Source organism: Rhodovulum sp. DZ06 (assembly GCF_050586345.1).
Taxonomy (GTDB): domain Bacteria; phylum Pseudomonadota; class Alphaproteobacteria; order Rhodobacterales; family Rhodobacteraceae; genus JBOCEF01.
Map to the genome: position 1 here is coordinate 57,672 of NZ_JBOCEF010000006.1, position 56,007 is coordinate 113,678.

Annotated in this window: 48 protein-coding genes and 2 tRNA genes (1 of these 50 cut by a window edge); 21 read left to right on the top strand and 29 right to left on the bottom strand. The window is 72.2% G+C overall.

From position 1 onward, the window contains the following. A protein-coding gene (locus tag ACQ5SO_RS04435; RefSeq protein WP_430940375.1) for a hypothetical protein crosses the window boundary here: on the bottom strand, positions 1-1,069 show its 5' portion. The gene continues 446 nt to the left of window position 1, outside the view; the window shows 1,069 of its 1,515 coding nt (coding positions 1-1,069); its start codon is at positions 1,067-1,069; its stop codon lies beyond the left edge, outside the window. A gap of 274 nt (positions 1,070-1,343) precedes the next feature. On the opposite strand from ACQ5SO_RS04435, the gene ACQ5SO_RS04440 reads away from it, so the two are divergent. The 5 genes from ACQ5SO_RS04440 (at position 1,344) to ACQ5SO_RS04460 (ending at position 6,093) form a co-directional block, all read left to right on the top strand. Continuing rightward, entirely contained in the window at positions 1,344-2,009 is a 666-nt protein-coding gene (locus tag ACQ5SO_RS04440) for a TetR/AcrR family transcriptional regulator (RefSeq protein WP_430940376.1), read from the top strand. A 175-nt stretch (positions 2,010-2,184) separates the two neighbouring features. Continuing rightward, a complete protein-coding gene (locus tag ACQ5SO_RS04445) occupies positions 2,185-3,252 on the top strand; it encodes a C4-dicarboxylate TRAP transporter substrate-binding protein (RefSeq protein ID WP_430940377.1) in 1,068 nt (355 codons plus the stop codon). Positions 3,253-3,388: 136 nt separating this feature from the next. After that, positions 3,389-4,000, top strand: a complete 612-nt coding sequence (locus ACQ5SO_RS04450; protein ID WP_430940378.1) for a TRAP transporter small permease subunit — start codon at positions 3,389-3,391, stop codon at positions 3,998-4,000. After that, positions 3,997-5,304: a TRAP transporter large permease gene (locus ACQ5SO_RS04455; protein ID WP_430940379.1), complete on the top strand. Its 1,308-nt coding sequence runs from the start codon at positions 3,997-3,999 to the stop codon at positions 5,302-5,304. Before ACQ5SO_RS04450 ends, ACQ5SO_RS04455 begins: the two co-directional genes overlap by 4 nt. 12 nt (positions 5,305-5,316) lie before the next feature. Then, positions 5,317-6,093 (top strand): cyclase family protein, encoded by a 777-nt coding sequence (locus tag ACQ5SO_RS04460; RefSeq protein WP_430940380.1) that lies wholly within the window; start codon positions 5,317-5,319, stop codon positions 6,091-6,093. A 26-nt stretch (positions 6,094-6,119) separates the two neighbouring features. Here ACQ5SO_RS04460 and ACQ5SO_RS04465 read toward each other — a convergent pair whose 3' ends face one another. After that, positions 6,120-6,962 (bottom strand): DeoR/GlpR family DNA-binding transcription regulator, encoded by an 843-nt coding sequence (locus tag ACQ5SO_RS04465; protein WP_430940381.1) that lies wholly within the window; start codon positions 6,960-6,962, stop codon positions 6,120-6,122. A 158-nt stretch (positions 6,963-7,120) separates the two neighbouring features. Then, positions 7,121-7,207 (bottom strand) — tRNA-Leu (locus tag ACQ5SO_RS04470). 192 nt (positions 7,208-7,399) lie between these two features. Between ACQ5SO_RS04470 and lipB the strand changes: the two genes are divergently transcribed. From lipB to ACQ5SO_RS04490, 4 genes are all read left to right on the top strand, one after another. Continuing rightward, positions 7,400-8,068, top strand: a complete 669-nt coding sequence (lipB, locus tag ACQ5SO_RS04475) for a lipoyl(octanoyl) transferase LipB (RefSeq protein WP_430940382.1) — start codon at positions 7,400-7,402, stop codon at positions 8,066-8,068. Positions 8,069-8,576: 508 nt separating this feature from the next. Continuing rightward, on the top strand, positions 8,577-10,220 hold the full coding sequence (gene ctaD / locus ACQ5SO_RS04480; protein ID WP_430940383.1) for a cytochrome c oxidase subunit I: 1,644 nt from the start codon (positions 8,577-8,579) through the stop codon (positions 10,218-10,220). A gap of 1 nt (position 10,221) precedes the next feature. Then, positions 10,222-10,779 carry a DUF2244 domain-containing protein gene (locus ACQ5SO_RS04485; RefSeq protein ID WP_430940384.1) on the top strand — a complete coding sequence of 186 codons (558 nt, stop codon included), beginning with the start codon at positions 10,222-10,224 and terminating at the stop codon, positions 10,777-10,779. A gap of 116 nt (positions 10,780-10,895) precedes the next feature. Then, entirely contained in the window at positions 10,896-12,212 is a 1,317-nt protein-coding gene (locus tag ACQ5SO_RS04490; RefSeq protein WP_430940385.1) for an NAD(P)/FAD-dependent oxidoreductase, read from the top strand. A gap of 20 nt (positions 12,213-12,232) precedes the next feature. Here the strand turns inward: ACQ5SO_RS04490 and cueR are convergent, their stop codons facing one another. The 12 genes from cueR to ACQ5SO_RS04550 all read right to left on the bottom strand — a co-directional run bounded on the left by cueR (position 12,233) and on the right by ACQ5SO_RS04550 (position 29,097). Further along, entirely contained in the window at positions 12,233-12,655 is a 423-nt protein-coding gene (gene cueR / locus ACQ5SO_RS04495) for a Cu(I)-responsive transcriptional regulator (RefSeq protein ID WP_430940386.1), read from the bottom strand. Beyond that, on the bottom strand, positions 12,652-15,033 hold the full coding sequence (locus tag ACQ5SO_RS04500; protein ID WP_430940387.1) for a heavy metal translocating P-type ATPase: 2,382 nt from the start codon (positions 15,031-15,033) through the stop codon (positions 12,652-12,654). The genes cueR and ACQ5SO_RS04500 overlap by 4 nt, the downstream gene beginning before the upstream one ends. Positions 15,034-15,130: 97 nt before the next feature. Next, positions 15,131-16,162, bottom strand: coding sequence for a glycosyl transferase family protein (locus ACQ5SO_RS04505; RefSeq protein ID WP_430940388.1), 1,032 nt, complete (start codon positions 16,160-16,162; stop codon positions 15,131-15,133). Then, complete coding sequence (locus ACQ5SO_RS04510) at positions 16,159-18,873, bottom strand: molybdopterin-dependent oxidoreductase (protein ID WP_430940389.1); 2,715 nt, start codon at positions 18,871-18,873, stop codon at positions 16,159-16,161. The genes ACQ5SO_RS04505 and ACQ5SO_RS04510 overlap by 4 nt, the downstream gene beginning before the upstream one ends. Then, complete coding sequence (nirD, locus tag ACQ5SO_RS04515) at positions 18,870-19,205, bottom strand: nitrite reductase small subunit NirD (protein ID WP_430940390.1); 336 nt, start codon at positions 19,203-19,205, stop codon at positions 18,870-18,872. The genes ACQ5SO_RS04510 and nirD overlap by 4 nt, the downstream gene beginning before the upstream one ends. Continuing rightward, entirely contained in the window at positions 19,202-21,640 is a 2,439-nt protein-coding gene (gene nirB / locus ACQ5SO_RS04520) for a nitrite reductase large subunit NirB (protein WP_430940391.1), read from the bottom strand. Before nirB ends, nirD begins: the two co-directional genes overlap by 4 nt. An 18-nt stretch (positions 21,641-21,658) precedes the next feature. Continuing rightward, entirely contained in the window at positions 21,659-22,615 is a 957-nt protein-coding gene (locus ACQ5SO_RS04525; protein WP_430940392.1) for a GAF domain-containing protein, read from the bottom strand. Further along, entirely contained in the window at positions 22,615-24,294 is a 1,680-nt protein-coding gene (locus ACQ5SO_RS04530; RefSeq protein ID WP_430940393.1) for an ABC transporter ATP-binding protein, read from the bottom strand. The genes ACQ5SO_RS04525 and ACQ5SO_RS04530 overlap by 1 nt, the downstream gene beginning before the upstream one ends. A gap of 14 nt (positions 24,295-24,308) precedes the next feature. After that, positions 24,309-25,400 (bottom strand): ABC transporter permease, encoded by a 1,092-nt coding sequence (locus ACQ5SO_RS04535; RefSeq protein ID WP_430940394.1) that lies wholly within the window; start codon positions 25,398-25,400, stop codon positions 24,309-24,311. Between the two features lie 155 nt (positions 25,401-25,555). Further along, positions 25,556-26,920 (bottom strand): CmpA/NrtA family ABC transporter substrate-binding protein, encoded by a 1,365-nt coding sequence (locus ACQ5SO_RS04540; protein WP_430940395.1) that lies wholly within the window; start codon positions 26,918-26,920, stop codon positions 25,556-25,558. 420 nt (positions 26,921-27,340) lie between these two features. Beyond that, the gene (locus tag ACQ5SO_RS04545; protein WP_430940396.1) at positions 27,341-28,516 is read right to left on the bottom strand and encodes an ABC transporter substrate-binding protein; all 1,176 of its coding nucleotides are present in this window, start codon (positions 28,514-28,516) and stop codon (positions 27,341-27,343) included. Then, entirely contained in the window at positions 28,513-29,097 is a 585-nt protein-coding gene (locus tag ACQ5SO_RS04550; RefSeq protein ID WP_430940397.1) for an ANTAR domain-containing response regulator, read from the bottom strand. Before ACQ5SO_RS04550 ends, ACQ5SO_RS04545 begins: the two co-directional genes overlap by 4 nt. Positions 29,098-29,358: 261 nt before the next feature. Between ACQ5SO_RS04550 and ACQ5SO_RS04555 the strand changes: the two genes are divergently transcribed. Next, positions 29,359-30,573 (top strand): CaiB/BaiF CoA transferase family protein, encoded by a 1,215-nt coding sequence (locus ACQ5SO_RS04555; RefSeq protein ID WP_430940398.1) that lies wholly within the window; start codon positions 29,359-29,361, stop codon positions 30,571-30,573. A gap of 53 nt (positions 30,574-30,626) precedes the next feature. Here ACQ5SO_RS04555 and ACQ5SO_RS04560 read toward each other — a convergent pair whose 3' ends face one another. Next, the gene (locus ACQ5SO_RS04560; protein WP_430940399.1) at positions 30,627-31,442 is read right to left on the bottom strand and encodes a formate/nitrite transporter family protein; all 816 of its coding nucleotides are present in this window, start codon (positions 31,440-31,442) and stop codon (positions 30,627-30,629) included. A 272-nt stretch (positions 31,443-31,714) separates the two neighbouring features. On the opposite strand from ACQ5SO_RS04560, the gene ACQ5SO_RS04565 reads away from it, so the two are divergent. Next, positions 31,715-33,316, top strand: a complete 1,602-nt coding sequence (locus ACQ5SO_RS04565) for a thiamine pyrophosphate-binding protein (RefSeq protein WP_430940400.1) — start codon at positions 31,715-31,717, stop codon at positions 33,314-33,316. Between the two features lie 11 nt (positions 33,317-33,327). Here the strand turns inward: ACQ5SO_RS04565 and ACQ5SO_RS04570 are convergent, their stop codons facing one another. Then, positions 33,328-33,804 carry an Rrf2 family transcriptional regulator gene (locus ACQ5SO_RS04570; RefSeq protein ID WP_430940401.1) on the bottom strand — a complete coding sequence of 159 codons (477 nt, stop codon included), beginning with the start codon at positions 33,802-33,804 and terminating at the stop codon, positions 33,328-33,330. A 192-nt stretch (positions 33,805-33,996) separates the two neighbouring features. Next, entirely contained in the window at positions 33,997-35,109 is a 1,113-nt protein-coding gene (locus tag ACQ5SO_RS04575; RefSeq protein ID WP_430940402.1) for an S-(hydroxymethyl)glutathione dehydrogenase/class III alcohol dehydrogenase, read from the bottom strand. 257 nt (positions 35,110-35,366) lie between these two features. Here ACQ5SO_RS04575 and ACQ5SO_RS04580 point away from each other — a divergent pair, with 257 nt between their 5' ends. Further along, the gene (locus tag ACQ5SO_RS04580) at positions 35,367-37,157 is read left to right on the top strand and encodes a hypothetical protein (RefSeq protein ID WP_430940403.1); all 1,791 of its coding nucleotides are present in this window, start codon (positions 35,367-35,369) and stop codon (positions 37,155-37,157) included. A 30-nt stretch (positions 37,158-37,187) separates the two neighbouring features. On the opposite strand, the gene ACQ5SO_RS04585 is transcribed toward ACQ5SO_RS04580, so the two are convergent. After that, complete coding sequence (locus ACQ5SO_RS04585; RefSeq protein ID WP_430940444.1) at positions 37,188-37,535, bottom strand: HesB/IscA family protein; 348 nt, start codon at positions 37,533-37,535, stop codon at positions 37,188-37,190. Between the two features lie 101 nt (positions 37,536-37,636). On the opposite strand from ACQ5SO_RS04585, the gene ACQ5SO_RS04590 reads away from it, so the two are divergent. Further along, entirely contained in the window at positions 37,637-38,821 is a 1,185-nt protein-coding gene (locus ACQ5SO_RS04590; RefSeq protein ID WP_430940404.1) for a deoxyguanosinetriphosphate triphosphohydrolase, read from the top strand. 565 nt (positions 38,822-39,386) lie between these two features. On the opposite strand, the gene ACQ5SO_RS04595 is transcribed toward ACQ5SO_RS04590, so the two are convergent. Beyond that, entirely contained in the window at positions 39,387-40,712 is a 1,326-nt protein-coding gene (locus ACQ5SO_RS04595) for a hypothetical protein (RefSeq protein WP_430940405.1), read from the bottom strand. A 254-nt stretch (positions 40,713-40,966) separates the two neighbouring features. Between ACQ5SO_RS04595 and argS the strand changes: the two genes are divergently transcribed. The 7 genes from argS (at position 40,967) to ACQ5SO_RS04630 (ending at position 48,174) form a co-directional block, all read left to right on the top strand. After that, on the top strand, positions 40,967-42,706 hold the full coding sequence (argS, locus tag ACQ5SO_RS04600) for an arginine--tRNA ligase (RefSeq protein ID WP_430940406.1): 1,740 nt from the start codon (positions 40,967-40,969) through the stop codon (positions 42,704-42,706). A gap of 137 nt (positions 42,707-42,843) precedes the next feature. Beyond that, the gene (locus ACQ5SO_RS04605) at positions 42,844-43,914 is read left to right on the top strand and encodes an SPOR domain-containing protein (protein WP_430940407.1); all 1,071 of its coding nucleotides are present in this window, start codon (positions 42,844-42,846) and stop codon (positions 43,912-43,914) included. Further along, positions 43,911-44,933: a glycoside hydrolase family 3 N-terminal domain-containing protein gene (locus ACQ5SO_RS04610; RefSeq protein ID WP_430940408.1), complete on the top strand. Its 1,023-nt coding sequence runs from the start codon at positions 43,911-43,913 to the stop codon at positions 44,931-44,933. Before ACQ5SO_RS04605 ends, ACQ5SO_RS04610 begins: the two co-directional genes overlap by 4 nt. Further along, positions 44,930-45,781, top strand: a complete 852-nt coding sequence (locus ACQ5SO_RS04615) for a segregation and condensation protein A (protein ID WP_430940409.1) — start codon at positions 44,930-44,932, stop codon at positions 45,779-45,781. Before ACQ5SO_RS04610 ends, ACQ5SO_RS04615 begins: the two co-directional genes overlap by 4 nt. Then, a complete protein-coding gene (scpB, locus tag ACQ5SO_RS04620) occupies positions 45,778-46,545 on the top strand; it encodes an SMC-Scp complex subunit ScpB (protein ID WP_430940410.1) in 768 nt (255 codons plus the stop codon). Before ACQ5SO_RS04615 ends, scpB begins: the two co-directional genes overlap by 4 nt. A gap of 673 nt (positions 46,546-47,218) precedes the next feature. After that, entirely contained in the window at positions 47,219-47,740 is a 522-nt protein-coding gene (locus ACQ5SO_RS04625) for a DUF4405 domain-containing protein (RefSeq protein ID WP_430940411.1), read from the top strand. Then, a complete protein-coding gene (locus ACQ5SO_RS04630; RefSeq protein WP_430940412.1) occupies positions 47,737-48,174 on the top strand; it encodes a hypothetical protein in 438 nt (145 codons plus the stop codon). The genes ACQ5SO_RS04625 and ACQ5SO_RS04630 overlap by 4 nt, the downstream gene beginning before the upstream one ends. A gap of 7 nt (positions 48,175-48,181) precedes the next feature. Here ACQ5SO_RS04630 and ACQ5SO_RS04635 read toward each other — a convergent pair whose 3' ends face one another. The 9 genes from ACQ5SO_RS04635 to ACQ5SO_RS04675 all read right to left on the bottom strand — a co-directional run bounded on the left by ACQ5SO_RS04635 (position 48,182) and on the right by ACQ5SO_RS04675 (position 55,049). Continuing rightward, positions 48,182-49,318, bottom strand: coding sequence for a 2'-deoxycytidine 5'-triphosphate deaminase (locus ACQ5SO_RS04635; protein ID WP_430940413.1), 1,137 nt, complete (start codon positions 49,316-49,318; stop codon positions 48,182-48,184). An 80-nt stretch (positions 49,319-49,398) separates the two neighbouring features. After that, a tRNA-Pro gene (locus tag ACQ5SO_RS04640) sits at positions 49,399-49,475 on the bottom strand. 341 nt (positions 49,476-49,816) lie between these two features. Beyond that, positions 49,817-50,518: a MerR family transcriptional regulator gene (locus ACQ5SO_RS04645; protein WP_430940414.1), complete on the bottom strand. Its 702-nt coding sequence runs from the start codon at positions 50,516-50,518 to the stop codon at positions 49,817-49,819. A 113-nt stretch (positions 50,519-50,631) separates the two neighbouring features. Then, a complete protein-coding gene (ihfA, locus tag ACQ5SO_RS04650; RefSeq protein WP_430940415.1) occupies positions 50,632-50,937 on the bottom strand; it encodes an integration host factor subunit alpha in 306 nt (101 codons plus the stop codon). Positions 50,938-51,139: 202 nt separating this feature from the next. Further along, positions 51,140-51,547, bottom strand: a complete 408-nt coding sequence (locus ACQ5SO_RS04655; protein WP_430940416.1) for a hypothetical protein — start codon at positions 51,545-51,547, stop codon at positions 51,140-51,142. A 26-nt stretch (positions 51,548-51,573) separates the two neighbouring features. Then, entirely contained in the window at positions 51,574-52,551 is a 978-nt protein-coding gene (locus tag ACQ5SO_RS04660) for a beta-ketoacyl-ACP synthase III (RefSeq protein ID WP_430940417.1), read from the bottom strand. Then, positions 52,551-53,693 carry a phosphate acyltransferase PlsX gene (gene plsX, locus ACQ5SO_RS04665; RefSeq protein ID WP_430940418.1) on the bottom strand — a complete coding sequence of 381 codons (1,143 nt, stop codon included), beginning with the start codon at positions 53,691-53,693 and terminating at the stop codon, positions 52,551-52,553. The genes ACQ5SO_RS04660 and plsX overlap by 1 nt, the downstream gene beginning before the upstream one ends. A gap of 152 nt (positions 53,694-53,845) precedes the next feature. Then, complete coding sequence (rpmF, locus tag ACQ5SO_RS04670) at positions 53,846-54,046, bottom strand: 50S ribosomal protein L32 (RefSeq protein ID WP_430940419.1); 201 nt, start codon at positions 54,044-54,046, stop codon at positions 53,846-53,848. Between the two features lie 433 nt (positions 54,047-54,479). After that, entirely contained in the window at positions 54,480-55,049 is a 570-nt protein-coding gene (locus tag ACQ5SO_RS04675) for a YceD family protein (protein WP_430940420.1), read from the bottom strand. 384 nt (positions 55,050-55,433) lie between these two features. Between ACQ5SO_RS04675 and ACQ5SO_RS04680 the strand changes: the two genes are divergently transcribed. Then, the gene (locus ACQ5SO_RS04680) at positions 55,434-55,913 is read left to right on the top strand and encodes an outer membrane protein assembly factor BamE (protein WP_430940421.1); all 480 of its coding nucleotides are present in this window, start codon (positions 55,434-55,436) and stop codon (positions 55,911-55,913) included. Positions 55,914-56,007 lie beyond the last annotated feature (94 nt).

Here is a 56,007-nt window from a genome sequence, read left to right on the forward strand (position 1 = left end):
CCGCCGCCGCCTTCGCCCGCACCCCCAGCGCGCGCACCGCGCCCGCGGGCCCGGCGGCGGCGTTCTGGATCAGCAGCCAGCCCGCCGTCACCGTCGGCGCGGCGAGCATCAGCGCCGGGACCATCGTCACCCCCGTCAGCCCCCGCACCGCCAGCGCGCTGCCGATCAGCGCGAAACATGCCAGGCCCAGCCCCGCGAAGGCCCGGCCCGGGCGCGGCCCCGGCTCGGCCCCCGCCGGCGCCGCGCGCAGCCCCGCCGCCCCCGCCACCAGGTCCGGCGGCAGGCGGCCCGGGCGGTGGCGGATCATGTCCTCGGCCAACCCCGCGAGGAAGGCGACGAGCGAAAAGCCCAGCCCCAGCGCGATGGCTTTCAGCGGCGAGACCCCGGGGAACATCGAGACCATCAGCGCCTGCGTCACCGTCGTCGGCGCCCAGGTGATCGCGGTGGCGAAGCCGCGCAGCACGGCCGAGTGCTGGCGGCGCGATTTCAGCGCCGCCACCGCCTCGGGGGCGCCGCGGGCGCGCTCGGCCTTCACCCCCGCCTCGATCAGCGGGGCGAGCAGGTTGATGGAGCCGAAATTGAGCAGCACCGTCATCGCGTGCGCGCCCCAGGACAGCGCCGCGTAGCGCCGCCGCGGCGGCTGGCGGGTCATGAAGCGCCCGGCCGCGGCGACGGAGGGGGAGGTGGACGCCGCGTCGCGCAGAAGCCCCAGCAGCAGCATGAAGGCGGCGAGGAACGCCGCGCGGTCGAGCGCGCCGGGCAGCGTGGTCCACGGGTCGTCCCCCAGCGCCGCCTCGCCCGCCGCCAGCAGCAGCGCGAGGCCGACGAGGTATTTCTCCCGCAGGCCCAGCCGTTTGCGCGCGGCGATGCAGAACCCCGCGAAGGCGGCCCCGGCCAGCAGGCCGAACCCCTCCCAGCCGCCATAGATCCGCAGCAGGGCCAGCACCGCGAGGGCGGCGAGCAGCAGCCCGGGCAGGGGCGCCGGGGCGGGGGCCGGGGCGGGAGGCTGCGCGGGCGCCGGGGCCGGGCGGGCGGCGCCGTCTTGCGGCGAGGAAGAGGGGGCGGACAAGGGGCGGCGGGCTCCGGTGGCGCGCGCGGGCGGCGCGTCTGGCGCGGGGGGATGTGCCCCGGCGCCGCGAATTTGATAAGGCGTCCTTCGTTTTTGCGCGCTGCCCGGCGGCAATGCAAGGCCGCGCCGCGCCGCCGGGGCGCGGCTTGCCCCGGCGCGGCCGCCCGCCCGCCGGGCGCCCCGCCTTTCGCTGCGCCGCGGCATGGACTTGCTGCGGCGCACGGTCGCAGATGCGGCTTGACGGGCGCGGCCCCCCCGGCTCAACCTGTCGGCGATGGATCAGAACGTCGTCACACCCCCCGATCCGGGGGACGCGCCCCGAAGCGCGCCGCATGCGGGCGTCGCCCGCCGCCGCATCCTCGACGCGGCCGAGCTGGAATTCGCGACCCACGCCTTCGCGGGCGCCAACATGCGCCGGATCGCCGACGCCGCCGGCGTCGCGCCGGGGCTGCTGCACTACCATTTCGGCTCCAAGGACGGGCTGTTCGACGCGGTGCTGTTGCGCCGGGCCGCGGCGATCAACGACCTGCGCGAACGCGCGCTGACCGCCCTGCCGGACCCGGATCTCGAGGAGATCCTCTACGCCTTCTTCCGTCCCGCGCTGGATCCCGCCGCGGGCGGCTCGCCCTATGCGCGCATCCTCGCGGGGATCGCCTACGGCTCCCAGGTCCACCAGCAGCGGGTCTCGGACCTCTACGATTCCATCGCGCACCTGTTCATCGAGGCGATCCGCTTCGCCGTGCCCGGCCTCGGGCGCAAGGAGGCGACGCGGGGCTACCTGCTCGCCGTCGGGGCGCTGATCTCGGTCATGGCCCGCGACGGGCGCAGCGAGCGGCTGTCCGGCGCGACCGAGCAGGACGACCTGGCCGAGGCGATCGGCAACGCGGTGCGGTTCTCGGCCGGGGGCATCCGCGCCCTCGCCGCCGGCCGCCGGGGCTGAGCGCCCCCAGGACGCGGCGCGCGCGTCCGGGACCCCGGGCCGGGAGGGGCCCGCGCCCCGGACGCGCGCGCCGCGGACATCCTGCGTTCGGGACGGCCGCCAGGGCCGCCCCGCGCGCCGCCGGACCGGGCCGCAAGCAGCCCGGCCGCGCATCCCGGGAGGAGAGAGAAGACCCATGTTCCGCACCACCGCAGCCGCCGCGGCGCTGGCCGCCGCCGCGCTGGCGGCCCCCGCCGCCCCCGCCTTCGCCGAAGACGTCTCGGCCTCCATCGTCGCCGGGCACCCGCCGGTGTTCCGCTGGGTGAAGATGTTCCCCCAGGCCTTCATCCCCGAGGTGGAGCGCAGGCTCGAGGGCACGGGCCATTCCATGCGCTTCGACGAGCAGTATGGCGGCGCCGTCGCCAAGGTGGGCGAGGAGCTGGAGGCGGTCGAGGAAGGCCTGGCCGAGATCGGCGCGGTGTCCTCGCTGTTCGACCCGGCCAAGCTGACGCTGCAGAACGTGACCTATTACACGCCCTTCGTGTCGGACGACGCCGACCTCGTCACGCAGGTGATGGATGCGCTCCAGCGCGAGGACGCGCGGATGCAGGCGATCTACGACCAGTTCGGGATCGTGCAGATCGGCGGGCCGATCGCCATCGACGACTACCTGCTGATGACCACCTTCCCGGTGACTTCGCTGGCGGATCTCGAGGGGCGCAAGATCGCGGCCCCGGGCGCGGCGATCAACTGGCTGTCGGGGACCGGGGCGGTGGGGGTCTCGGGCAACCTCACCCTCTATTACAACGACATCAAGACGGGGGTGTATGACGGGGTGCTGGTCTTCGCCTCGGCCGCTTTGCCCGGCAAGCTCTACGAGGTCGCCCCGCATATCACGAAGGTCGGCCTCGGGGCGCAGTACGCGGGCTCGATCGGCGTGAACAAGGACTGGTGGGAGGACCTGCCGCAGGAGGTCCGGGACGCGATGCTGGCGGGGGCCGAGGCGTACAAGGCGGCGTATCTCGCCGACCTGGACGCCACGGTGAAGAAGGCGTTCGAGGTGATGGCGGCGAACGGCGCCACGATCAAGGACGCCTCGCCCGAGATGCGCCGGGCCTGGGCCGCGGGGATGGACAACGTGGCGAAGGAATGGGCGGGGACGCTGGACGCGCGCGGCCAGCCGGGCAGCGCGATCCTGTCCACCTACATGGACGCGATGCGCGCCGCCGGGGCGACCCCGCTGCGCGACTGGGACAAGGAGTGAGGCTTGCGGGGCCGGGCGGGCGCGGGGGCGCGCGCCTCGCCCCCCGGCGCGCGCCGCGGTGCGCCGCGGCGGCGCCCGCCCGGCTACCCGCCTGACCGCCCGCCCTGCCGCCTGACCGCTTGATGACCGCAGCCGCATGACCGCACCCGATCCCAAGCCGGGCCGCGCGCCCGGACCCGTGGCCGCGCGGGTCGCCGCGCCCCCGCCCCTGCCCCCGCCCGGCCCCGTCCGGCGCGGGCTCGACGCGCTGACCGCGGGGCTGAACCTGCTGGGCGCGGGGCTGATCCTCGCCGTCATGGCGCTGGTCTGCGCCGACGTGGCGGGGCGAACCTTCTTCGCCGCGCCCATTTCGGGCGTGCCAGAGCTCGTCTCCCTCTCCATCGTCGCCATCGTGTTCCTGCAGGCCCCGCAGGCGGTGCGGCTGGGGCGGCTGACCCGCTCGGACGCCTTCCTCGACCGCCTCGCCGCCCGCAGCCCCCGGGCGAAGGCGGGGCTGGCGGCTTTCTATGACCTGGTCGGCGCCGCGGTCTTCGCCGCGATCCTGCAGGCCAGCTGGCCGCTGTTCTGGAAGGCGTGGGAGCGGGGGACCTTCGTCGGCGCGGTCGGCGACTTCATGGCCCCGGTCTGGCCGGTCAAGCTGGTGATCCTGGTGGGCTGCGCGATGCTGATCCTGCGCTTCGGTCTGCGCGTCCTCGACGCCGCGACGGGCCGGGCGGACGCCGCGCCGGAGCCGGAGGACGCGGCATGAGCGCCTTCGACATCGGCCTGCTGTCGCTCGGCGGGATCTTCGGCCTCGTGCTGCTGGGCCTTTACGTGCCCGTCGCGCTGATGGTCTGCAGCTTCATCGGCGTCTGGGCGATCAAGGGCAAGGCGGCGCTGGCCTCGAAGCTGCTGGCCCTCGCCGCCTCGGACGCCATCGCGAGCTACCATTTCGGGGTCGTCCCGCTCTTCGTCCTCATGGGCTTCTTCGTGGCCGAGGCGGGGATCGGCCGCGACGCCTTCCGGGTGGCGCAGGCGCTGCTGGGGCGGATGACGGGGGGCCTCGGCGTCGCCACGGTGGGGGCCAACGCGCTGTTTGCGGCGATCACCGGCATCTCCATCGCCTCGGCGGCGGTGTTCAGCCGCATCGCGGCGCCCGAGATGATCGCCCGCGGCTACACCCCCCGTTTCGCGGCGGGGATCGTGGCGGGGTCCTCGGTGCTGGGGATGCTGATCCCGCCCTCGCTGCTGCTGATCCTCTACGCCATCCTCGCGGAACAATCGGTCGGAGACCTCTTCATCGCCGGAATCCTGCCGGGACTGGTGATGGCGGCGCTGTTCGGCGCGGTGGTGATCGGCATGGTCCGCTTCGCCCCCGGCTTTGCGGGCCGCCCCGACCGCGGCCGGGTGGAGGAGCCGCTGGGCCGGGTCCTGCTCGGCGGCCTTTCCATCGCGCTGCTGGTGGGGCTGGTGGTCGGGGGCCTCTATGGCGGCATCTTCACGCCGGTGGAATCCGGCGCGGTGGGGGCCGCGGGGGCGCTGCTCCTCGGCCTCCTGCGCCGGTCGCTTTCGCGCGAGGGCTTCGGCCGGGCGCTGGTGGAAACCGGCATGGTCACCGCCTCGATCTGCCTGCTGATCATCGCCGCCGCGATGTATTCGCGGATGCTCGCCTTCTCGGGCGTCCCGCGCGAGTTCGGAGAGATGGTCGCCGCCTCCGGCCTCGGGCCCACCGGCGTGCTCCTCCTCTACATCCTCGCCGTCATCGCCATGGGCATGATCCTCGACAGCTCCTCGATCATGCTGATCCTCGTGCCGCTGATGCTGCCGGTGGTCGAGCCGATGGGCCTCGACCTCGTCTGGTTCGGGATCCTGACCGTCATCGCGGTGGAGATCGGGCTGCTCACGCCCCCGTTCGGCATATCCGTCTACGTCATCCGGTCCTCGCTGCGGCGCCGCGACCTGCCGCTCGGCGCCATCTTCGCCGGCGCCGCGCCCTTCGCCCTCGCCATGTTCGCCTGCCTGATGCTGGTGCTGGCCTTTCCCCCGCTCGCCACCGCGCTTATGGCCCATTGAAGGAGTTTCCCCATGCCCCGCCGCTTCGTCGACATTTCCGTCGCGCTCGAGACCGACATCGCCTCGGATCCGCCGATCCAGCTGCCCGAGATCGACTACCATGCCCATGCCGAGACGGCCGAGCAGATCGCCTTGTTCTTCCCCGGCCTGACCGCCGCGGACCTACCGGGCGGCGACGGCTGGGCGGTGGAGCGGCTGCGGATCTCGACCCATAACGGCACCCACCTGGATGCGCCCTATCACCACCATTCCACGATGAATGGCGGCGAGCGGGCCTGGACCATCGACGAGGTGCCGCTGGAGTGGTGCTTCAACCCCGGCGTGAAGCTCGATTTCCGGCATTTCGAGGACGGCTATGTCGCCACCGCCGCGGATGTGGAGGCGGAGCTGAAGCGCATCGGGCACGCGCTGCAGCCGCTCGACATCGTGGTGGTGAACACCTCGGCCGGGGCCAAGTACGGCCAGCCCGATTACGTCGCCGCGGGCTGCGGGATGGGCAAGGAGGCGACGCTCTACCTGCTGGAGCGCGGCGTGCGCGTGACCGGCACCGACGCCTGGTCCTGGGACGCGCCCTTCATCCACACCGCGAAGAAATGGATGGAGACGAAGGACCCGAGCATCATCTGGGAAGGCCACCGCGCCTCGATCGACATCGGCTATTGCCACATGGAGAAGCTGGCCAATCTCGACCAGCTGCCGCCGACCGGGTTCACCATCTCCTGCTTCCCGTTCAAGATCAAAGCGGCCTCGGCCGGGTTCACCCGCGCGGTGGCGATCTTCGAGGACTGAGCGGGGGCAGGGGGGCGCCGGGCGCGTCAGGCCGCCGAGGCGGCCCGCGCCGCGGCGGTGTCGATCCGCGTGTCCCAGCCCTGGCAGAGCGAGGCGAGGGCGGGGGGCGGCGCGCGGTCGGTGAACAGCGCCGCCATGTCCCGCAGGCTGCCAACCCGCGCAGGCGCGGAGCGCAGCACCCGCGCGCTCTCGCAGATCAGGAGCGTGCGCCGCGCCTGCGCCATCGCCGCCCGGTGCACGACCGCGAGGCGCATGTCCATCTCCAGCACGTCGCCGTCCCGGTCGAGCGCGGCGCAGCCGATCACCGCGGCGTCGAGCTTGAACCGCTCCACCGCCTCCAGCGCCATCGCCCCGAGCGTGGCGCCAGAGCCCGAGCGCGCCACCGCGCCGCCCAGCAGCACGATCTCGCAATCCGGGTTCTCCGAGAGCGTGGCCGCGACATGGAGAGAGTTGGTCACCGCCAGCAGGCCGCGCCGCCTCAGCAGCGCCCGCGCCGCGGCCTCGGGCGCCGGGCCGGCCCCGAGGAACACCGAGGCGCCCTCGGGCAGGGCGTTCACGCAGGCGGCGGCGAGGGTGTCGAGCACGCCTGCATCCGCCAGCGGCAGCCGCGCGCGCTGCGGGGCCCGCGGGGCGGCTTGCGGCGGCGCGGCGCGCAGGCCGGGGACCAGGAACGCGCCGGGCGGCGGGTCGGTCGGCAGGATCGCGCCGCCATGGACGCGTTCGAGCCGCCCTTCCTCGGCCAGGTCCGCCAGGTCGCGGCGGATGGTCTGCAACGCGACGCCGAAATGGGCGGCGAGGCCGTCCACCGTGACCCGCCCGTCGCGGCGTGCGATTTCAAGGATTTCTGGACGCCGGAAGGTCGCGCTCATGCCGATGCTCCGATGATTCGCCTTCAGGTTGAATCAAATCGGTGAAAACTGCAAGAAGGTTGAGCCATACCAGGGCGCACGCCGCGCGCGAAAAAGAAAAAGCCCCGGCTCGAACCCGAGCCGGGGCTTTTCTTCGCCGCCCCCGAGAGGGGGAGAGATGGTGCGGTCGAGAAGACTCGAACTTCCACGGGAGTTACCCCACAGCGACCTCAACGCTGCGCGTCTACCAATTCCGCCACGACCGCTTGCTCTTGGCGTGGCGCGGCAGATAGCAAGCGGGCGCGGGGGTGGCAAGAGGGCATGAGAGGAAAAACGCGGACGGACCGAATTTTCTTCGCGCGGGCCCCGTCCGCCGCCGCCCCGCCCCCCCGGCGAACGCCGCCCCCGCGACGCCTGCGCCGCTTGCCCGCGGCCCCGCGCGGCGCTACCCGTCGGCCATGGTTGAATGGCGCATACAGGACGGCCTGGTCGACTATCCCGATGCTTTGAGGGAGATGGAGGCGCGGGCCGAGGCGATCCGCAAGGACGGGGCCGAGGAGCTTGTCTGGCTGCTCGAACACCCGCCCCTCTACACCGCCGGCACCTCCGCGCGGCCCGAGGACCTGCTCGAGCCCGACCGCTTCCCCGTCTATGACGCCCGCCGCGGGGGCGAGTACACCTATCACGGGCCGGGGCAGCGCGTGGCCTACGCCATGCTCGACGTCTCCGCCCGCGGCCAGGACCTGCGCCGATTCGTGTGGGGGCTCGAAGAATGGGTCATCCGCGCGCTGGCCGAGTTCAACGTGACCGCCGAGCGGCGCGAGGGGCGCGTGGGCGTCTGGGTGGTGCGCCGGGACAAGGCGCCGGGGCCGACGGGTCCGGCCGAGGACAAGATCGCCGCCATCGGGCTGCGCCTGCGCCGGTGGGTGAGCTTTCACGGCGTCTCGATCAATGTCGAACCGGACCTGACCCATTTCGGCGGCATCGTGCCCTGCGGGATCTCGGAGCACGGGGTGACCAGCCTCGTGGATCTCGGGTTGCCGGTGACCATGGCCGACGTGGACGTGGCGCTGAAGACGGCGTTCGAGGACGTGTTCGGCGCGGGCGGCCCGCTCGGGCGGCGCTGATCGGCGCCTGAGCCCGCCGCAGAACCTGCCGCAGAGCCTGACGTGGAACCTGCCGTAGACCCTGCCGCGCGCGCGATTCGCCCGCGCGGGGCGGACAGGCTCGAATCGCGCGCGTTTCCCCGCCGCCGGGCCCGGGTCGGGCGCAGCCCGCCGTTCCGACATGTGAAATTCGCTCCGCATCGCAGGGGGCGGCGCCCCCGGGACCTGCACGCATCCGCATATCCCCATTCGCAGATGTGCAATTCATGCGTGCCATCGCCCGGGAATTGCCGTAGTTTCGGCCCTGACAACGGGAGTGTGCGGCGCAGGCCGGGACCATTTCGCGGGGCGGGAGGCCCCCGGTTCCGGTGCGCGCCGCGTCCGCCGATGGGTCGCCCCCGCAACCGTTTCCGGTTGCATGCGACCTTCGGGTCCATTGTTTGAGCTCGCTCCCTGTCTTAGGGAGCCACCTGATGCGCGCCGAACCTATCCCGGGGCGGCGCAGGACAAAATCGGCAGGAGACGCTTTATGGCCGACGCAGCGCTCCACGCGCACGATGACCACCCCCGGCCGGGGTTCTTCACGCGCTGGTTCCTTTCGACCAACCACAAGGATATCGGGATCCTGTACCTGATCGTTTCGGCGATCGTGGGTCTCGTCTCCGTCGCCTTCACCATGTACATGCGCCTCGAGCTGATGGAGCCCGGCGTCCAGTACATGCTGACGGCCGACGGCGCCCCGAACGGGCACCTCTGGAACGTGCTCATCACGGGCCACGGCATCCTGATGATGTTCTTCGTGGTCATCCCCGCCCTGTTCGGCGGCTTCGGCAACTACTTCATGCCGCTGATGATCGGCGCGCCGGACATGGCGTTCCCGCGGATGAACAACCTGTCGTTCTGGATGTACTTCACCGGCTGCGCGCTGGCGATCCTCTCGGTGTTCTCGCCGGGCGGCAACGACCAGCTCGGCTCGGGCGTGGGCTGGGTGCTCTATGCGCCGCTGTCGACGCTTGAAGGCGGGTACTCCATGGATCTCGCGATCTTCGCGGTGCACGTTTCGGGCGCCTCGTCGATCCTGGGCGCGATCAACATGATCACGACCTTCCTGAACATGCGCGCGCCGGGCATGACCCTGCACAAGACCCCGCTGTTCGCCTGGTCGATCTTCGTGACCGCCTTCCTGATCCTGCTGTCGCTGCCCGTGCTGGCCGGCGCCATCACCATGCTGCTGACCGACCGCAACTTCGGCACGTCGTTCTTCGACCCCGCCGGCGGCGGCGACCCGGTCCTGTACCAGCACCTCCTGTGGTTCTTCGGCCACCCCGAGGTGTACATGATCATCGTCCCGGGCTTCGGCATCATCTCCCACGTCATCTCGACCTTCTCCAAGAAGCCGATCTTCGGCTACCTGGCGATGGTCTACGCGATGGTGGGCATCGGCGTGCTGGGCTTCGTCGTGTGGGCGCACCACATGTACACCGTGGGCATGTCCGTGACGCAGCAGCAGTACTTCATGCTGGCGACCATGGTCATCGCGGTGCCGACCGGCATCAAGATCTTCTCCTGGATCGCCACCATGTGGGGCGGCTCGATCGAGCTGAAGACCCCGATGCTCTGGGCCTTCGGCTTCCTGTTCCTGTTCACCGTGGGCGGCGTCACCGGCGTGGTCCTGTCCCAGGCGGGCGTGGACCGGGCCTACCACGACACCTACTACGTGGTCGCGCACTTCCACTACGTGATGTCGCTGGGCGCCGTGTTCTGCATCTTCGCGGGCGTCTACTACTGGTTCGCCAAGATGACCGGCCGCCAGTACAACGAGACGCTGGGCAAGGTGCACTTCTGGATGATGTTCATCGGCGCGAACATCACCTTCTTCCCGCAGCACTTCCTGGGCCGCCAGGGCATGCCGCGCCGCTACATGGACTACCCCGAGGCGTTCTCGCTCTGGAACGAGATCTCCTCCTACGGGGCCTTCCTGTCGGGCGCGTCCTTCCTGCTGTTCTTCTACATCGTGTGGCAGGGCGTGACCCGCGGCGCGAAGGTCGAGGAGAAGGCCTACTGGGGCGAGCATGCGGACACCCTCGAGTGGACGCTGCCGAACCCGCCGCCCGAGCACACCTTCGAGCAGCTGCCGACCCCCGACATGTGGGACAAGCAGCCCCATCACTGAGATGGATCATCGCTCTGACAAAACCGCGGCCGGGGACATCTCCCCGGCCGCTGGTCGTTCCGAGGCGCCGATCTACCAGGTCGTCGTCTGGCCGCACCGCTCGCTCTCGGCCAGGGGGTTCCGCATCCTCATGGCCGGCGTCGCCGCAGCCCTCGCCTTCCCGGTCATCCCGCTGATCGGCACGCCCGTGGCCCTCGGCCTCGCGCCCTTCGTCGTCGCGGCCTGGGTGCTGCTGTTCGTCTTCATCAAGCGCAACTACCGCGACGGGCGCCTGTCCGAGACCCTCAAGGTCTGGCCCGACCTGATCCACGTGGAGCGGCGCGAGCCGCGCGGGCCGGTGAAGACCTGGGAGGCGAATCCCTACTGGGTGGAGCTGAAGCTGCACCCCGAGCAGCGGCCCGAGAACTACCTGACCCTGCGGGGGAACGGCCGGACGATCGAGCTGGGCGCCTTCCTCAGCCCCGAGGAACGGCTGGAGCTTCACGCCGAGCTCGAGGACGCCCTGCACAAGGCGCGGATGGCGCCGACCGCCGCCTCCTGGAAACCCGACGGGGCCTGACCGCCCCCTTCCCGCGGCCGTGAGACCTTCGTCTCGCGGCCGCGAAACCGTTCTGGACGCCGCCCGGCGCGGAGGGCAAATATCCGCGCCATCGTCCTTCCCCCGGAGCCCCCGCCATGACCGATTCAGCGCTCTCGTCTCAGCCGCTCTGGTGGGAGGATGCAGGCGCCCCCGAGGCCCCGGCCGAGGCCCCGCTGCCCGCCGAGGCGGATGCGGTGATCGTCGGCGCCGGCCTCACCGGCCTGTCGGCGGCGCGGGAGCTGGCCCGGGCCGGGCGCGCGGTGGTGGTGATCGAGGCGGGGGCCCCGGGAATCGGCGCCTCCTCGCGCAACGGGGGCATGGTCGGGGGCGGGCACCGCCTGTCCTCCTCCGAGCTGGAGGCCCGCTTCGGCCCCGAGGCCGCCATCGGAATGCTGCGCGAGACGCATATCGACAGCCTCGACTACGTGCTGCGCCTGATCGCCGAGGAGGGGATCGACTGCGACCTGCAGCGCACCGGCCGGTTCCGGGGCCTGCACGCGCCGCACCTGCTCGACGCCGCGCAGCGCGAGATCGGGCGGCTGCAGGACCTGATCGGGCTCGAGGCGCACACCCTGGGCGCGGTCGAACAGCAGGCCCACGTGTCCTCGAAGCTCTATTACGGCGGCGCGGTCTATCCGCGGCACCACGCGCTGAACCCCGCGAAATACCTGCGCGGGCTGCTGGCGGCGGCGCAGCGGGCGGGGGCCGAGGTGCATGGAAACACGCCGGTGACGGGCGTGCGGCGGGCGCAGGGCGGCGGCTTCGCCGTGGCGACCGCCCGCGGCACGGTCCGCGCGCGCGACGTGCTGATGGCCACCAACGGCTACACCCCGGGCTTCGCGGGCGCGCTGCGCCGCCGGATCATCCCGGTGCCGTCCTTCATCATCGCGACCGAACCGCTGGGCGCGAACCGGGTCCGCGCGCTGTTCCCCACCGGCGCCTGCATCGTCGAATCGCGCGACCGGCACTGCTATTTCCGACCCTCGCCCGACGGCGCCCGCATCGTCTTCGGGGGCCGCGCGGCGATGATCCCCATCGGCCCCGAGGCGGCGAAGCGCGAGCTGTCGCGCCTGATGGAAGAGGTGTTCCCGCAGCTCGGCCCCGTCGCCATCACCCATTCCTGGCGCGGCTTCACCGGCTTCAGCTTCGACTTCCTGCCCGCGGTCGGGCAGATCGACGGGGTGTGGCACGCGATGGGCTATTCGGGATCGGGCAACGCCATGGCGCCCTGGCTGGGGCGGCAGGCGGCGCAGGGCATCCTCGGAGAGGATGCGGGCGCCTTCGCCCACGCCTCCCTCTCGCCCCGCTGGTGGAACCGGGGGCGGATCGGCGGGATGACGCCCTGGTACATGCCCGCCGTGGACGCGAAGTTCCGCGGCCGGGACGTGATGCTGCGCTATCGCGGCGGCTGAGGGGGCGCGCCGGGGTCGCCTCAGCCCGGCTCCGCGCAGCCCTTGCGGCAGCCGTCGGCATGGCCCGCCAGCCCTTCGAGGATCGGGCAATCCGGGTGCTCGTTCCCCGCGCAGGCGGTCATCAGCCCGGCCAGCGTGTCCCGCATCTCGCGCAGCTCTTCCATCTTGGCGTCGATCTCGGCCAGGTGGGTGCGCGCCAGCGCGTGGACGTCGGCGCTGGCCCGCTCGCGGTCCTGCCACAGCGACAGCAGCGCGCGCACCTGCTCGATGGAGAATCCCAGCCCCCGCGCCCGGCCGATGAAGGCCAGCACGTGCAGGTCCCGGTCGCCGAAATCGCGGTAGCCGTTGAGGTCCCTTGCCGGGGTCAGCAGCCCGATCTCCTCGTAATACCGGATGGTCTTGGCGGGCAGCCCGCTGGCCTTGGCGGCGGCGCCGATATTCATGCCGACCCCTCCGGCGTCCAGCGTTTCAGCAGCAGCGCGTTGGCTGCGACGCTGACGGAACTGGCGGCCATCGCGGCGCCCGCGACCCCCGGGTCCAGCAGCCCCGCCGCGGCGACCGGCAGGCAGACGGCGTTATAGGCGAAGGCCCAGAACAGGTTCTGCCGGATCTTGCGCGCGGTGGCGTTGGCGATGGAGAGCGCCGCGGGAACCAGCGTCAGCTTCTTGCGCAGCAGCGTGACGCCCGCCGAGGCCAGCGCCGCATCCGCGCCGCCGCCCATGGCCATGCCGAGTTCCGCCGCCGCCAGCGCGGGCGCGTCGTTGATCCCGTCGCCGATCATCGCGACATGGCGGCCCTGGGACTGGAGCTCGGCCAGCGCCTCGGTCTTCTGGCCGGGGCGCAGGGCGGCCTTCACCTCGTCGATCCCGGCGGCCTCGGCGATGCGGGCGGCGGCCTCGGGGGAATCGCCGGTCAGCATCACCACCGACAGCCCGCGCGCCTTCAGCGCCGCCACCGCCTCGGCCGCATCCTCGCGCAGCGTGTCCGACAGGGCGAAGAGCGCGACCGGCGCGCCGTCCTTCGCCAGCAGCACCACGGTGCGGCCGGCGCCGGTCAGGGCCTGGGCGTCCACCTCCGCTCCCGGGGCGGCGAATTCGGGGCGGCCCATGCGGACCTGCGCGCCCTCGATGCGGGCCTCGACCCCCTCGCCGATCACGGCGCGGAACTCTTCGGCCTCGGGGGCGCTCACGCCCTCCGCCGCCGCCAGCACCGCGCGGCCCAGAGGGTGCTCGGACCCCGCCTGCACCGCGGCGGCCAGCGCCAGCGCCTCCGCCCGCGTGCCCGAGAGCACCCGGATCTCGTCCACCTGCGGGGCGCCGAGGGTCAGCGTGCCGGTCTTGTCGAAGGCGATGGCGTCGACGCGGCCCGCGCGCTCCAGCGTCTCCACGTCCCGGATCAGGATCCCGGCCTTGGCCGCCGCGCCGGTCCCGGCCACGAGGGCCGCGGGGGTGGCGAGGCCGAGCGCGCAGGGGCAGGCGATCACCAGCACCGACAGCGCGGCCGAGAACGCCGCGTCGACCGAGCCGCCGAAGGCCAGCCAGCCGACGAGGGTCAGCAGCGAGAATGCCAGCACCGCGGGCACGAAGATGGCGGAGATCCGGTCGACGAGCCGCTGGATCGGGGCCTTGCCGGTCTGCGCCTCGGCCACCATCCGGGCGATGCGCGCGACGGTGCCGTCGGCGCCGACCGCCTCGGCCCGCACGCGGACCAGGCCGGGGCCGTTGACCGACCCGGCGATCACCTTGTCGCCGGTGCGGCGGGTGGCGGGCAGCGGCTCACCCGTCACCAGGCTCTCATCCACCTCGGTCTCGCCCTTGATGATCTCGCCATCCACGGCGATGCGCTCGCCGGGGCGGACCACGACGACGTCGCCCAGCACCACTTGGGCGATGGGCACGGTCTCCTCCTTGCCCGCGCGGCGGATCACGGCCTCTTCGGGGCGCAGGGCCATCAGCGCGCGCAGCGCCTCGGCGGCTGAGGCCTTGGCGCGCGATTCCAGCCACTTGCCGAACAGCACGAGGGTGACGATCACCGCCGCCGCCTCGAAATAAAGCCGCCCGGCGGCGTCGGCGCCGTGGAGCGCGATCATCATCAGCGAGTAGACCACCGCGGCGGTGGAGCCGAGCGAGACCAGCACGTCCATGTTGCCCGCGCGCGCCTTGACCGCCGCCCAGGCCCCGCGGTGGAAGCGCCGCCCGATCCACGCCCAGACCGGGATCGCCAGCGCGGCCTCGGCCCAGACCGGCAGATGCGCGGGAACGCCCAGCACCATCAGGATCATCGTGGTCACCATCGGCGCGGTCAGCAGCGCGCCGAGGATCAGCTCGTTGCGGTCGCGGGCGGCGCGGGCGGCCTCTTCCTCCGCCGCGGCCTCGGACCCGTCATCTTCGAGCCGCGCGTCATAGCCCGCCTTGCGCACCGCCTCGATCAGGGCGGGGGCGTCGGTTTCCCCGGCGGCGATGCGGATGTCGGCGGTTTCGGTGGCGAGGTTCACCGAGGCGCGGATGACGCCCGGCGCGGCGGCCAGCGCCCGCTCCACCCGCCCGGCGCAGCCCGCGCAGGTCATCCCCGACAGCGCCAGCGCCACCCGGGTTTCGCGCACCGCGAAGCCGGTGGCGGCGACCGCCTCGGCGGCGTCGGACAGGGCGATGGGCCCGCGCAGGGTGGCGCGTTCGAGCGCCAGGTTCACCTCGGCCCCCTCGGCCCCCGGCAGGGCGGCGAGCGCCTTTTCCACCCGCCCGGCGCATCCGGCGCAGTTCATCCCCGCGACCTGGAAGGTCAGGGCGTGGCGTTCATCCAGCAGGGCGCGGTCTTCGGGCATGGGGAAACCTCCGGCGGCAGGGCGTCTGCTCCGGGATATGGGGCTTCCAGTCACGGGAAGGTCAAGGGGCGGGAGCGAAGTTTCTTTCGCGGGCGGATCAGGCGGCCAGCGCCGCCCGGTCGCGCGCGGTCCAGAGGGTCGCCGCCGCCTCGTCCGCCTCCTCCGCCGTGCCCGCGACGCCGAGGGTCATCAGCGCCAGCGCCGCGGTGCCGGTGACGACGGCCTCGGCGAACGGGTCCTCGGCCGCGCCGGTCCAGAGGGCGGGCAGGCGCCCCGGGTCCGCGTCGCCGTCCTTCAGGCGGCGGGATTCGTCGACCAGCGCCGGGGCCTCGGCGATGAAGGGGGCGCCGCCGCGCAGCCCTTCGAGGGTGACGGTCTTGGACGGGTGGCGCTCGAACTCGCCGCCGCCGCCCTTGATCGCGGTCATCGCCATCTCGCCGAGCACCTCGGCCGCGCCGCGGGCGAGGGGGCGGTAGGGCGGGTGGAACACGCCCTCGACCTGCGCATCGGCGGCGGAGGGGTTCCAGGCCCTGAGCGCGGTGTTGACCGCGGACCGAAGGCCCAGCCGTTCGCGCAGGCGCAGCACGCCGAGGAGCTCCGCGTCGATGCATTCGAGCGGCGCATAGGCGAGGCCGCCGCCCGCTAGCGCGTCGCGCGCCGCATCGGGCGTCCGCGTCACCGGGATCCCGGCGGCGGAGAGGGATTCGCGCGGATCGGCCATGCCGGGGTGCGAGTTCCAGCCATGCAGCATCACCGGGAACCCCGCCTGCGCCACCAGCCGGGCGGAGAGGAGGAACCAGGGCAGCCCGCGGGATTTGCCCGCGGCATAGCTCGGCCAGTCCAGCGCCGCGCCGACCCCGGCCCAGGCGCCGGAGCGGGCGCGCATGGCGTCGACGAAGCCCGCGATCTCCTCGGGGCTCTCGCCGCGATAGCGCATCAGCATCAGCAGGGCGCCCACCGCCTCGGGGGCTGCGCGGCCCGCGAGGATGGCGGTCATGGCCTGCGCGGCTTCCTCGCGGGTCAGGTTGCGCGACCGGCCCGGCCCGCGCCCGAGGGCGCGGACCAGCTGGCTCAGGTCATCGTAAGGGGCGGCGTCTGCCCTGGGGGCGGCGTCGTCTGCTGGCGTCACTCTGCGGCTTCCTTCCGGGCGGCGATGGCGCCGTCCAGAATGGCCCGGATTTCCGGGCGACACGAGCCGCAATTCGTCCCGGCCCGCAGCACGTCGCCCACCGCCTCGACGCTGGTCAGGCCCTGGCCCGCGATGGCGGCGAGGATGGTGTTCACCCCGACGTCGAAACAGGCGCAGACGATGGCGCCCGGATCGGGCATGTCGGCGCCCGGGCGGCCTGCCAGCAGCGGCAGCGCCGGGCCGTCCCCGTCCAGCGCGGCGACCACGTGGCCCCGCGCCACCTGCACCGGCTCGGGCGCGGCGAAGAGGACGGCGGCCACGCGGTCCTCGACCAGCAGCGCGACGCGGGCGATGCCGCGGGCGGCGTCGATCACGCAGGCGGTCGCGGCGTGCGGAAGGCCGAAGAGGTCGCGCGCGAAATTCTCCCAGTCCGCGGGGGCCGCGTCATGGGCGAGTTCCGCGCGCCAGCCGGTTTTCGTGCGGGCGCGGGACCAGTAGGCGGTTTTCGGGCGGAATTCGCCGCGCGCGGCGGCGAAGCCGTGCCAGGCGGCGCGGAAGCGGCGGGCCGAGACGGCGGCGCTCTTCAGCTCGGGCTGGCCCGAGACGGGGTCCACGACCGGCTCGGGCAGGGCGCAGACCCGGCCCGTGGGCGCGTATTCGCCGGTCCAGTGCATCGGCGCGAACAACACCCCGGGCCGGGTCTTGTCCGTCACCAGCACCCGCAGGATCGACGTGCCGCGGTCCGAGGAAACCTCGGCCAGGTCGGCGGGTTTCAGCCCGCAGGCGGCGGCGTCCTCGGGATGCACCTCCAGCCACGGCTCGCCCATGTGCTGGGACAGGCGCGGGGATTTGGCCGTGCGGGTCATGGTGTGCCAGTGGTCCCGCGCGCGGCCCGTGTTCAGGCGCAGCGGGCGGGCGGCGGTGAGCTGCTGGGCCGGTTCGCGCAGCTCCAGCGCCAGCATCCGGCCCTTGCCCGAGGGCGTGAAGAACTTGCCGTCGGCGAAGAAGCGCCCGCCCTTGCGCGGCCCGGCGAGGGGCCAGCGGAACGGGGCCATCCCGTCATAGCCCTCGCGGGACAGCCCGGCATGGTCCGAGATGTCGAAGTCGCGCCCCAGCTTGCCCGCGACGCCGGACAGCGCGGCGTGCTCGCGGTAGACCGCGGCCTCATCCTCGAAATCGAAGCCGTCGAAGCCCATGGCCTGCGCGACGTCGCAGATGATCTTCCAGTCGGCCCGCGCCTTGCCCGGCGCCGGAAGGAACGGCCGCTGGCGGGAGATGGTGCGGTCCGAATTGGTGACGGTGCCCGATTTCTCGCCCCAGCCCGTGGCGGGGAGGAGCACGTCGGCCAGCCGCGTGGTGTCGGTGGTCTCGATGATGTCCGAGACGGCGACGAAATCGCAGGCCGCGATCGCCTCGCGCACCCCGTCGGCGTCGGGCAGGGACACGGCGGGGTTGGTGGACATGATCCACAGCGCCTTGATCTTGCCCGACCGGCAGGCCTCGAACAGGTCCACCGCCTTCAGCCCCGGCTTGGTGGGGATGGCGGGAGAGGCCCAGAACCCCTGCACCGCCTCGCGATGCGCCGCGTTCTCGATGTCGAGATGCGCGGCCAGCATGTTGGCCAGGCCGCCGACCTCTCGCCCGCCCATGGCGTTGGGCTGGCCGGTGACGCTGAACGGCCCGCTTCCGGGCTTGCCGATGCGGCCGGTGGCGAGGTGGCAGTTGATGATCGCGTTGACCTTGTCGGTCCCGGCGCTGGACTGGTTCACGCCCTGGGACCAGATCGTCACCACCTTCTCGGTGCGGACCCAGAGGTTGATGAACGTCTCCACATCCGCTGCGTCCAGCCCGCAGGCGGCGGCGGCGTTGGCGGCCGTCGTCCCGCGCACCTCGGCGGCGGCTTCGGCGAACCCGTCGACATGGGCGGCGACATAGGCCGCATCCACGGCGCCCTGCTCGATCACCTGGGACAGCACCGCGTTCCACAGCGCCACGTCCGATCCGGGCCGGATCGGCAGGTGCAGGTCCGCGAGGTCCGAGGACGCCGTGCGCCGCGGGTCGATGGTGATCACCTTCATCCCCGGGCGGGCGGCCTTGGCGGCGATCACCCGCTGGTACAGCACCGGGTGCGCCCAGGCGAGGTTGGAGCCGACGAGCACCAGCAGGTCGGTCTCCTCCAGGTCCTCATAGGCCTGGGGGACGCTGTCGGCGCCGAAGGCGCGCTTCATGCCGGCGACCGAGGACGCCATGCAGAGCCGCGAATTGGTGTCGATATTGCCCGAGCCGATCCAGCCCTTCATCAGCTTGTTGGCGACGTAGTAATCCTCGGTCAGCAGCTGGCCGGAGACGTAGAAGGCCACGGAATCGGGGCCGTGATCGCGGATCGCGGCCTGGAATTTCTCGGCCACGAGGCCGATGGCCGCGTCCCAGGACGCATCGCGCCCGCCGACCTTGGGGGTCAGCAGGCGGTCCGCCATGTCGATGGTCTCCCCAAGGGCCGAGCCCTTGGAGCAGAGGCGGCCATAGTTCGCCGGGTGGTCCTTGTCGCCGCGGATCGCCGCGCCGCCCTTGCCGTCGGGCGACGCGATCACGCCGCAGCCGACGCCGCAATAGGGGCAGGCGGTGCGCACGCCGATCTCCGCCGAAGCGGCGCCCTCCGCGCCCGTGCCGCCCGCCCCGTCCAGGCGGCCCGCACCCCCCGGCGCGGTCATGCCGCCCGCTCCGCCCTCAGGGCCGAGACCTCGAGGAGCACGCGCCCCCCGTCCACTTTCGCCGGATGGGTGCGCACCGCGCCTTCATCCGCGCCCTGCGCCTGGCCGGAGTTCAGCGCGAAGACCCAGTTGTGCAGCGGGCAGGTGACCGAGTGGCCATGCACGATGCCGTCCGACAGCGGCCCGCCCTTGTGCGGGCAGCGGTCGTCGGTCGCGAACACCTCGTCGTCATGGGTGCGGAACACCGCGACGCAGCCCCGGGCCGTCTTCACCACGCGGGCGCCGCGGGCGGGGATGTCCTCCAGCGCGCCGATATCGATCCACTCGGTCATTCCGCGGCCTCCTGCGTCAGGTCTGCAAGCGGGCGCAGGCGCGGCGCGTTCTGCGGCGCGGCGAGCTCGGCCCACGGGTCTTTCTGGTAGACGGATTGCGAGAGGTCGAAGCGCTCGACCAGCGCGCGGCGGTTCTCAAGGTCGTCGACCACCTGTTCCTTGACCCAATCAAGGCCGACCTTGGCGACCCATTTGTACATGCGGTCGAGGTACTTGCCCCCCTCGCGGTAGAGCTGGATCGTGGCGACGATCAGGTCCATCGCCTCCTCTTCCGTCGCGGCGGTGGCGAGGGCCTCGGTCTCCTTCACGTCCATCCCGGCGGCGCCGGCGATGGAGACCTGGAACCCCGAGTCCACGCAGATCACGCCCACGTCCTTGCAGGTCGCCTCGGCGCAGTTGCGCGGGCAGCCGGAGACGCCGAGCTTGACCTTGTGCGGGGTCCAGGAGCCCCAGAGGCGTTTCTCGAGCTTGATGCCGAGGCCGGTCGAATCCTGGGTCCCGAAGCGGCACCAGTCCGACCCGACGCAGGTCTTCACCGTGCGCAGGCCCTTGGAATAGGCGTGGCCCGAGACCATCCCGGCGGCGTTCAGATCGGCCCAGATGGCGGGCAGGTCCTCTTTCTTCACGCCCAGAAGGTCGATGCGCTGGCCGCCGGTCACCTTCACCACCGCGCCGTATTTCTGCGCGGCCTGGGCGATGGCGATCAGCTCCTCGGGCGTGGTCATGCCGCCCCACATCCGGGGCATGACGCTGAAGGTGCCGTCCTTCTGGATGTTCGCGTGCGCGCGTTCGTTGATGAAGCGGCTCTGCGGGTCGTCCTTGTACTCCACCGGCCAGTCGGCCAGCAGGTAGAAGTTCAGCGCCGGGCGGCAGACATGGCAGCCGCAGGAGGTCTTCCACTCCAGCTCCTGCATCACCGCGGGCATGGATTTCAGCTCCTTCGCCTTGATCAGGCGGCGGACGTCCTCATGCGGAAGATCGGTGCATTTGCAGATCGGCTTGGCGGTCGGCGCCTCGAACGCATCCCCGAGGGTGAGGGCGAGCACCTGTTCCACCAGGCCCGTGCAGGTCCCGCAGGACGCGCTGGCCTTGGTGGTCGCCTTCACGGCGTCGAGATCCCCCGCGCCGTTCTGGATGGCGGAGACGATGGTTCCCTTGCACACGCCGTTGCAGCCGCAGATCTCCGCATCATCCGGCAATGCTGCAACGGCCGCCATAGGGTCCAGCGCGGCCCCCCCGGCATAGGCGGGGCCGAAGATCAGCGTCTCGCGGGTCTCGGAGACGTCGGTCCCGGCCTTCATCTCGCCGAAGAACCAGTTCCCGTCGCCGGTCTCGCCGTACATCACGACGCCGATGATCTTCTCGTCCTTGATCACGAGGCGCTTGTAGACGCCGCGGGCGGCGTCGCGGAACACGATCTCTTCGCGCCCCTCGCCGTCGGCGAAATCGCCGGCCGAGAACAGGTCCACCCCGGTGACCTTCAGCTTGGTCGCGGTGACGACGGGGATGAACTGCGCCGGCTCGGCGGTCAGGGTCTTGGCGATCACCTTGGCCTGGTCATAGAGCGGCGCGACGAGGCCGAAGACCTGGCCGTCATGCTCGACGCATTCGCCGAGGGCGAGGATGTCGGGGTCCGAGGTGATCATCTGGTCGTTGACGATCACGCCGCGGTTCACCTCCAGCCCCGCGGATTTCGCCAGCGCGGTCGAGGGGCGGATGCCCACGGCCATGCAGACGATGTCCGCCGGGATCTCGGTTCCGTCGTCGAGGCGCACGCCCTCGACCTTGCCGTTCCCGTAGATCTCCTTGGTGTTGGCCCCGCAGCGGATGTCGAGGCCGCGGCGCTCGAGATCCTGCTGCAGCAGGTAGCCCGCGGCGGGGTCCAGCTGCCGCTCCATCAGGTGGCCCATCAGGTGCAGGACTGTGACCTCCATGCCGCGCAGGCGCAGGCCCGCCGCGGCTTCGAGGCCGAGGAGCCCGCCGCCGATCACCACCGCGCGGGCGCCGGGTTTGGCGGCGGCGTCGATCATCGCGTTGGTGTCTTCAAGGTCGCGATAGGCCAGCACGCCGGGCAGGTCATGCCCGGGGCAGGGGATGATGAACGGGTCCGAGCCGGTGGCGACGATCAGCTTGTCATACGCCACGTCGCCGTTCTCGCCCTTCACCACCTTGGCGGCGCGGTCGATGCCCAGCACCTTCTCGCCGAAGCGGCAGGTCACGCCGTTCGCCGCGTACCAGGCGTCGTCATGGGTGACGATTTCCTCGTAGGTCTTCTCGCCCGACAAGACGGGAGAGAGCATGAGGCGGTTGTAATTGCCGCGCGGCTCGGCGTTGAAGAGGGTCACGTGATAGGCGTCGGGGGCGGCGTCGAACAGGTGTTCGAGCGCGCGGCCCGAGGCCATGCCTGCGCCGATGACGACGAGTTTCTGGGTCATGTCATGCGCCTTTCGTGATCAGAAATACCAGGCGGCGACTTGCGCCAGCCGGCCCTTGCGGTGAATGGGAAGCGCGACGCAGGAGGCCCAGCCCGCGGGAAGCCCCGCCGCCTCGGGCCCGCCGACCGCGACGGGGGCGCCGGTGGCGGCCACGCGGCCGATGGGCCCCTGCCAGGGCGCCGCGCGCCGCGGCTGGCCCCAGAGCGGGCCGCGCCGGTCGCAGACCCCGTCCACCAGGATCATGTCGCGCCCGTCCTTGCCCGAGCCGCCGGCGGCGTCCCAGATCTCGAACCGGCCCGCGATGGGGGCGGATTTCGCGGACAGAAGCGCGAGGGCCAGCGTTTCGCCGCCCGGTAGCTCCAGCGGGATGCCGAGGCCGGTGGTCAGCCCCGCCTCGCCCGCCGCCTCGGCCCGCACGAAGCGGAACGATCCGCCGAGGTCGCGCAGCAGCATCGCCGCCTGCGCCGCCCAGGCGCCGCCCGGCAGGCCCTTGCCGCGGGCGAAGCGGGCGGCGCGGGACACCGCCTCGAACGCCTTCGCGGCGCCGTAATAGCCGTCCGAGAGCGCCAGGACCCCCGGCGCGGCCTTGTCCTCGGCCCAGATCTCCACGGCGCCCGAGCGCGCCTCGTCCTCGGCGCACAGCAGCACCGCGACGCCCTTCAGCGCCTGCCCGGCGAAGAAGGGGACGGCGAGGGCGCAGGTCAGCCCCGCCTCGGCCGCCGCCTCGATCCGCACGAAGCCGGACCCGGCGAGCGGGTTGATCAGCACCGGCCGGGCCTCGGCCCAGGCGCGGCCCGGAAGGCCCTCGCCCCTGGCGAAGGACACGTTGCGGCTGGCGTCGCCGAACGCGGTCAACCGCCCGTAATCGGCGCTGGCCAGTATAAGCTTGTCGCCGTCCGGGGAGGGGATCCAGACTTCGACCGCCTCGATGAAGCGCAGCGCCGCGGCGTCCGCGGGGGCGTTCGCGTCGTCCATCACGCGGCCTCCTTCTTGTGGGCGCCGTGCTCGTACTCTTCCAGGAAGGTCAGCAGCTCTTCGCGGTAGGCGTAGTAATCGGGATGCTCCAGCAGCGCCTTGCGGGTGCGCGGGCGCGGCAGCTTCACGTCCATGATCTTGCCGATGGTGGCCTGGGGGCCGTTGGTCATCATCACCACGCGGTCGGCGAGCAGGATCGCCTCGTCGACATCGTGCGTGACGCAGACGGCGGTGACCTTGGTGCGCGACCACACCTCCATCAGCACTTCCTGCAGCTCCCAGCGCGTCAGGCTGTCGAGCATCCCGAAGGGCTCGTCCAGCAGCAGCAGCTTCGGGGACAGGGCGAAGGCGCGGGCGATGCCGACGCGCTGCTTCATGCCGTTCGACATCTCTGCGGCCGACTTGTCCATCGCGTCCCCGAGGCCGACGCGCTCGAGGTAATATTCCACCACGTCCTGCCGCTCGGCCTGGGAGGCCTTGGGGTACACGCGGTCGACGCCGACCGACACGTTCTCCTTGGCCGTCAGCCAGGGGAACAGCGACGGGGACTGGAACACCACCGCGCGCTCGGGGTCGGCGCCCTCGACATGCTTGCCGTCGAGGATGATGCCGCCCTTCGAGATCTCGTTCAGGCCCGCGGTCATGGTCAGCACCGTGGACTTGCCGCAGCCCGAATGGCCGATCAGCGAGATGAACTCCCCCTTCTTCATGGTGAGGTTGAAATCCTCGACCACGGTCAGCGGGCCCTTGGGCGTCGGGTAGATCTTGTGGAGCTGCGAGTACTGCAGGTAGCGGTCGTCGTTGTTCAGGATGCCCGCGTCCGAGGCCGCCGCCTTGGCATAGGCCTGGGGCAGGGCGTGGAGCGGCGTGACGTTGGGCAGGCTGCGCGTGCCCTCGGCCCTGGCGGCGACGCCGACATCCATCAGGTAATTGGTGACCGCGGCGCGCAGGGTCTTGAACGCCTCGTCGTGGTTCATCGCCGCGCGGTCCCGCGGGCGGGAGAGCGTGTTGTCGAACATCTCGCCCAGGGAGCCGTCGGGGTTCAGGCACAGGATGCGGTCGCCCAGAAGGATCGCTTCATCCACGTCGTTGGTGATCAGGATGCAGGTCTTCTTGTCGCCTTCCCAGATCGCCTCGATCTCGTCGCCGAGATTGGCGCGGGTCAGCGCGTCGAGGGCCGAGAGCGGCTCGTCCAGCAGCAGCACCTCGGGGTTCATCGCCAGGGCGCGGGCCACGTTCACCCGCTGGCGCATCCCGCCCGAAAGCTCGGCCGGGCGGCGCAGCGTGGCGTGCGACAGGCCCACCATCTTGATGTAATGGGCGCATTTCTCGGCCTTCTCGGCCTTCGGCATCTTCGGGAACACCGAGTCCAGCGCCAGCATCACGTTGCCCTGGACGGTCAGCCACGGCATCAGCGAGTAGTTCTGGAAGATCACGCCGCGCTCGGGGCCCGGCCCCTCGATCGGCTTGCCGCGGAACAGCACCTCGCCCTTCGACGGCTTCTCGAGGCCCGCCATCAGGTTGATCAGCGTGGTCTTGCCGGTGCCGGAGAAGCCCAGCACCACCAGGAATTCGCCGCTCCGAAGCTGAAGGTCGATGTTCTTGAGGACCTCGTGGCGGCGGGTTCCCTCGCCATAGCCCATCGAGACGTTCTTGAATTCGATGATCGCGTCGGTCATGTCGGCCCCCTCGCTCAGCGGTTCGACGAGAAGGTGAAGAGCGACTGCAGCGCGAACATCAGGCGGTCGAGCAGGAAGCCGATGATGCCGATGGTGAACACCGCGACCATGATCTTGGCGAGCGAGTTGGAGGAGCCGTTCTGGAACTCGTCCCACACGAACTTGCCGAGGCCGGGGTTTTGGGCGAGCATCTCGGCCGCGATCAGCACCATCCAGCCCACGCCGAGGCTCAGCCGCAGCCCGGTGAAGATCAGCGGCAGCGCCGAGGGCAGCACCAGCTTGGTGATCTTGGTGTAGGTGTTCATTTTCAGCACCTTCGACACGGACACCAGGTCCTTGTCGATGGAGGCGACGCCGAGGGCGGTGTTGATCAGCGTCGGCCAGAGCGAGCAGAGCGTGACGGTGATGGCCGAGATCAGGAAGGACTTGGAGAACATCCCCTCGTTCGTCGTGTAGACGGCCGAGACGATCATGGTGACGATGGGCAGCCAGGCGAGCGGCGAGACCGGCTTGAAGATCTGCACCAGCGGGTTGATGCCCGCGTTCGCCATCGGCGACAGGCCCGCCATGATGCCGATCGGCACGGCCACGGCGGTGGCGATCAGGAAGCCGAAGAACACGGTCTGGATCGAGGTCCAGATCTGCGCGTAGTAGGTCGGCGCGCCGGTATAGTCGCGCTCCTTCACCCGGTCGGCATGGCCGGCGGCGATCAGCTTCTCGTTGCGCGCGTCCTGGCGCTCGTAGAACGCGGCCTCCTTGGCCTTCTCGCGCTCGTAATCCTCGTGCAGCACCTCGACCTGCTCCCAGACCTGCGCCGGGCCGGGAATGGCGCCGAGCGAGGTCTGCACCGTCGGCGCCAGCTGCGCCCAGACGAACAGGAACCCGAGGATCGCCAGGAGCGGCACGCCCATCAGGCGCCACAGCTCTCGCGCGTTGGTCTTCACGTCATCACCGGCCGCCATGCGCAGCATCGGGGTGATCCAGGCGAGGCCGAGCACGTTGAACCAGGTCCCGGCCTTGTTGATCCGGGTGAAGATGCGGGCCTTGCGGGCCTCTTTCTCGGCGGCGGCCGAGGCGGCGCCGGGGGCGTCGGGAATGGCGGTCATGACAGGTGTCTCCGGGATCGGGCGGGCCGCCGCGGCGCGGGGGGGCGCCGGGAGCGGTCGGAAGGGCGCGGATCGTCTTGAAAAGGGGCCCCCTTCGCCGCGGGAAGGCGAAGGGGGCGGGGCCGGGGCCGTGGGGGCGCCCCGGCCGGGGGGCTTCAGCCCTCGACGCCGTTGCCGACGACTTTCTGCTCGCCCTTCAGGCCGATGGTGAGCTTCTCGAGATAGGCGTTGGGCGCCTTGCCGTCATAGGTGACGCCGTCGAGGAACTGGCTCTGCGGGGCCTTGTAGCCGTCGGAGTCCCAAGGCACGTCGGCGGCGTCGATATGGCCTTCTTCGACCAGGATCTTCGCGGCTTTCAGGTAGATGTCCGGGCGGTAGACGGACTTGGCGACCTCGTCATACCAGCTGTCCGGCTTGGCCTCGGCGATCTGGCCCCAGCGGCGCATCTGGGTCAGGTACCAGACGGCGTCCGAGTAGAACGGGTAGGTCGCGTTGTAGCGGTAGAACACGTTGAAGTCGGGAACGGCGCGCTTGTCGCCCTTCTCGTACTCGAAGGTGCCGGTCATCGAGGCGGCGATCACCTCGTAATCGGCGCCGACATATTCGGGACGCGACAGGATCTCCACGGCCTCGGGGCGGTTGGCGTTGTCGTTTTCATCCAGCCACTTGGCGGCGCGGATCAGCGCCTTGGTCAGCAGCAGGGTGGTGTTGGGGTTCTCGTCCGTGAACTCCTTGGTCAGGCCGAACACCTTCTCGGGGTTGTCCTTCCAGATCTCGTAATCGGTGATCACCGGCACGCCGATGCCCTTGAACACCGCCTGCTGGTTCCACGGCTCGCCCACGCAGTAGCCGTAGATGGTGCCGGCTTCCATGGTGGCGGGCATCTGCGGCGGCGGGGTCACCGACAGCAGCACGTCGGCGCCGATCTGGCCCGAGACGTTGTCGGGGGAGTAGAAGCCCGGCTTCAGGCCCCCGGCGGCGAGCCAGTAGCGCAGCTCGTAGTTATGGGTCGAGACGGGGAAGACCATGCCCATGTTGAAGGGCTTGCCCTCGGCCTTGTACTTCTCGACCACCGGCTTGAGGGCCGCGGCGCTGATCGGGTGGATCGGCTTGCCGTCGGCGTCATGCGGGATGTGCTTCTTCATCTCGGCCCAGATCTCGTTCGACACGGTGATGCCGTTGCCGTTCAGATCCATCGAGAAGGGGGTGACGATATGCGCCTCGGTGCCGAATCCGATGGTGGCGGCCAGCGGCTGGCCGGCGAGCATGTGGGCGCCGTCGAGCTGGCCGTCGATCACGCGGTCGAGCAGCACCTTCCAGTTGGCCTGCGCCTCGAGGGTGACGAACAGGCCCTCGTTCTCGAAATACCCCTTCTCATAGGCGATCGCGAGCGGCGCCATGTCGGTGAGCTTGATGAAGCCGAACTTCAGCTCGTCCTTCTCGGGGAAGATCATTTCCTGGGCGTTGGCGGCCGACAGGGCGAGGATCGAGGCGGCCATGGCGCCGAACAGGGTTTTCATGCGTCTCTCCTGGGGTGCGGCGCGCCCGGGTTGCGGCAGGGGGCGGCCAGGGTCAGGGGTGAGCGGCGGAACGCTCCGCCGGGGGCGCGACAGGCCGTGGCCCGCGCAGAAGAAAAAGGGCGGCGCCGATACGCAGGCGCCAGGCGGCGTACACGAAGCCTCGCCGCCGGACAGGGAAGACGGCGGCAGGCGGATGAAACGAAAAAAAGGCCGACGAACAGACGAAGCGCGACATCGCGCAGCGTGTGTTCGAGCGGCCTTGCCCGAGAAACCTGTGACGGTGATCTCTCAGAGCGGGGACATCGTCGCCCCCTCTCTGGAACCTAAGATGACTTGATTCCGCATCTTTTCGCAAGCGCAAAAGTCGGTTTTCCGGGCGGAAAACATGCGGTGCCGCATTTTTGGGCGAAAAACGCCGCGTCAGGCCGCTTTCGGGTCGAAGACGCGCCCATCAAAGAAGCAATCCGGCCCGATCAGCATCTCGCCCACCGTGGCCGCGACCTCGGTCGGCACGCTCAGCGCGCCCTCCACCTTCTCCGACGCCGCGGGCATCGGGGCCCCGAGGGGCGCGAGATTCGCGCGGTAGAGGTCGGCGCGGAAACAGGCCCGCGCCGCCGCCTCGGCCTGTTCGACGTCGAGCCCGGTGCGCGCCGCGATCCGCCGTGCGATCCACAGCGCCTGGGACCGCCAGGGGAAATTCGCCGCGCCGCGATGGAACAGCACGAAATCGGGCACGTGCTGTTCGTCCCCGGCGCGCGAGGACGGCAGCCGCCCGGCCAGCGCCCGCTCGATCCGGTCCGCGGGCAGGTCCATGTAGGGGCCGCGCGACAGGATCTCGGCCGCCGTGCCCTGCGCCTCGGGATCCGCCAGCCAGCGGCAGGCGCGCCAGACGGCGCGCATCAGGGCGGCGGTCTTCTCGGGGTTCTCCTCGGTCCAGTCATGCCGGGCGGCGAGGACCTTTTCCGGGGCGAAGCGCCAGATCGCGGCGCCGGGCAGGATCAGCTCGGCCGCGCCCGCCTCCACCGCCTCGGTCCCCCAGGGCTCGCCCACGCAGAACACGTCCACCTCGCCGTTCGCCAGCGCCTCGGGCATCATCGAGGGCGGCACGGTGCGCACGGTCAGCGACGCGGGGGCCGAGAGGCCGAGCGCGTCGAGCCAGTAATAGAGCAGCTCCGCGTGCATCGAGAACGGGAAGGGCGCGGCGACCCGCAGCGGCCGGTCCCCGGCGCAGTCGATCAGCCGCCGGCCCATCCCCGCGGCGTCGAGGAAGCCGGGCATCGGCCCCGCCGCCCGCATCCGCTCGGCCACCGGCTGCGACACGCCGATCACGTCGCCATTGACCGACATCACCATCAGCGCGTCGATCTTCAGCGGCAGCCCGCCGAGGCCCATGGACATCGCCACCGGCACCGGCGCGAGCATGTGCGCGGCGTCGAGCCGGTTGAGCGCGAGCTTGTCGCGCAGCGCCGACCAGGAGCGTTCGCGGCGCAGGCGCAGCTCCAGCCCCTCGGAGGCGGCGAAGCCGAGTTCATGGGCGACCACCAGCGGGGCGCAGTCGCACAGCGGCAGGAAGCCGATATCGAGCGAGACGGTCATTTCAGAAGCTCCGCCGCGGTGACCAGGGAGTCGGCGACCTCGACCACCTTGCGGCCCTGGTCCATCGCCGTCTTGCGCAGCCGCGCATAGGCCTCTTCCTCCGACAGGCCCTTGGCCTTCATCAAGAGGCCCTTGGCGCGGTCGATCACCTTGCGCTCGGCCAGCGCGGCCTTGGTGGCGGCGAGCTCGGCGCGCATCCGGCTGACCATGTGGAACCGGGCGATGGCGGCGTCGAGCACGGGCTTGATCCGCTCCTGCCGCAGCCCGTCGACGACATAGGCCGAGACGCCCGCCTCGATCGCCGCCGCCGCCGCGCCCTCGTCCGTGCGGTCGACGAACATCGCCACCGGCCGCTCCATGGGGCCCGAGGCGAGGGCGAGTTCCTCGAGGATGTCGCGGCTCGGCGCCTCGAGGTCGATCAGCACCAGGTCCGGGTCCTCGCGCTGCAGGCGGCGCGACAGGCCGGAATCGTCGCCGATCACCAGCACCTCGTAATCGCCGGCCTCGACCAGCCCGTCCACGATCATGCGGGCGCGGTCGGGGTCCTTTTCGACCACCACGATCTTGAGCGTGCCGTTCAATCGTCTCTCCCTGGCTGCGGGCCTGTGCGGATGGTGCACTGCAAGGCGCGGGCCATTCAACGGATACCGCGCCGAACAGGGCGCCGGGAAGGCGCATCGCGTCGCGGCGCCGCGGGGTTGGGCGCCCTGCGCCGGCGGCGCCCACCAAGGCGGCGCCTGATGACGGGCGCGCGCGCGCCCCCCTGCGCAGCCCCTTCCTTCCGCCGCGCCGCCCGGTATGCTGCCGCGCGAACCGCCATTCCGCTGACAGGGAGCCCCAGCTTGACCGAAGACGCCTCCGCCGCCGCCCCCGCCGCCCCGGCCGGCCCGCTCGCCGGGCTGCGCGTGCTCGATTTCTCCCGCATCCTGGCCGGGCCCACCTGCACGCAGCTTCTTGGCGACATGGGCGCCGACGTGGTGAAGGTGGAGCGCCCGGGCCTCGGGGACGACACCCGCGCCTGGGGCCCGCCCTTCGTGGTCTCCCCCGAGGGGCCGACGAAGGAGAGCGCCTATTACCTGGCCGCCAACCGCAACAAGCGGTCCATCGCCATCGACATCACCACCGATGAAGGCCGCGACCTGGCGCTGGAGCTGGCGAAGGACGCCGACGTCTTCATCCAGAACTTCAAGACCGGCGACATGGCCCGCCGCGGGCTGGGCTATGACGACATCGCCAAGGTGAACCCCAACATCGTCTACTGCTCGATCTCGGGCTACGGGCAGACGGGGCCGAACAAGGACAAGCCGGGCTATGACCTGATGGCCCAGGGCTTCGGCGGGGTGATGTCGCTGACCGGCGACATCGACGGGCCGCCGATGAAGGTGGGCGTCGGGATCGCCGACGTGATGTGCGGGATGTACGCCACCGTCGCCGTGCTCTCGGCCCTCAATCACCGCCAGAAGACGGGCGAGGGGCAGCATATCGACCTGTCCCTGGTGGACAGCCAGATCGCCTGGATGATCAACGAGGGCGTGAACTACATGCTCTCGGGCCAGGTGCCGCAGCGGCGCGGCAACGGGCATCCGAACATCGTGCCCTACGGCGTGTTCCCCTGCACCGACGGCCACGTGATCGTCGCGGTGGGCAATGACGCGCAGTTCCAGCGGTTCTGCGACCTGCTGGGCGCGCCGGACCTTGCGATGGATGAGCGCTACGAGACCAACCCCGCCCGCCTCGCCAACCGCGACACGCTGAACCCCGCGCTCGAGGCGCTGACGGCGAAATGGGACAAGGAGGCGCTGCGCGCCGAGATGGAGGCCCGCAAGGTGCCCGTCGGCCCGATCCAGGACGTGGGCGAGGTGTTCAATTCCGAGCAGGTGAAGGCCCGCGGGATGCGGGTGACGGTGCCGCACCCGGCGGCGGCCTCGGGCGGGGTGGACCTGATCGGCAACCCGATCAACTTCTCGAAGACCCCGGTGACCTATCGCCGCCACCCCCCGATGTGCGGCGAGCATACCGAGGAAATCCTCGCGGAACTCGCCGCGAAGAAGGGCTGAGGCCAGGCGCGCCCCGGTCCCCGGGGCGCGCCCGCGTCAGATCTACTCGCGCGTCAGATCTCTTCACGGGTTTGCGCGTAGAGGAGCGCGGCGAAGATCCCCGTGCCGCCCAGCACGTTGCCCGCGAAGGCCGGGGCCACGCCCTCGGTCAGCGCCGGGACAAGCCCCATCTCGCCGTTCAGCACCAGCGCGAACAGCTCGGTCGACCCGGCGACCACGTGGCTGAGGCCCGCGGCGCCGATCAGCCAGGTGATGATCACGATCATCACCACCTCGCCCGACCCGCTCAGCCCCGGCAGCATCCACACAAGCGCCGCGATCAGGAAGCCCGCCGGAATGCCGTGGGTGAAGTGCTGCCAGGCGCTCGCCTCGGCATAGTGGCGCGAGATGTAGAGCACCCCGTCCAGCGTCACCGGCGGGATCGCGCCGCCCTTGACCATCACCCAGGCCGCGACCCCGCAGCCCACGAGGTTGGCGAGGAACACGATGGACCAGAGCCGCAGGATCTTGGACAGGTTGCGCCGCCGCGGGTCGAGGAACAGCTGCAGGATCGGGGTGATGGTGTTCTCGGTGAACAGCTGCATCCGCCCGAGGATCACGATCAGGAAGCCGATCGTGTAGCCCATGTTGGTCACCAGCGGCGCCCAGTCGGCATGGGGCAGATGGGCGGCCAGCGCCCCCTTGGCCAGCACCGAGACGCTGATCGCCAGCCCCGCCGCGACCCCCGACCACCACAGCGCGCGGAAGGACCGCGACAGCTCGTGCGCGCCTTCCTGGCGGATGGCCTCGAAGATCACGTTGATCGGGACGGCGGAGAATTGCTTGAGCTGCTCGCGCTCTTCGCGGTTCAGGTGGGCGCTGCGCTGCATGGGATGTCCTCGGGCGGCGGTGATCGATACCGAACAATGAAGCGCGAAACCGCGCGTCGGCAAACGGATATGCGCCCCGGCGCGCCGCCGATGCGCCCGGGCGCGCGCCCGCGGCCGCCTCCCGGTTGCGCCGGGGCGGAGGGCTGCGCGCGGCGCGGGCGCCGGGGGCGGGGGGCGGCGGGCGGCGCCGGGGCCCCTCACGCGGCTTTCATTGGCCATTGCGCGCGCCCGGCCCCAGCTTGGACCCAGTTTTCGCCTGACGGAGCGCCGCCATGCCCACCGCCGCCGACCTGATCGCCCGCCGCCTGCACGCCGCGGGTGCGCGCCACGTCTTCGGCATGCCGGGGGGCGAGGTGCTGACGCTGCTGGACGCGCTGACCCGCGCGGGGCTGGCCTTCACCCTCTGCCGCCATGAGAACTCGGGCGCCTTCATGGCCGAGGGGGCGCACCACGCGACGGGCGCCCCCGGGGTGCTGCTGGCGACGATCGGGCCGGGGGTGCTGAACGCCGTCAACGCGGCCGCCAATGCGCTGCAGGACCAGGTCCCGCTGCTGATCCTCTCGGGCCGCGTGGATGGCGCGGAGGCGCAGCGTTACACCCACCAGGTGGTGGACCAGGCAGGCGCCCTCGCCGCGGTGACCAAGGCGTCGGTGCGGCTCGAGCCCGGCGCGGTGCAGGTGCAGGTGGATCGCGCCGTGCGCCTGGCGCTGCAGGACCCGCCGGGGCCGGTGCATCTCGACCTGCCCGTGACGCTCGCGGGGGCGGAGGAGCCGGAGGCCCCGGCCCTGCTGACGCCCGCCGCCGCCCCCGCCGCCCCCGCGCCGGGCGAGATGCTGGAGGCCGCCCGCGCCCGCATCCGCGCCGCTCGCCGCCCGGTGATGCTCGCCGGTGTCGGCGCGCTGCACCACGGCGCCGAGGCGGAGATCGCCCGCCTCTGCCGCGCCCGGGCGATCCCGCTTCTGACCACCTACAAGGCCAAGGGGATCCTGCCCGAAAGCGACCCGCTGGCGCTGGGCGGGCACGGGCTGTCCCCCGCCTCGGACGAACTGGTCATGCCCTTCCTGGCCGAAGCCGACCTGGTGCTGCTGGCGGGCTATGACCCGGTGGAGATGCGCCCCGGCTGGCGCGCGCCCTGGGCGCCCGGGGCGGCGATCGAGGTCGCGCATATTCCGCCCGCCCACGGGATGCATTCCGCCTCGATGGCCTTTGTCGGCGACGTGGGGGCCGGGCTGCGGGCGCTGTTCGACGGCGCCGCGCCGCGGACCGAGTGGGGCGAGGCCCCGGCGCAGCTGCGCGCCGCGCTCAAGGCCCGGTTCGAAGGCCCCGCCTCATGGGGCCCCCACGCCGCCTTCCGCGCCCTGCGCCGCGCCCTGCCGCCCGCGGCGGTGGTGACGGCGGACAGCGGCGCCCACCGCATCCTGCTGTCCCAGATGTGGGAGGCCCCGGCGCCGCGCCGCCTCCTGCAATCCTCGGGTTTCTGCACCATGGGCTGCGCGCTGGGCCTCGCCGCCGGATACGCCGCCGCGGCGCCCGACACGCCGGTCTGCGCGGTGATCGGCGACGGGGGGCTCGAGATGACGGCGGGGGAGCTCGCCACGCTGCGCGATCTCGGGCGCCCGGCGCTGGTGCTGGTCCTCGCCGACGCCTCGCTGGCGTTGATCGAGAAGAAGCAGGCCGCGATGGGCCTGCCGCGCGAGGGCGTGCGGATGGGAGAGACGGATTACCCCGCCCTCGCCCGCGCCTTCGGCGGGCATGGCGCATGGATCGACGACGAAGCGGCGCTGGAGGCGGAGGCCCGCGCGGCGCTGGACCGCGACGGGTTCACGCTCCTCGCCGCCCGGATCGAGGCGGCGGATTACGACGGGGCGTTCTAGGGGGGTAGCCTTCAGGCGCTCAGGCTCGGCGCGCGGCTGAGGCGCGGGCCGGAGCAGTCGATGCCCATCAGCGCCTTCAGGTCGTCCCCCTCGGCGATCAACTCGGCCAGGGTGCAGTCGTCGAGCACCTTCAGGAACGCCTCCAGCGCCCGTCCCACGACGCCGCGGAACTTGCAGGCGTCGATCAGCGGGCAGGTGTTGTTCTCGACATCCAGGCACTCGATCAGGCAGGCGCCCATCTCGGTGGTGCGCACCACGGCGCCGACCGAGAGCGTCTCGGGGTCCGCGGCCAGGCGCACGCCGCCCCCGCGCCCGCGCACCGTTTCGACGAAGCCGTGGGAGGCGAGGCGGTTGGCGATCTTGGCGAGATGCGCCTCGGACATGTTGCAGGCCCGCGCGATTTCCGAGACCGGGGCGAGGCGGCCGTCATTGAGGGCGCAGTACATCATCAGCCGCATGGCGTGGTTCGACCGGACGGTCAGCTGCATGATGACGTTCCCCCTAACATGGTTCTGGCAGTCTGCTTTGCGGTCCTGCGTACCGGCGGGGGGCGGCGGCTGCGTTGATCCATGTCAAGACGGGCGACGTCCCGGCGTAAAAAGAAACGGCGGGCGCGGAGAAGTCTCCGCGCCCGCCGCTTGCCATCCCGAGGGATGCGCCCGGGCCGTCGGCCCGAAGGCTCAGTAAACGACCACCGAGCGGATCGATTCGCCCGAATGCATCAGCTCGAAGCCCTTGTTGATGTCGTCGAGCGGCATGGTGTGGGTGATCATCGGGTCGATCTCGATCTTCCCGTCCATGTACCAGTCCACGATCTTCGGCACGTCGGTGCGCCCGCGCGCGCCGCCGAAGGCGGTGCCCATCCAGGTGCGGCCGGTGACCAGCTGGAACGGACGGGTGGAGATCTCGGCCCCCGCCGCGGCGACGCCGATGATGATCGACTTGCCCCAGCCCTTGTGGGCGCATTCCAGCGCGTCGCGCATCACCTTGGTGTTGCCGGTCGCGTCGAAGGAGTAATCCGCGCCGCCGCCGGTCAGGTCCACGAGGTGCTGCACCAGGCTGCCCTCGACATCCGTCGGGTTGACGAAATCGGTCATGCCGAAGCGGGTCGCCATCTCGGCCTTGGCCGGGTTCAGGTCGACGCCGACGATCTGGTCGGCCCCGGCCATGCGCAGGCCCTGGATGACGTTCAGGCCGATGCCCCCGAGGCCGAACACCACGCCGCGGCAGCCGATCTCGGCCTTGGCGGTGTTGATCACCGCGCCGATGCCGGTGGTCACGCCGCAGCCGATGTAGCAGACCTTGTCGAAGGGCGCGTCCTTGCGGATCTTGGCCAGCGCGATCTCGGGCAGCACCGTGTGGTTGGCGAAGGTCGAGCAGCCCATGTAGTGCAGGATCGGGGTGCCATCGAGCATCGAGAACCGGGTGGTGCCGTCGGGCATCAGGCCCTGACCCTGGGTCACGCGGATCTTCTGGCACAGGTTGGTCTTGCCCGAAAGGCAGTACTCGCACTCGCGGCACTCGGGGGTGTAGAGCGGGATCACGTGGTCGCCGGGCTGCAGCGAGGTGACGCCCTCGCCTACTTCGAGCACCACGCCCGCGCCTTCATGGCCGAGGATCGCGGGGAACAGGCCCTCGGGGTCGGCGCCCGAGAGGGTGAAGTCGTCGGTGTGGCACAGGCCGGTGGCCTTGATCTCCACCAGCACCTCGCCGGCCTTCGGGCCTTCGAGGTTCACGTCCATGATTTCGAGGGGTTTTCCGGCCTCGACGGCCACGGCGGCGCGGGTTCTCATGGCTCTTGTCTCCTGATCGGGGGCCCGCCGGAGCGGCGCGGGCGGTCGCGCGCAGGGAAACCCGGGATCGTTTGACTTGGCAACCCATTTTCCGACCTTTCCGGGCCTGCCGGCGGCAGGGCGGGGCGCCGGGTTTCGGTAGATTTTTCCCTGAATTGTGCGTTTTACTTCAAGTAATCGGCGGCGACTCGCGCTTGGGGCATTTTGCGTGGCGGCCGATTGTTGGATTTTTACAATATGATCTCTGGGGGATCTCCATGTCTGCCACCCGCACCGCGACGCTCGGGGCCGTTCATCGCGTGACCCTCGGCGAGGGCGCCGTCCGCCTCTCGCTTCCCGATTCCGGCCATGACTGGCATGTCTTCGCGCTCGCGCCCGGCATGACCGCGGCGGGGGCCGCCGCCACCCGGGTCGACGTGAATCTCGACGCGAGCTACGTGGACGTCCGGCTCGAGACCGCCGACGGCGCGCCCCATGGCGCGGCCGAGGAGGTGACGGTGCTGATCCTCAAGCAGGGGTTCCACGCGCTCGATGACGGCACGCAGATGACGGTCGACCGGGACACCACCTGGGGCGTCGGCGGCGAGACGGTGGTGCACAGGCAATTCACCCTGCCGATGGGCGAGGCGCCGCTGATCTTCGGCCAGGTCGGAGAGGTCACCAGCTACGCCCACGATCCGCTCTTCGACCGCGGCTACCACCCGGTGCGCTTCCAGGACGTGGGCCCGGAGCGGATGTGGATCGGCGCCGCGGGGCCGGAGGCGCAGCTCTGGGACGGGAACGGACGGGCCGAGATCTCGTATTTCATCCTGTCGGGCGGGACCGGGGGCGGCACGCTGGGCGACATCGCCTGGCGCAGCGGCTCCGCCGACACCGCCGCCGACGGCACGCTCTCGGTCGAATTCGGCGCGGCCTTCGACGACCCGGGGGCGCTGGCGCAGATCTCCTCGAATTACGGCCATGACCCGGTGACGGCGCGGACCGCCTCGGTCTCCGCGACCGGCGCCGCGTTCGCGATGCTCGAGGACCAGACGCGGGACGCCGAGACCGCGCACCTGCCCGAGACCATCGACTGGATGGCCCTCGACGGGACCGGGGCGCTGACGGTGGAGCAGCCGCGGGTGATCGAGACGGGGATCGTCTCGGTCGACTCGAACGGGATGGAGATCACCTTCTCCTCTTCCTTCGACACCCCGGTGGTCTTCGCCATGGTCAACAGCCGCAACGGCACGGACGTGGTGATGGCGCAGGCGAGCGCGGTGGAGGCGGGCGGCTTCCACCTGGCGCTGCGCGAGCCGGACGCGCTCGACGGGTGGCACGGGGTCGAGACGGTGGCCTGGATGGCGGTCGAGGCCGGGCGCTGGATGCTCGGCGACATGCTGATCGAGGCGGGGCTGACGACCAGCGGCGGGCCCACGGTCGGGGCGGGCTGGGACCGGGTGGACTTCTCGGGCGGCGGCTTCGTCAACCACCACGAGGCGTCCTCGGTCCGGGTGCTGGCCAACACCCAGACGGTGAACGGCCCGGCCTTCACCCAGACGGTCACGGGCGGCGTCGGCGAGGACGGGTTCAGCTTCGCCTTGCAGGAGGAAATGGCGGTCGCCGATGGCTGGCACGCGCCCGAGACGGTGGGCTGGCTGGCGGTTCAGACCGTCGGGAACACGGCGCATGACCGCGACCCGATGTGGGCCGGCGGGTTCGATGTCGGCGTGATCGGGCCGGGCGGGGAACGGGATGTCGACTCCCGGTTCCTCAACGACTTCTCCGCGGGGGGCCTGTCGGACGCCCAGCACGGCGCCTTCGTGCAGCGCGCGTCCTTCAACGGGCCCGGCGGGATGCTCGCCCAGGTGACGGGCTTCGACTACGAGTCGGGCCGCGTCGATTACGGGGGGGGCCATTACGGCGCGTTCTACGAATACGGGACGGTGACGGCCGATTTCCGCGCCGATCCGTCGATGGGGCCGGACGCGGGTCATGCCGTGGCCGAGAGCTTCGACTATATCGGCATCGGCGAGCCGGGCGAGCATTACGGCTACGCCTGGCTCTGAGGCCCCCGGCCCGCGGCGCGCGGGGCCGGCTTACATCGAGAAGCTGGTCCCGCAGCCGCAGGAGGAGGTGGCGTTCGGGTTGTCGATCACGAAGCGCGCGCCGATCAGCTCATCCGCGAAGTCGATGGTGGCGCCGGACAGGAACGGGGCCGAGACCGGGTCGATCAGCACCTTCTGGCCCTCGCCCTCGAGCACCATGTCGTCCGCCTCCGGGCCCTCGGCCAGGTCGATCTCGTACTGGAAGCCCGAGCAGCCGCCGCCCTCCACCGCCACGCGCAGGCACTTGGGCGACCCGTCGGCCTCCGCGATCTCGGCCAGCCGCGCGAAGGCGCGGGGCGTCACCTTGGGGGGCAGGGCGAGGTCGAGTCCGAGATCCATGCTCATTGCGTGCCGTCCGCGCGGGTTTCCGCGCGCCTCTCGATGGGATAAGGGCTTGGCCAAGATGTAAGCGCCGCGCCCCGCCGCGGCAAGGAGGCCCGATGCAGCCCCCCGCCCTCGCGCCCTACGCGATCCGCTCCGACGCCAGCCGCGGACGGCTGCACCCGGAGCCCGAAAGCGCCCATCGCTCGCCCTACCAGCGGGACCGGGACCGGATCATCCACTCCTCGGCCTTCCGGCGTCTGAAGCACAAGACCCAGGTCTTCGTGGAGCACGAGGGCGACTATTACCGCACCCGCCTGACGCATTCGATCGAGGTCGCGCAGGTGGCGCGGACCCTGTCGCGCACGCTGGGGCTGAACGAGGACCTGGCCGAGGCGGTGGCGCTGGCGCATGACCTCGGCCACACGCCGTTCGGGCATACCGGAGAGGACGCGCTGCACGAATGCATGGCCCCCTATGGCGGCTTCGATCACAACGCCATGGCGCTGCGGATCGTGACGGCGAAGGAGGCGCGCTATGCGGGCTTCGACGGTCTGAACCTGACCTGGGAGGCGCTGGAGGGCATCGCCAAGCATAACGGCCCGCTGCTGCCCGGGCCCGATGCGGACCCGGCGCGGCTGCACTGGGCGCTGGCGGAATACGTGGCGGGGCATGACCTCGAGCTGCACACCCACGCGACGGCCGAGGCGCAGGCGGCGGCGCTGTCGGACGACATCGCCTACAACCACCATGACCTCGACGACGGGCTGCGCGCCGGGCTGTTCACGGTCGAGGAGATCCGCGAGTTGCCCATCGTGGGGCCGTGTTTCGAGGCGGTGGACAAGGCGCATCCCGGGCTGGACCCGCAGCGGGCGCAGCACGAGGCGCTGCGGCGGGTGTTCGGGGTGATGGTGGAGGACGTGCTGACCACCTCGGCCCGGGCGCTGGCGGAGGCCGCGCCGGACAGCCCCGAGGCGCTGCGGGCGCTGGGGCGGCCGATGATCTGCTTCTCGGAGGAGATGTGGGCGGATCTGAACGAGGTGCGCGGGTTCCTGTTCAGCCGCATGTATCGCCACTGGGCGGTGGTGCGGATGCGGCGCAAGGCGGCGGAGGTGGTGAAGGAGCTGTTCGCGATCTTTATGGACAGCCCCGGCGTGCTGCCCGACGACTGGCGCGACGAGGTGCGCGGCGCGGCGGATGAGACCGCGCGCGCCCGGGTGGTGTGCGATTACATCGCCGGGATGACGGACCGGTTTGCGCTGCACGAGCATCGGCACCTGACGGACCCGATGGCGCGGGACTGAGCCGGGGCCGGGCGGGGCTGACGGCGAGGGGCCGGGCCGCAGGGGGCGGCCGCGCGTCGCCTCGCTTCGGCCGGCCTGTCGGACCCGGCCCGGCTTCCGGCTTCCGGCTTCCGGCTTCCGCCCCCGGGCGCCGGTGGGCCTGTGTCCCGCGACGATTGCAGGCGGGGGCCGGCGTTGGGGGGAGCATCGGCCCCGGCTGGCCTGTTTGCTGCGAGGATCATGGGCGCTGGGAGCAGGGGCGCGCCGCCCGTGTCCCGGCGTCCCATGCGCATCGGCCGGGGGAGAGCGCCCGGCGGCGCAGCCGCCTGCGGGTGCGAATGGGGGCTTGTTCCCCGTGAGCGGACGCAAGCGCCCCTCTTGGGCGGCGCAGGCTGAAGGCGGCGATCCCCGGCCATCCTCCTCCCGGCCATCCTCCTCCCGGCCATCCCCCTGGCGCTCGGCCGTCCTCGGGGAGGGGCGGGCCCTCCCGCTCGTCCGCCCGGCCGCGCCGCCTTGGCCGCCGCGCCATTGGCCGCCGTCGGGCCGGGCGCGGCGCCTGCAACCGCCGCCGTCGCGCCCCGGCGTCTCAGGCCAGCACGTCGAGGCCCGCCGCGGCGCGCCCCTCGGACAGGGCGTAGACCTCGCCCCCGATGTTGAGGAAGATCGCGCCCGCCTGGCTCACCCCGTCGATGGTCAGGCTGTCGCCGCCGCCGAAATCGAGGCGGATGCGGTCGTCCTCCCGCGTGATCTGGATGTCCTCGACCGAGGCGGCGAGGTCTTCCTCCACCCGCAGGGCCAGCGAGCCGACCGAGGTGACGGTCAGCCGGTCGGCGCCGCCGCCCTTGCGCAGCTCCACCGCCGCGTCGCGGGCCGAGAGCAGGATCGTGTCGTCGCCCGCCCCGGTGTCGATCGACCCGAAGCTGCCGCCGATCAGCGTCAGCGCATCGCGCCCGGCGCCGGCCGAGATCACCCCCGCCGCGCCCGCGGCGACCGTGATCGCGTCATCGCCCGCGCCGGCGTCCAGTTCTCCGAGCCGGCCCGCCACGACCGACACCGCGTCGTCCCCTGCGCCGCCGTCGATCCGCCAGGCGTCGACCGCGTTGACCGAGATCGCATCCGACCCGGCCCCGCCCGAGACCAGCCCGACGCTGGTGACGGAGACCGAGATCGCGTCGCGTCCCGCCCCGCCGTCCACCGCGCCGACCGCCTCGGCCGCGACGGCCAGCGCGTCATTGCCGGAGCCGCCGTCGATGATCCCCGCCACCTGCCCGGCGAAGGCGATGGCGTCGGAGCCCGACCCGCCCGAGGCCCGGCCCACCGCCGCGGCCGAGATCGAGAGCGCGTCGCGCCCCGCCCCGCCCGAGATCAGGCCCAGCACCCCGCCCGCGAAGGAGAGCGAGTCGTTCCCCGCCCCGCCCGTCGCCGCGCGCAGCAGGTCCGCGTTAAGCGCCAGCGCGTCGTTCCCCGCGCCGCCGCCGACCGTCAGGTCGCCGCCCAGCGTCCCGCGCAGCGACAGGGACAGCGCATCGCCGCCCCCGCCGCCCGAAAGCTCCTGCCGGGTGGACCATCCTGACCCCGCCTGGCGCCAGGAGAACCGGTAGGCCCAGTTCCCCGCCGTCGAGATCGCGAAGCGTTCGGCCAGGGCGAATTGCGCCCCCGCCGCGTCATCGTCGGTCTGAAGCCGCGCCAGGGCGCGAATCATCACGAAGGCCCGGCGCAGCAGCAGCTCCAGCCGCTGTTCGCGCAGGGCGGTCGAGGCGCTGGACATGTCCGCCCGCGCGCCGCGTTCCAGGAGCTGCTGCGCGGCGAGCGCCGGGATGCGCGCCCGCGCAGCGTAAGCCTGCGACCGCTTGGTCGCCGAGCCATAGCCCTGGTTGCTCATCGTAGAGGCCAAAGCGTTCACCGCCAGCATTGTTCTACCCTCATCCTCTCGGAACCCATGGGGTTGATCATGCGGCAGGAAGGGTAAAGAAACCGAAAAGAACTCCTTAACCGCGCAAGGGGTATCTCAACCCTGTCCGTCCTTGCATCGGCGGGCGCGCCCCCGGGGCGCCGCCCCCGTCCCCGCCGTGCGGCCCGGGCCGCGCAACCCGGGCCGCATTGACCGCGCCGAAGGGCGTGGTACATGACGCGCGCCCGCCTTTCGCAGCCACAGGGACGCGCCCGATGAACCTTTTCGCCGATATCCGCACGCTCGTCACCGACAGCCTCGACGCCCTCGCCGCCGAGGGCGCGCTGCCCGCGGGCATGGATTTCGGCCCCGTGGCGGTGGAGCCGCCGCGCGATCCGGCCCATGGCGACATGGCGACCAACGCGGCGATGGCCCTCGCCCGCCAGGCGAAGATGAAGCCGCGCGACGTGGCCGAGCTCCTCGCCCCCAGGCTTACCGCCGACCCGCGGGTCGAGGAGGCGAGCGTGGCGGGCCCGGGCTTCATCAACCTGCGCCTGTCGACCTCGGTCTGGACCGGCGCGGTGTCCGAGGCGCTGGCCAAGGGCGCCGATTTCGGCCGCTCCTCCGTCGGGGCGGGGCGCAAGGTCAACGTCGAATACGTCTCGGCCAACCCCACCGGGCCGCTGCACGTGGGCCATGCCCGCGGCGCGATCTTCGGCGACGCCCTCGCCGGGCTGCTGGATTTCGCCGGCTGGGACGTGACGCGCGAGTACTACATCAACGATGGCGGCGCGCAGGTCGACGTGCTCGCCCGCTCCGCCTTCCAGCGGTATCTCGAGGTCTGCGGCCAGGAATTCGTGGTCCAGGAAGGGCTGTACCCGGGCGAGTACCTGATCCCCGTCGGGCAGAAGCTGCACGCGCTCTGGGGCGACTCGAAGGTCGACGCGCCGGAGGAGGAGTGGCTGGCCGAGGCGCGCGAGATCGCGACCGAGATGATGATGGAGATGATCCGCGAGGATCTCGCCGCGCTGGGCGTGACCATGGATCGCTTCTTCTCGGAGAAGGCGCTCTACGGCACCGGGCTGATCGAATCCGCCATCGAGTCGCTGCGCGAGAAGGGCCTGATCTATCGCGGCACGCTCGAGCCGCCCAAGGGCAAGACGCCCGAGGACTGGGAGCCGCGCGAGCAGACGCTGTTCAAGTCGACCGAGTATGGCGACGACGTGGACCGGCCGATCCAGAAGTCCGACGGCGGCTGGACCTATTTCGCCCCGGACATCGCCTACCATTTCGACAAGGTCGAGCGCGGCTATGACCTGCTGATCGACGTGTTCGGCGCCGATCATGGCGGCTACGTCAAGCGGATGAAGGCGGCCGTCGCGGCCCTGTCGGACCGCAAGACGCCGCTGGAGATCAAGCTCTGCCAGCTCGTGAAGCTCTACAAGAACGGCGAGCCCTACAAGATGTCCAAGCGCGCGGGCACCTTCGTGACCCTGCGCGACGTGGTGGACGAGGTCGGCGCCGACGTCGCCCGCTTCACCATGCTGACCCGCAAGAACGACGCCCCGCTGGACTTCGACTTCGCCAAGGCGCTGGAGCAGTCCAAGGACAACCCGGTGTTCTATGTCCAGTACGCCCATGCCCGCGCCAAGTCGGTGCTGCGCATGGCGGAGACGAAGGGCGTCGACGCCTCGGGCGTCGCGGGCGCCGACCTGTCGCTGCTGTCCCACCCGGCGCATGTGGAGCTGATGCGCAAGCTCGGCGAATGGCCGCGTCTGGTGGAGATCGCCGCCCAGCACCAGGAGCCGCACCGCGTCGCCTTCTTCCTGCAGGAGCTGGCCGCCGATTTCCACGGCCACTGGAACAAGGGCAAGGACACGCCCGAACTGCGCTTCGTGCAGGAGGATGACGCCGCCGTCACCCTGGCCAACCTGGCGCTGGTCGAGGCCGTCGCGGTTGTCATTTCGGCCGGTCTTGGTATCCTTGGCGTCACCCCGCTGAACGAGATGCGCTGAAGCGCACCGCCGGCCGGGGTGTTCGAGCAGCAGCGCCCCGGAGAGGACCGGCAGGCGGAGAGACGCGAGGGGGAGCGCCCCCGGCGCATCCCCGACCCAGAACCGCCCCCGGCGCGCAATGACAGTGCAGGCGGGTCATGGCGGATATCCATGCCGGCGGCGGCGGCTTCGGGCCGTCGACGCCTCGCGGCGGGCTTCAGCCCCTCTCCACCGCGCTGGGCGCGGGGGTCGCGCTTGCGCTGATCGGCGCGGTCGCGTGGTGGGGCTACGGCGTCTCGAAACGCGACGTGGGGCAGATCCCCGTCATCGCCGCCTTCGACGGGCCGATGAAGGTGCGCCCCGAATCGGACGGCGCCCCCACCCTGACCAATGTCGACCGGGCCATCGGCGCCGTGCTGGGCGGCCAGCGCGCGGCGGAAACCCGGCTTGCGCCCGAACCCGGCGCCCCCACCGATGAAGACCTGCCCTTCGCGCGGCTGGGCGAGCCGGCGGAAGACGTGGCCGCGCGCCGCCTCGGCGGGCTCGACGCCCCGGCGCAGCGCCGCGTGCCGGGCGCCGAAGCCGGGGCCGGCGCCGGCCCCGCGCCGCTGCGCCCCTCGGACCGGCTCGCCGCCCCGCTGCGCCAGCCGGGCGCCGAGGCCGCCGTTCCCGCGCTTCCGGGCGCCGGGGAAGGCGCGCCGCCCGCGGCGCCCTCGGCCCGCGCCGAGGCCCCCGCGCAGGCGCAGGCCCAGCCCGAAGCGGCCCCCGCCCCGGCCCCCGCGCCGCAGCAGCAGGCCGCCCTGGCCCCGGCCGAGCCGGTGGACCCCGAGAACGCCCTTCCCGTCGCCCCGCGCACCGCGCCGGTCGCCCTCGCGCGTCCGGGCGCCGATGCGCGCGCCGAGGCCGCCGCCGCCGCCCGCGCGGCCGCCGCGGCCGAGGCGGAGGCCCGCGCCGCCGCCGCCGCGCGCACCCTCTCGCCCGGGGACGACGCCGTGCAGCTCGGCGCCTTCAACTCGCCCGAGGTGGCCGAGGCGGAGTGGAAGCGGCTGTCCGCGAAACATGCCGACGTGCTCGGCGGCGCGGTCCATGCCGTGACCACTGTGAAATCCGGCGGCCGCACCCTCTACCGGCTGCGCGCCGGGCCCGCGGACAACCGCGGCGCCGCGCAGAACATCTGCGCCGCGATCAAGAACCGCCGCGATCCCTGCGTCGCGGTGAAGATCCAATGACCGCCGCCGCCATCCTCGGCTGCGAGGGCCTGCGCCTGACGGCGCAGGAGAAGGCGTTCTTCCGGGACGTCTCGCCCTGGGGCTTCATCCTGTTCGCCCGCAACATCGACACGCCTGACCAGGTGCGCGCCCTCTGCGCCGAGCTGCGCGAGGCCGCGGGCCGCAACGCGCCGATCCTGATCGACCAGGAAGGGGGCCGCGTCGCGCGCCTCAAGGCGCCGCACTGGCGCGAGTGGCCGCGGATGGACGACCTGCTGGCGCGGACCCTCCCCGAGGCGAACGTCAACGTGGCCCTCCGGGTGCGCTTCCGGCTGATCGCGGCCGAGCTGCACGCGCTCGGGATCGACGTGAACTGCGTGCCGATGGTCGATGTGCCCGCGCCGGGCGCCGATCCCATCGTCACCACGCGGGTGATGGGCGCGGACCCCGCCCAGATCGCCCGCCGCGGGCGGCAGGCGGCCGAGGCGCTGATGGATGGCGGCGTGCTGCCGGTGGTCAAGCATGTCCCCGGCCATGGCCGCGCCACCGCGGACAGCCACCTGGACCTGCCGGTGGTGGACGCGGACCTCGCGACGCTCCGCGCGACGGATTTCCTGCCGTTCCGGGAGCTCGCCGACCTGCCGATGATGATGACCGCCCACATCGTCTACCCGGCGCTGGACCCCGAGAATTGCGCCACGCACTCCCCCCGCTGCATCGACGCGATCCGCGGCGATATCGGCTTCCACGGCCTGTTGATGACCGACGATCTCGGGATGCACGCGCTGAAGGGGAGCTTCCGCGAGCGCGCCGAGGCGTCCTTCGCCGCGGGCTGCGACGTCGCGCTCCACTGCTCGGGCAAGATGGCGGAGATGCGGGACCTGGCCGAGGGCCTGCGCGCGCTGGACGGCCCCGCCGCCGCCCGCGCCGCCGCCGCCGAGGCCGCCCGCACCCCGCCGCACCCGGTGGATCTCGAGGAGCTGGACCGCCGCCACCTCTACCTGGTGGGCGAGGCCGAGTACGAGGGAGGCAAGGCATGACCCGAACCCCGTTCGATCCGCTCGGCCGCGCCCGTGCCCCGGCGCGCGACATTCCCGACCGGCAGACGGCGCTGGGCCTCGCCGAGGCCGATGCCGAGGCCGCCGAGGCGCTGGTGGTGGACGTGGACGGGTTCGAAGGCCCGCTCGACGTTCTGCTGACGCTGGCGCGCGGGCAGAAGGTGGACCTGCGCAAGATCTCGATCCTGCAGCTGGCCGAACAGTACCTGGCCTTCGTCGAGGCGGCGAAATCCCGTCGCATCGAGCTCGCCGCCGATTACCTGGTGATGGCGGCCTGGCTCGCCTACCTGAAGTCCCGCCTGCTGCTGCCCCCCGACCCCGAGGAAGAGGGCCCGAGCGCCGAGGAACTGGCCGACCGGCTGGCCTGGCAGCTCGAACGCCTCGAGGCGATGCGCAAGGCGGCGGCCGAGCTGATGTCCCGCGACGTGCTGGGCCGCGACCGCTTCGCCCGCGGCGCGCCCGAGCCGATGATGCAAAAGCGCCGGGTGCAGTATGACGCGCAGCTGATCGACCTGATGCGCGCCTATGCCCGCGTGCGCACCCGGGCGGAATACGAGCCGCTGCACATGCAGCGCGACCCGGTCTATTCGATGGAACAGGCGCTGGAGCGGCTGCGCGCCGTGGTCGGCCGCACGCCCGAATGGCGCAACCTGATGGCCTGGCTGCCCCCCGCCTGGCGGATGGACCCGAAGAAGCGCCGCTCGGCCATCGCCGCCTGTTTCGCCGCCTCGCTCGAGATGGCCAAGCGCGGCGAGGTGGAGATCCGCCAGGACGAAACCTTCGGCGAGATCAGCCTGCGCGGCCTGCCCGGCGGGCGCGCCACGGCATGAGCGCCTCCGGCAAGGGGGAGGGCGAGAAGCCCCGCGCCCCGGTCGAATCCCTGTTCGAGGCCCCGCCCGCGGCGGAGCAGGAGCGGATCGTGGAGGCGCTGCTCTTCGCTTCCGCAGCCCCCCTGTCCCTTGGCGACCTGCAGCGCCGGATGCCCGAGGGCTCCAGCCCCCGCGCCGCGCTCGACGCCCTGCGCCGCCGCTATGAGGGGCGCGGCGTGCGGCTGGAGCGGGCCGGGGACGGCTGGGCCTTCCGCACGGCGCCGGACCTCGGCTGGCTGATGACCCGCGAGGTGGTGGAGGAGCGCCCCCTCTCGCGCGCCGCCACCGAGACGCTGGCCATCATCGCCTATCACCAGCCCGTCACCCGCGCCGAGATCGAGGAGATCCGCGGCGTGGCGGTGTCCAAGGGCACGATCGACATCCTGATGGAGCGCGGCTGGGTCGCCTTCGGGCGCCGTCGCATGACCCCGGGCCGCCCGGTGACCTTCGTGGTGACGGCGGAGTTCCTCGACCATTTCGGCCTCGCCAACCCCGGCGATCTGCCGGGGGTGAAGGAGCTGCGCGAGGCGGGGCTGCTGGAGAACCGCTACCACCCCGGCCGCGCGGGCGAGGAGGACGAGGACGACCTTCCCGGCGGTGATGACGGGCAGGAGGACATGTTCCGCCGCCCGGATCGGGATGACGGCGACGATGCGGTGCCCGACGATGACGCGCCCGGGGAGGATCGCCCCGAAGACGAGGACGGCGCGCCCCGCGGCGCCTGAGCGCCCCGGCGCCGCCGGCTCGACACTCCCCGGCCCGCCTTTCGGCGCCCATCCCGCGGGGCCGGGGCCTCTCCCGCCTCTCCTGCGCCTCAACGCCTGTCCCGCGCCGGAGGGCGCGGAGCGGGCCAGGGATCGCCAAGCCGCAGGCGCGGGCGACCGCCGGAGGCGGCTTGTCCTTGACGCGCTCCGGGCCCGACCGCCCCTTGGGCGTGCGACCTGGGGGAGGCCCTCCCCCAGGCGCGTCACAGCAGGGTCCCGCCATCCGCCGCCCAGGGGCCGCACGACATCCCGGGCGCCCCGGCTTCCCTCTCCCCCCATGTCGGCCCCCCGCCGTCCAGTCGCCGCCCGCGCGGACCGCGGATCATGGGCGCTGCCGCGCCGACCGTGGATTATGGGCGCCGCCGCGCCCGGGGGCTTCATGCCCCCCGAGCCCGGCCGTCCTCCCCCGGCCTGCGGCGCCGCCCCGCACCGGGCGTGTGCGTCCGCTCAGGGGGGCGATGCCCCCCATTCGCAAACGCAGGCGGCGTGCCGCCGCCGGGCGCCCCGTGGCCCGCGCGGCGCAGGGGGCCGAGTGTTGCGCCCAGCGGCGCCCCGCCTTGCGCCCGCGGGCCGACGGAACGGCGCGCCCGGCCCGTGTCAGGCGCATCACCATCCGATCAAAAGGCTTTTCCCGATGTCCGCCATGTCCACGCTGCGCAGATGGGCCACCCCCGTCACCATCGCCTCCTTCGCCATGATGGCGGTGACCGGGGTGCTGATGTTCTTCCACGCGGAAACCACCCTCAACAAGGTGATCCACGAATACGCCAGCTGGATCTTCGTGATCGGCGCGGGGCTGCATGTCGTCGTCAACTGGCGCGCCTTCACGGTGCATTTCCGCCGCTGGCCCGCCCGCATCTCGGCCGGACTGCTGGGCGCGCTGCTGGTCGTCAGCTTCCTGCCCATCGGCCCCAACGCGGCCGCCGGGCCGCGCGCGGACCGGGCCGCCATCGGCGCGATGGTCGGCGCCCCCCTCTCGGCCGTCGCGCGGCTGACGGGCGAGGACGAGGCCGCCCTCGTGGGCCGCATGCGGCAGGCCGGCTATGACGGCGCCGGGCCGAACAGCACCATCCGGGGCTTGTCCGGCGGCGACAAGGGGCGTCTGATGGGCGGCATCTCGCTCGCCCTCACCCCGCCCACGGAAACCGTCGAATGATCCGCACCGCCGCCGCCGCGATCCTGCTGAGCGCCCTGGCCGGAGAGGCCGGGGCGCTCAGCTGCGCGCCGCTCGACTACACCCTGCGCATGGCCGAGCGGGACGCCGACCTCGTGCTGCGGGGCAGGGCGGTGCTGGGCGAGATCCTTTCGCAACCGGCCCCCGAACCGGCCCCCGAACCGGCGCCCGAACCGGCGCCCGAAGCGCCCGGCGAGGGCGGCGTGATCGCGCTGCCCTTCGGCGGGATCCCGCAGCCGACGGTGCAGGAGGTGGAGGTGACGCCCACGGCCCCGATCCGCGGCTCGGCCCCGAACCGGCCCTTCACCGCCACGTTCCGGGGCGGGCCGTGCTTCGACTGGCGCCCCTCGGGCGCCGAACAGGCGCTGTTCTTCAAGCTCGAAGACGGCGCGTGGCGGCTGATCGGCGGGCGCTGACGCGCGCTCAGCCCGCGCTGAACTGCTTGGCCAGCTTCAGCCCCTGGCCCTGGTAGTTCGAGCCGACCTCGCGCCCATAGAGGATGTCCGGCCGCTCGGCCATCGGTTCATACACGAGGCGGCCGACCTGCTGGCCATGCTCGAGCGCGAAGGGCGCCTCGAAGCAGCGGACCTCCAGCACCCCACGCGACCCCGCGCCGCCGGCGGCGTCATGGCCGAAACCGGGGTCGAAAAAGCCCGCGTAATGCACCCGGAACTCCCCCGCCATCGCGAGGTAGGGGGCCATCTCGGCGGCGTAATCGGGCGGGATATGCACCGATTCGCGGCTCACCAGGATGTAGAACGCGCCGGGATCGAGGATGATCCCGCCTTCCGCGCGCGGATGCACCGGCTCCCAGAACTCCGCCGGGTCATAGGCCCCGATGCGGGAGAGGTCGATCAGCCCCGAATGCGGGCGCGCGCGCCAGCCCACGGGGGCGCCGTCGGCGCGGGGCGCCAGGTCGACCGAGAAGGCCAGCCCCTGGTCGATCCGCGCCTCCACGTCCACCAGCTTCTCGGCCGCGTGCAGCGCGCGCAGCGCCGCGTCGGACATCGGCCCGTCGCCGCGGCGGAAGCGGATCTGGTTCAGCCGCTCCCCCGCGCGGGCGAGGACCGAGAAGCTGCGCGGGCTGATCTCGGCATAGAGCGGGCCGTCATAGCCCGCGGGCACCCGGTCGAACTCCTCGCCGTTGTCGGCGATCAGGCGGGTGAACAGGTCCAGCCGCCCCGAGGAGCTTTTCGCATTGGCGGCGGCGGAGACGTCTTCGGGCAGCGACAGGCGTTCCTGGAGCGGCACGAGATAGACGCAGCCCTTCTCCAGCGCCGCGCCCTCGGCCAGGTCGATGCGGTGCATGGCGAAGCGGGAGAGGCGGTCGGCGACGGTGGCCCCGGCGCCGGGCAGGAAGCTGGCGCGGACGCGCCAGGCGGTGCGGCCAAGGCGCAGGTCGAGGCTGGCGGGCTGGATCAGCGCGTCCGGCACGCCCCCCTCGGCGGCGATCTCGCCGCGGGCGATCATCTCGCGGATGCGCTGGGACGGGACGACGCCTTCGGCGTGCGGACGGGCGGCGGGCCCGGCGACGGCGGGATCGGCTTCGGTCCGGGACATGCTGCGGCCCTCCCCTGCGGGGCCGCCGCTTCAGGCGGCCTGAAAAACGAAACGCCGGCCCCGAAGGGCCGGCGTCCGATTGGTCGGGCTGGCGAGATTCGAACTCACGACCTTCCGTCCCCCAGACGGACGCGCTACCAAGCTGCGCTACAGCCCGCTGCCGGAGGGGTGGATACGCCGGGACGCGCGGGGACGCAAGGGGGAATTCGCAAGGATCCACCATCCTTTGCCCGCCGCCCGGCGCGGTGTTCCGGGGCGGCCCGGCGCGGCGCGCGCGGCGGGGCCCCGGCGCCCGGGTCGGGGCGGCGCGCGGCAGGCGTGGATCGGGTTAAACGGGGGCCCGGCGGCGCGCCGCCGGGCGGCGGCGGGCAGGGGCGCGGCGCTTCGGGCGCGGGGTGCGATTGTGCGGGCGCGCGCGCGGCTGTGCGGCGGCAGGCGGCGGCAGGCGGCGGCCCCGGACCCGGCCCGGGGCGCGCGCGGCGGCGCGAAGGGGCGGCGTCAGCCCGCCCGGCGCTTTCCGGCCCCGCCCGCGGCGCGGCGGCGCGCGGGGGCGGCGCAGTCGACGTCCTCCATCCCCTCGGACGGATCGGCGCACAGGCGGGCATGGAGCGATTCCAGCCGCTCCAGCGTCTCGCGCAGGGCGCCGCGCAGGGCGGCCTCGGCGGGCGCTTGGGCGGCGGCGTCCGGGCCGTCGGCGGCTCCGCCAGCGCCGCCCTTCGCGCCCGGGGGGGCGCTTTGCAGCGTGGGGACGGGGATCGGCGCGCCGGCGTCGTCTTGGGCCTCGTCCCCGGCTTGCGCCGCGTCGAGGTCGGCGCCCTGCGGCGCATCGGGGCGGCGCGCGGGGCGCTTCGGGGCGGTCTGCTTCGGGGCGGTCTGCTTGGGGGCGGTGGGCGCGGCGGCCTCGGGGGCCGCGGTCTCGGGCGGTTGCACGCCCTGCGCGCGGCCCGCGACATGGCGCACGCCGCGTTCGCGGAGCACCTTCTGCACGCCCTTGATGGTCAGCCCGTCCACATAGAGCAGGTCGCGGATCCCGGTCAGCAGGTTCACGTCCTCGGGGCGGTAATAGCGCCGCCCGCCGCCGCGCTTGACGGGTTTGACCTGGGTGAACTTCGTCTCCCAGAAGCGCAGCACGTGGGCCGGGACGTCCAGCGCGTCGCTGACCTCGGATATGGTGCGGAACGCATCCGGCGACTTGACCATGCTCCTGCCCGCTCCGCTCCGACGTCTTTCACATGACCCGCCGCGGCAGGTCGGCCACGCCCCGCGCCGCCGCGGCCGGAACCGGCGCGGCGGGGGAGCCTGCGGACAGCTTCTCAGCCGCCGCTTAGGTTTTCGTTGATCCGGTCCTTGAGGATGTGGCTCGGCCGGAACACGAGCACGCGGCGCGGCTCGATCGGCACTTCTTCCCCGGTTTTCGGATTGCGGCCCATGCGGGCCCCTTTCTCGCGCACCGCGAAGGTGCCGAACGAGGAGATCTTCACCGATTCCCCGTCAACCAGCGCGGTGGAGATGTGGGAGAGGATGCTCTCCACCAGCTCGGCCGATTCGTTACGCGACAGGCCGACTTCACGGTAGACGGCCTCCGTCAGATCGAGCCGGGTGTAGGTTTTGCCCGCCACGGCGTCCTCCTGCGATTCCTGCGCGGAGGAGCGTCATTGAAAATCACGCCCGCGCCCCCCCGTTTCGCTGAAGCGTAGGCGGTCAGCGGATTGTGAGTCAATGTCAATGGCTTGGCGGGGGGCGCGCCCATGGGGCCGCAGGGGCGCAAGAGGGGCGCCGCAAAGGCGCGGCGGGGCGCGCGCGGCGGGGCGCGGCGGGGCCTCAGCGGCGCGGTTCGACCAGGACGACATGCTCCGGCCAGCGCAGGCGGCGCGCGCCCGTCTTCGCCCGGCGCAGCTTGCCGGGGACGACCCGCAGGCGGTCGCGGAACAGGTTGGCCGGGTGCATCCGCGCGCCCGCCAGCGCCTCGGGCAGTTCGGCTTTCGTGGCGGGGAGGGGGCCGCGGTTCGCCTCGAAGCGGAAGCCCGCCAGCCACAGGGCGCGGACCTTGTCCCATTGCGCGCGGTCGCGGCGACGCGGGGCCTTGAAGGCGGCGCCCATGTCGGCCAGCGGGGCGCGGCAGCGCGGGCAGCGTTCGCGCCCCGTCGCGGGGCGTTTCCAGGAGGTGCGGCAGGCGAAGCAGGCATGGGCCCGGCGGTTGACCGCGCCGTATCGCTGGAAATCGGCCATCTGCGGCGCGCGGGCGGCGGGGCCGCTTACCAGCGCATCGCCGCGGCGCCCCAGGCGAGGCCGCCGCCGATGGCTTCCATCAGCAGCAGGTCGCCGCGCTTCACCAGCCCGCGCGCGTGCCATTCGGACAGGGCCAGCGGGATCGAGGCGGCCGAGGTGTTGCCGTGCTCGGCCACCGTCATCACCACCTTCTCCATCGGAAGGCCGGTCTTCTTGGCGGTCGATTCGATGATGCGGGAATTGGCCTGGTGCGGGACCAGCCAGTCCACCTCCTCCGAGCCCGCGCCGATCTCGTCCAGCGCCTCGTGCGCCACCTCGGCCAGCTTGGTGACCGCGTGCTGGAAGACCTTGCGCCCCTCCATCCGCAGGAAACCGGCGGTCTGGGTGGTGGACGGGCCGCCATCGACATAGAGCAGGTTGTTGTAGGCGCCGTCGGAATGCAGCTTCACCGACAGCACGCCGCGGTCGGTCTTGTCGCCCGCGCCTTCCTCGGCCGTCAGGATCAGCGCGCCGGCGCCGTCGCCGAACAGCACGCAGGTGCCGCGGTCGGACCAGTCCATGATCCGGCTGAAGGTCTCGGCCCCGATCACCATCACCGTCTTCGCCTGGCCGGTGACGATCAGCGCGTTGGCGGTGGAGAGAGCGTACATGAACCCGGCGCAGACGGCGGCGACGTCGAAGGCGAAGCCGCCCTTCATGCCGATCTCGTGCTGCACGCGGGTGGCGGTGGAGGGGAAGGTCTGGTCGGGCGTCGCGGTCGCAAGGACGATGGCGTCGAGCTCGGACGCCTCCATCCCGGCCTTGGCCAGCGCGTCCCGGGCGGCTTCGGCGGCGAGGTCCGAGGTCTTCTGGTGCGGCGCCGCGAAACGCCGGCGCTTGATGCCGGACCGGGCCTGGATCCACTCGTCCGACGTGTCGAGCGTTTTCGTGAACTCGTCGTTTTCTACAACACGTTCAGGCAGGTAGTGGCCGCATGCGACGGGTGCGGCGCGCAGGACGCTCATCAGAAGCTCTTTCCAGCGTGATTTGATCCGGGCTGCGCAGCTTGCTGCGCCTGCGCAAGCTTTGCAACCTGTTCCGCCACGCGTTGCGGAAATGCGGTTCGCCCCATGGTGGCGGCCAGCTTGATCGCCGCCGCCACGCCGGTCGCGTCCGCGCCGCCATGGGATTTCACCACGGCGCCGTTCAGCCCGAGGAACACGCCCCCGTTGACCCGGCGCGGGTCGATCTTGGCCCGCATCCGCTGCAGCGAGGTATAGGCCGCCAGCGCGGCGAGGCGGGAGATCACCGAGTGCTTGAACGCGTCGCGCAGCGATTCGGAGATGAAGGACGCGGTGCCCTCGGCCGTCTTCAGCGCGATGTTGCCGGTGAAGCCGTCGGTGACGATCACGTCGACCCGGTCCGAGAGGATGTCGCCGCCCTCGACGAAGCCGACGAACCGGGCCTGGGCGCCGGGGCGGGAGCACTCCGCCTCCATCAGCGCATAGGCCTCGGACATCTCCTCGCCGCCCTTGCCGTCCTCGGAGCCGACATTGAGCAGGCCGATCCGAGGATGCTCCAGCCCCTTGCCGATGCGGGCGTATTCCGCGCCCATCACCGCGAATTGCAGCAGGTTCAGCGGGTCCGCGCGGACCCCGGCGCCGACATCGAGGACGATGTTGTGCCCGTGCCTGTTGCGCGACGGCCAGAACACGGCGATCGCCGGGCGGTCGACGCCCGGCGCCTTGCGCAGCTTGAGCATGGAGAGCGCCATCAGCGCGCCGGTGTTGCCGCAGGAGACGACCGTGGCCGCCTCGCCGCCCTGCACCGCCTCGATGGCGGACAGCATCGACGTGCCCCGCGCCTGGCGGACCACGCGCGACGGCTTGGCGTCCATCGGCACCACGCCCTCGACATGCCGGATCTCGACCCGGTCGCGCAGGTGGGCGCGCTTGCGCAGCAGGCGCTGCAGCTTGGCCGCGTCGCCATGCACGATGAAGTTCAGGTCCGGGGTTTCCGCGGCGAACTTGGCGATGCCCGCGACCACGGGCGCGGGGCCCTTGTCGCCGGACATCGCGTCCACCGAAATCACGCGCGACGCATCGCGCGCGCCCTCGACCGCCGCGGCGGCGGCGTGAGGCTGGGGCTCGGGCGTCTGCTCGGGCATGTCCGCTCTCACGTCCGGCGCCCCTTCCCCTGCGTCATCCGCACGGGGCGCGAGGGGCGGGCGAGGGGCCGCGTCGTCACGCATGAATCAGCGCGCCGCCCGAAGGCGACGCGCGGCGGCGCGGCCGGAAGGGGCGGGGTGCGCCGCCCGGCTCACTCTTCGTCGAGATCCACGTCCTCGACCGTCGCGACGACCTCGCGGCCGCCGTAATGGCCGCAGGAGCCGCAGACATGGTGCGGGCGACGCAGCTCGCCGCAGTTCGGGCACTCGTTGTAGGAGCCCGGCACCAGCGCGTCGTGCGCCCGGCGCATGTTCCGCTTGGACGGGGAGACTTTATTCTGGGGGACCGCCATGACCTCGACCCTTCATCTCTGCTTGCGTGCCCTTGCGCTTCGATGCGCGGGCCGCCGTTTCCGGGCGCCCCGCGGGACGCCGCCTCGCCCCCGTGGGGACATCCTCAAACTCTATCTCTCGCGACCGCCTGGCCGTTCCCCCTGGGGGGGGGCGGGCCGGTCGGCGCGCCGCCCATCCCGCCGCACGGCCCGTTCGGGGCGGCGGCGACAGGAAACGACTCCCCTGGCGGCGAGACGCGGAACATACTCGAAGCCCCCGCGAGGGCAAGGGGATTCTCGGGCCCGCGCCCCCCGTTTTCCCCGGTGCGGGGCGCAAAGGGCGCGGTTCGCGTCGCCGCGGGGGCGGGCGGGGGCCGCGCGGGGCGCTTCGCGGGCGTCCCGGGGGCGTCCCGCTGGCCCCGGGCGGCGGCCCGGCAGGGGCGTCCCGGGCGCCTCAGTCCTCGTCCTTCTCCAGCTTCGCCTTCAGCTCGGCCAGCGCGGCGAAGGGCCTGGGGCGGGCCTCCTCGTCCGTGATCTCGTCGGCGTTCTTCGGCGCGGAGGAGGCGCGGGCGAAGGCGATCCCCTCGGCCCGCGGATAGGGGTCGAGCACGAGCGCCGCCGCTTCCGCCGCCGCCTCGCCGGGGTCGATGAACCGCCCGAGCGGCTCCGGCTCGTCATCCTCCTCGGGGTCGAGATCGACCTCGAGGCTCTCGTCCGCCTCCGGCAGGTCGGGCAGGTAGAGGCGGGTGAACGGCTCCTCGATCAACTGGTCGACGGGCTCCAGCGTCACCACGCAGGTCTGGGTGATGCGGGCGCGGATCTCGGCGGTCAGGCGCCAGCCGGCGCCCTCGGGGGACAGGCGCCCCTCGACCGCGAAGCGCTTCACCTTGCGCGCGCCGAAGCGTTCGGCCAGCGCCGCGCGCTCCTGCCCGTCGGCGGTCTCCTTGAAGGTCCTGCCCTCGGGGGGAAGGGCCGAGACCTTGATGGGGCGGGGGAATTCGGGCGCGGGGGCGTCGGTCTGCATCGGGCTCTCCTGCCGCTCGGGCCGCGGCCCCGGCGAAGGGGCGCGCCGTCGGGGGCGAAAGGGGGGGGCGCGGGTCCGGGGCGGGGTCCGCCCGGCGCCCGCGCCGCCATCCAGCGCGGTCCTGCACCGGCCCGCGCCGTTGCGCAAGGGGCGGCGTGCGCGGGGGCGGGGCGGGCCGGGGCGGCGCCTGCCGCGCGCGGCGGCGCGGCGCGGCATCGCCGGGGGCCGCGGTCCGCTTGAATTTACACGATGCGCGGGGTAGGTGAACCTCTGTCGCGTCCCGCCCGCGTCCCCCGGTTTCCACCGGGGACGCGCGCCGGGCGCGGCGGCCCGGGCCGGCCTGCCGCCGCCGCCGGGCCGGAGCCTGAAGTCAAGGAGCCGCCCATGGCCGACCGCACTCGTTCCCCGCGCCGCCTTCCCGTCCTGGCGGCGGCCGCGGCGCTGACCGCCCTGGCGGCGTGCGAGCCCGTCGTCACCACCCATGGCTACGCCCCGCCCGAGGAGCGCCTGGCCCAGATCCAGCCCGGCGTCGACGGCATGGAATCGGTGCAGCGCAAGGTCGGCCGCCCCTCGACCTCGGGCGTGATCCGCGCCAACACCTGGTACTACATGGGCGCCACCTTCGAGACGATGGGCTGGTCCGGTCCGCAGGAGACGGAGCGCCGCGTGGTCGCGATCAATTTCGGCGGCGACGGGCTGGTCGCCTCGGTGGACCAGTACGGGCTCGAGGACGGGCGGATCATCAACCTCGTGACCCGCACCACCCCGACCTATGGGCGCGAGATGACGGTGCTGCAGCAGATCTTCGGCAACCTCGGCAACATCTCGGCCGAGAACGCGCCGGAAGGCTTCCTGGGCCAGTAACCGGGCCGTCCCCCCGGCGGGAAACGAAAAAGACCGGCGCGAGGAGCGCCGGTCTTTTTGTTTGCGCCGCCCTGGGCGGGGCAGGAGGGGCGCC

Bases quoted from the DNA above. Each gene is read 5' to 3' on its own strand.
- ACQ5SO_RS04585 (WP_430940444.1), bottom strand. From the start codon at position 37,535: ATGGATCTCGGACTCGACCTCGCCCTGCCCCCCAAGGTGACGCCCCGC.
- ACQ5SO_RS04615 (WP_430940409.1), top strand. From the start codon at position 44,930: ATGACCCGAACCCCGTTCGATCCGCTCGGCCGCGCCCGTGCCCCGGCG.
- ACQ5SO_RS04525 (WP_430940392.1), bottom strand. From the start codon at position 22,615: ATGGACGACGCGAACGCCCCCGCGGACGCCGCGGCGCTGCGCTTCATC.
- ACQ5SO_RS04580 (WP_430940403.1), top strand. From the start codon at position 35,367: ATGTCTGCCACCCGCACCGCGACGCTCGGGGCCGTTCATCGCGTGACC.
- ACQ5SO_RS04510 (WP_430940389.1), bottom strand. From the start codon at position 18,873: ATGACCGCGCCGGGGGGTGCGGGCCGCCTGGACGGGGCGGGCGGCACG.
- ACQ5SO_RS04655 (WP_430940416.1), bottom strand. From the start codon at position 51,547: ATGGCCGATTTCCAGCGATACGGCGCGGTCAACCGCCGGGCCCATGCC.
- ACQ5SO_RS04485 (WP_430940384.1), top strand. From the start codon at position 10,222: ATGGATCATCGCTCTGACAAAACCGCGGCCGGGGACATCTCCCCGGCC.
- ACQ5SO_RS04570 (WP_430940401.1), bottom strand. From the start codon at position 33,804: ATGCAGCTGACCGTCCGGTCGAACCACGCCATGCGGCTGATGATGTAC.
- nirD (WP_430940390.1), bottom strand. From the start codon at position 19,205: ATGACCGAGTGGATCGATATCGGCGCGCTGGAGGACATCCCCGCCCGC.
- plsX (WP_430940418.1), bottom strand. From the start codon at position 53,693: ATGCCCGAGCAGACGCCCGAGCCCCAGCCTCACGCCGCCGCCGCGGCG.
- cueR (WP_430940386.1), bottom strand. From the start codon at position 12,655: ATGAATATCGGCGCCGCCGCCAAGGCCAGCGGGCTGCCCGCCAAGACC.
- scpB (WP_430940410.1), top strand. From the start codon at position 45,778: ATGAGCGCCTCCGGCAAGGGGGAGGGCGAGAAGCCCCGCGCCCCGGTC.
- ACQ5SO_RS04635 (WP_430940413.1), bottom strand. From the start codon at position 49,318: ATGTCCCGGACCGAAGCCGATCCCGCCGTCGCCGGGCCCGCCGCCCGT.
- ACQ5SO_RS04680 (WP_430940421.1), top strand. From the start codon at position 55,434: ATGGCCGACCGCACTCGTTCCCCGCGCCGCCTTCCCGTCCTGGCGGCG.
- ACQ5SO_RS04445 (WP_430940377.1), top strand. From the start codon at position 2,185: ATGTTCCGCACCACCGCAGCCGCCGCGGCGCTGGCCGCCGCCGCGCTG.
- ACQ5SO_RS04625 (WP_430940411.1), top strand. From the start codon at position 47,219: ATGTCCGCCATGTCCACGCTGCGCAGATGGGCCACCCCCGTCACCATC.
- ACQ5SO_RS04560 (WP_430940399.1), bottom strand. From the start codon at position 31,442: ATGCAGCGCAGCGCCCACCTGAACCGCGAAGAGCGCGAGCAGCTCAAG.
- ACQ5SO_RS04590 (WP_430940404.1), top strand. From the start codon at position 37,637: ATGCAGCCCCCCGCCCTCGCGCCCTACGCGATCCGCTCCGACGCCAGC.
- nirB (WP_430940391.1), bottom strand. From the start codon at position 21,640: ATGACCCAGAAACTCGTCGTCATCGGCGCAGGCATGGCCTCGGGCCGC.
- ACQ5SO_RS04460 (WP_430940380.1), top strand. From the start codon at position 5,317: ATGCCCCGCCGCTTCGTCGACATTTCCGTCGCGCTCGAGACCGACATC.
- ACQ5SO_RS04465 (WP_430940381.1), bottom strand. From the start codon at position 6,962: ATGAGCGCGACCTTCCGGCGTCCAGAAATCCTTGAAATCGCACGCCGC.
- ACQ5SO_RS04675 (WP_430940420.1), bottom strand. From the start codon at position 55,049: ATGCAGACCGACGCCCCCGCGCCCGAATTCCCCCGCCCCATCAAGGTC.
- ACQ5SO_RS04605 (WP_430940407.1), top strand. From the start codon at position 42,844: ATGGCGGATATCCATGCCGGCGGCGGCGGCTTCGGGCCGTCGACGCCT.
- ACQ5SO_RS04450 (WP_430940378.1), top strand. From the start codon at position 3,389: ATGACCGCACCCGATCCCAAGCCGGGCCGCGCGCCCGGACCCGTGGCC.
- ACQ5SO_RS04440 (WP_430940376.1), top strand. From the start codon at position 1,344: ATGGATCAGAACGTCGTCACACCCCCCGATCCGGGGGACGCGCCCCGA.
- ACQ5SO_RS04645 (WP_430940414.1), bottom strand. From the start codon at position 50,518: ATGGTCAAGTCGCCGGATGCGTTCCGCACCATATCCGAGGTCAGCGAC.
- ACQ5SO_RS04630 (WP_430940412.1), top strand. From the start codon at position 47,737: ATGATCCGCACCGCCGCCGCCGCGATCCTGCTGAGCGCCCTGGCCGGA.
- ctaD (WP_430940383.1), top strand. From the start codon at position 8,577: ATGGCCGACGCAGCGCTCCACGCGCACGATGACCACCCCCGGCCGGGG.
- ACQ5SO_RS04575 (WP_430940402.1), bottom strand. From the start codon at position 35,109: ATGAGAACCCGCGCCGCCGTGGCCGTCGAGGCCGGAAAACCCCTCGAA.
- rpmF (WP_430940419.1), bottom strand. From the start codon at position 54,046: ATGGCGGTCCCCCAGAATAAAGTCTCCCCGTCCAAGCGGAACATGCGC.
- ACQ5SO_RS04565 (WP_430940400.1), top strand. From the start codon at position 31,715: ATGCCCACCGCCGCCGACCTGATCGCCCGCCGCCTGCACGCCGCGGGT.
- lipB (WP_430940382.1), top strand. From the start codon at position 7,400: ATGGTTGAATGGCGCATACAGGACGGCCTGGTCGACTATCCCGATGCT.
- ACQ5SO_RS04530 (WP_430940393.1), bottom strand. From the start codon at position 24,294: ATGACCGACGCGATCATCGAATTCAAGAACGTCTCGATGGGCTATGGC.
- ACQ5SO_RS04490 (WP_430940385.1), top strand. From the start codon at position 10,896: ATGACCGATTCAGCGCTCTCGTCTCAGCCGCTCTGGTGGGAGGATGCA.
- ACQ5SO_RS04660 (WP_430940417.1), bottom strand. From the start codon at position 52,551: ATGAGCGTCCTGCGCGCCGCACCCGTCGCATGCGGCCACTACCTGCCT.
- ACQ5SO_RS04540 (WP_430940395.1), bottom strand. From the start codon at position 26,920: ATGAAAACCCTGTTCGGCGCCATGGCCGCCTCGATCCTCGCCCTGTCG.
- ACQ5SO_RS04610 (WP_430940408.1), top strand. From the start codon at position 43,911: ATGACCGCCGCCGCCATCCTCGGCTGCGAGGGCCTGCGCCTGACGGCG.
- ACQ5SO_RS04500 (WP_430940387.1), bottom strand. From the start codon at position 15,033: ATGCCCGAAGACCGCGCCCTGCTGGATGAACGCCACGCCCTGACCTTC.
- ACQ5SO_RS04545 (WP_430940396.1), bottom strand. From the start codon at position 28,516: ATGACCGTCTCGCTCGATATCGGCTTCCTGCCGCTGTGCGACTGCGCC.
- argS (WP_430940406.1), top strand. From the start codon at position 40,967: ATGAACCTTTTCGCCGATATCCGCACGCTCGTCACCGACAGCCTCGAC.
- ACQ5SO_RS04595 (WP_430940405.1), bottom strand. From the start codon at position 40,712: ATGCTGGCGGTGAACGCTTTGGCCTCTACGATGAGCAACCAGGGCTAT.
- ACQ5SO_RS04535 (WP_430940394.1), bottom strand. From the start codon at position 25,400: ATGACCGCCATTCCCGACGCCCCCGGCGCCGCCTCGGCCGCCGCCGAG.
- ACQ5SO_RS04455 (WP_430940379.1), top strand. From the start codon at position 3,997: ATGAGCGCCTTCGACATCGGCCTGCTGTCGCTCGGCGGGATCTTCGGC.